We start from the raw sequence: 56619 nt of genomic DNA, 5'->3' as shown, positions 1-56619 counted from the left end.
GCGATCGTCCAGCGGGCCGACGGCCACGTGGTCCGATCGGCCGGCGAGGTGGGCGGGGGCGACCCACTGCGGGTACGCCTCGCCGAAGGCGAGCTGGCCGCGACGGTCGACAGTTGAGCGCGGGGGCGAGCCGGCCACGACGGTTGAGCGCGCAGGGCGAGCCGGCGGAGCGAGCGGCGTGACGCGGCGGCCGACCGGGCTGGCGTGACGCGGCGAGCCGACCGGGCTGGCGTGACGCGGCGAGCCGACCGGGCTGGCCTGACGCGGCGAGCCGACCGGGCGGCTCGGTACGGAACGGCGGAGCGCCCGGCGTGGCGGACGGACGGGGATGTGCTGGGATGGGACCGATGACTGACGAGAAGAACGCCGGGCCGGACGCGCGGCTCAGCTACGAGCAGGCCCGCGCCGAGTTGGCCTCGGTGGTGGAACGGCTGGAGACGGGCGGCACCTCGCTGGAGGAGTCGCTGGCGCTCTGGGAACGCGGCGAGAAGCTGGCCGAGATCTGCCAGCGCTGGCTCGACGGCGCGCGGGCCCGCATCGACGCGGCCCGTCAGCAAGGGCCGGACGCCTGACGGCGGGTGCGGGGCGGCAACGGCCGGCCCCACACCCGCCCGAGCCTCAGCTGAACAGGTTGTACAGCTCGTTGGGAGCCTCGACGACCTGGGCCGCCGGCGGGCGCTGGGCGGCGCTCGCCGCACCGTAGTCGGCGTACGTGATCTTGATGTCCTGCGCCTTGTTCTGGCCGGACGCCGGGATCTGGATGACCAGCTCGCTGAGCCGGCCCTGCGGGTCCAGCTTCGCCGTGAACGGCAGCGAACGGGCCTGCTGGCCGAGCGTCTTGATCAGCTCGGCGTTCAGCGAGCCGGCCTCGGCGGCCTTCGTCACGTCGATCGTGCCCGCGTACGCGCCCTCGCCGGTCTGCCGGACCTCGGTGACGCCCTGGGTGAGCACCTCGCTGCCGGCCGGGTCGACCTTGTCGAAGTCGAAGGCCAGGTTGCGGTTGCCCTTGATCCGGGTCTGGTCGAGGTGCTGGTACTTGCCGAGGTTGAGGTTCTGCACGCCGGGCAGCTTGGCCGCCTGGCCACCGAGGTCGAGCTTGACCCAGCTGTCCGGCTTGAGGTGCACCAGGTCCAGCTTCATCGACACGTCCGAGGAGGCGTCGCCGATGGTCAGCTTCATCTCGGCGCTCTGGCTCGGCTCGTGCACCCGCCCTTCGACGGTGGTGCCGACGCCGGCCATGGTGAACCGGAAGTTTCCGTTGCGGATCTCGTTGGTCGAGTTCAACAGGGCCTGCTTGGCGTCGCCCGTACCGGGCGAGGCGCTCCCCGGGGTGGCGCTGCCGGAAGCCGCGATGCCGGAAACCGTCGGGGACGCGGAGGGCCCCGCCTCTCCGGTTCCGGTGCTGTTGCACGCTGCCAGACCAGGGGTGAGCAGCGTCGCGGCGAAGACCGCTGCGCTGAAGCGACGAATGGTCACGTGAACCTCTCCAAGTGGGTCGTCCGGCCCGCGCAGGGCACCGGAGGCGTCGCGCCGTAGCCCGAGCGCTGGCTCCGACGCACGAGTCCCGTCCGGCTGGCTGCGCCGACGAGGTCGCACACCTTCTGTTCCCTGTCGCCGCCTTCGGCAATCCCTGTCCGGTCCATCCGTCCCGCCGCCCCACGCGGGCGGCCCGCCCTAACGGACGGCGTCGGCGAGCCGGCGCAGCTCGTTCTCCCGGGCGTCGCCGACCACGATCACCGTGCGGTCCGGTTCGAGCAGCACGAGGGCCTGCTCGTTGCCCCGGGCGGTGTACCGCTGCCAGCTGCGCCCACCCAGCTCGGTGGGGCCCTGGGGCTGCCCCTCGGCGGTCAGCTCGGCGGGCAGCAGCTGCTCGGGCGGCACGTTGCTCTGCACGAGCTGTGCGCCCCGCCCCTCCGGGGTCAGGTAGCCGACCCGCAGGCTGGAGCCGCCCTCCACGCTGCGGTAGCTGGCGCTGACCGTCTTCCAGTCGTCGCCGAGCCCGGTGGGCTGGCTCACCGGAAACGCGTTGGCCGCGCGGGCCTGCTCCAGGGCCGGGGCCGGGTCGACGGTGCTCGGCTGGTCGCCCCCGAGGAAGCCCCGGTAGAAGGCGAGCAGCAGGACGATGGGGACCAGCAGCACCAACAGCGAGATCGCCATGTCCTTCGGCGACCGCTCGGACCTGCTCTTCTCTTTGCCGGCTGCCGGTCGGCCCCCGGGCCGACCGGGCGACGCCGACGGCCCGGCCGGGGACGGCGCGGAACGCTCGCCCGGCCCGGCCGGGCGGGTGGACGCCGGCTCGACGAGGGCCGGCTCCCCGGCCGTGGCCGGCGGGGTCGGCTCCGACGGAGCGGGCGACGCAGGGGTCGGCTCGGTGGGGGTGCGCTCGGCGGGCTGTGCGGGATCCACCTCCCCATCCTTCCAGGCCCCGACGAACGAGAAGGGCCCACCACCACCCGCAGCCGGCGCGTTTCCCAGCTGGCCGGGGTGAGCGGGAGTAACGGGGTGGTCCGTTCCACCGACCGGTTGGCGGGAAGGTGGCCACCAGCGCCCCGACCCGGCGATAAGTTGACGATCGTGTGAGGATCAGCGACAAAACTGGCGGCGGCGACGACCGCATGCCGCCGGTCCACCCCGCAACGTCGCGAGGAGGAAGCCGTCATGACGAGCACCAGGACGCGTACCCCCCAGGATCTGGACCGCAATCTCGCCCTCGACCTGGTCCGGGTCACCGAGGCGGCGGCGATGGCCGCCGGCCGGTGGGTCGGCCGGGGCGACAAGGAGGGCGGCGACGGGGCGGCCGTCGACGCCATGCGCAAGCTGATCAACTCGATCCCGATGCGGGGCGTCGTGGTGATCGGCGAGGGCGAGAAGGACAACGCCCCGATGCTCTTCAACGGCGAGGAGGTCGGCGACGGCACCGGCCCCGAGGTGGACGTCGCGGTGGACCCGGTCGACGGGACCACGCTGATGAGCAAGGGCATGCCGAACGCGCTCGCCGTGCTCGCCGTGGCCGAGCGCGGGGCGATGTTCGACCCGAGCGCCGTCTTCTACATGGAGAAGCTGGCCGTCGGCCCGGCCTACGCCGACGTGGTCGACATCAACGCGGGGGTGGCCGACAACCTGCGCCGGATCGCCAAGGTCAAGGGCACCGACATCTCCGAGGTCACCGTCTGCGTGCTGGACCGCCCGCGCCACGACGACCTGGTCACCCAGATCCGCCGCGCTGGGGCCGGCATCCGGTTCATCTCCGACGGCGACATCGCCGGCGCCATCGCCGCCGCCCGCGGCGAGTCGGACGTCGACGTGCTGATGGGCATCGGCGGCACCCCCGAGGGGATCATCGCCGCCTGCGCCCTCAAGTGCATGGGCGGGATGATGCAGGCCAAGCTCTGGCCGAGCGACTCCGCGGAGCGGGAGAAGGCGCTCGCCGCCGGGCACGACCTGGACCGGGTGCTCACCACCGACGAGCTGGTCACCGGCGACAACTGCTTCTTCGTGGCCACCGGGGTCACCTCCGGCGATCTGCTGCGCGGTGTGCGCTACCGGGCCGGCGGGGCGTACACGCAGTCGATCGTGATGCGCTCCAAGAGCGGCACGATCCGGGTGATCGACTCGTACCACCGGCTGGAGAAGCTGGCGCTGTACTCGACGATCGACTTCGACGGTCGTCCGTTGGCCGAGCAGGAGTGACGGTCACCACCACGACCGCGCCGCCGACTTTGACGGCCAGCCGCCGGATCACCGGCGTCGGGCTGGCCGTCGCCTCCGGGTGCACCGTCGCCGTGCAGTCCCGGATCAACGGCGAGCTGGGCGTACGCCTGGCCGACGGGATCGCCGCCGCGGTGGTGTCGTTCGGCCTCGGCCTGCTGGTGCTGCTGGTGCTGGTGCCCGCCACCCCGGCGGGGCGGCGGGGCCTGTCCGCGCTGCGGGCGGCGCTGGCGGACGGGACGCTGCGGCCGTGGCAGTGCCTCGGCGGCGTCTGCGGCGCGTTCCTGGTGGCCAGCCAGGGGCTGACCATCGGCACGCTCGGCGTGGCCGTGTTCACCGTGGCGGTGGTCGCGGGACAGTCCGGAAGCAGCCTGCTGGTCGACCGGGCCGGGATCGGACCGACCGGCCGCCAGGCGGTCACCCCGAACCGCCTGTTCGGCGCGGCGCTGACCGTGCTGGCCGTGCTGCTGGCGGTCGGTGACCGGCTGGGCGACCCGGGCACGCTGAGCCTGGCCGTACTGCCGCTGCTGGCCGGGATCGGCCTCGCCTGGCAGCAGGCGGTGAACGGGCGGGTCACGGCGGCCTCCGGCAGCGCACTGGCCGCCACGCTGGTCAACTTCACCGTCGGCACCGTCGCGCTGCTCGTCACGTTCGCGGTCGGGGTGGCCGTCCGGGGCGGCCCCGCCGGAAGCCTGCCGACCGAGCCGTGGCTCTATCTCGGCGGGCCGATCGGCATCGTCTTCATCGCGATCGCGGCGGCCATCGTGCGCTTCACCGGGGTGTTGCTGCTCGGCCTGGCCACCATCGCCGGCCAGGTCGTCGGTGCCGTCCTGCTCGACCTCGTGCTGCCGACCGCGGCCTCACACCCCGGCGTGGCCACGCTGCTGGGTGCGGCGCTAACCCTGGTCGCGGTGGTGATCGCCGCCCGCACCCCGGCCCGCCACCGATAGGGAGGGCTCCGGCTCAGCGCCGACGGTCACCGACCGGCGTCCGGTCGACGGGCGGGGTGGCGCCGCGCAGGGCCGCGACGGTCTCGGCGAGCGCGCGGTCCAGCGGGGTCGGCGCGAGGCCGAGCGTGGCGGTGGCCGCGGTCGAGTCGAGCAGGTACGGCCGGTCGAACTGGTAGGCGGTCTCCCGCAGCTCCCGGGCGAACGGGTTGACCAGCCCGCCCAGCCAGAGCGCCGGGTACGGCAGCCGGGTGAGTCTCGGGGCGGGGGCGCCGGCCAGGACCGCGGCCCGGGTGGCCAACTCGCGGGCGGAGACCGCGGGCGGGCTGGGCACGTGCCAGGCCCGGCCCCAGGCGCGCCCGTCGGCGGCGACCGCCACCAGGGTACGGGCGACGTCGTCGACGTACGTCCAGGTGTGCGGGGCGTCGAAGTCGACGGGCAGCACCACCCGGCGGCCGGCGAGCACCCCGGGCAGCAGCATCATCGGCAGCGAGGTGGCGCCGGCGCCCAGGTAGTCGGAGCCGCGCACCTCGGTCACCCGGACCCGGCCCGCGCGGTGGGCGGCCAGCGCCTCGGCCCACATCCTGTTGCGGACCCGCCCCTTCGTGCCGGGGGCCGCCGGCGGGGTCGCCTCGGTCATCGGGCCGTCGACCGGTCCGTACCCGTAGAGGTTGCCGACCGTAGCGAGCACCGCGCCGGCGCGCTCGGCGGCCGTGAGCAGCGCGGCGGCCAGCGGCGGCCAGTCGATCGGCCAGCGGTGGTACGCCGGGTTGGCGCAGTTGTAGAGGGCGACCGCGCCCTCGGCAAGGGCGGCGAGCCGGTCCGGGTCGGCGGCGTCGGCGGCGACCCGCTCGACGGTCGGGTGGTCCGGGCCGGTCCCGCGCCGGGTGACCACCCGGACCCGCTCGCCGGCGGCCGTGAGGAGGCGGGCGGTGGCGGTCCCGACGGGCCCGGCGCCGACGATCACGTGTAGCGACATCACAGATCACCTTTCGAAGCATCAGTACGACTAGAGAGCACTGCTCTCGATGTGGCCCGCCCAGCATGCAGCCCCGCCCAGCCACCAGTCAAGAGCAGTGCTCTCTATTTTGATGGCCGCTCTCGGCTGTGGCAGAGTAGGGACCATGGTCGCCTCCTCGATCCGCGCCCGGGTCCGCGCCGAGATGATCGACGAGATCAAGGCCGTCGCCCGCCGGCACCTCGCCAGCGACGGGGCGAACCTCAGCCTGCGGGCGGTGGCCCGGGACATGGGGATGGTGTCCTCGGCGATCTACCGCTACTTCCCGAGCCGGGACGACCTGCTCACCGCACTGATCATCGATGCGTACGACGCGCTGGGGGCGGCGGTGGAGGCGGCCGACGCGGGCCCGGACCGGCTCGACCTGCGGGGGCGCTGGCACGCGGCGTGCCGGGCGGCCCGTGACTGGGCCCTGGCCCACCCCGCCGAGTACGCGCTGCTCTACGGCAGCCCGGTCCCCGGGTACGCCGCCCCGGACGACACGGTGGGACCGGCCCAGCGCCCACCGGCCACCCTGATCGGCATCCTGCACGACGGCATGGTCGCCGGGCGGCTCGCCGCCCCCGACCCGGGAGAGCTGCCCGAACCGCTCCGGACGGACCTCGCGGAGGTCGCCGACAACCTCGCCCCCGGGCTGCCTGCGGCGTTGCTCGCCCGGGGGATGGCCGGCTGGACCCAGCTCTTCGGGCTGATCAGCTTCGAGCTGTTCGGCCGGATCAACCGCGCACTACCGCACCGCGACGCGTACTTCGACCACCAGACCGCCCTGATGGCCGACCTCATCGGCCTCCCCCGCTGACCCCCCCACCCACCCGTCCACCCCGCGATCTTGCACTTCGGGCCCCCGTTTCGCCCCTTCTGCACCCTTCGCCCGGGCCGCCACTGCAAGATCGGCGCGCGGATGCGGGTGGGGATGGGGGCGGGTGGGGGGCGGGTGGGGGGCGGGGCGGGGTCAGGCGTCGGAGGAGTGGCCGGGGAAGAGGTGGGCCGACGGGTCGATCGCCACGGCGGCGTTGTTGACCGCGGTGGCCGCCTCGCCGAAGCCCGTGGCGATCAGCCGGACCTTGCCCGGGTACTCGGTGATGTCTCCGGCCGCGAACACCCGGGGCAGGTTGGTCGCCATCGCGCTGTCCACCACGATGTGCCGGCGGTCCAGTCGTAGCCCCCACTCGGCGATCGGGCCCAGGTCGGCCGTGAAGCCGAGCGCGGCCACCACCGTGTCGACCGGCAGCGTCTCGGGCTCACCGCCCCGCACGGTGATCTCGGCACCGGTCACCGCGCTGTCCCCGTACAGCCGGGTGACCTCGGCGTTGACGATGACCCGGACGGGCAACTCCTGCACCCGGGCGACGGTGCCGGCGTGGGCCCGGAACCTCTCCCGCCGGTGCACCAGCGTCACCGAGCGGGCCAGCGGCTGCAACGCCAGCGCCCAGTCGAACGCCGAGTCGCCACCGCCGACGATCAGCACGTCCCGGCCGGCCAGCGCGGCGGGCTCCGGCACGAAGTAGACGATCCCGGCGCCGGTGAAGCTGTCGGCCACCGGCAGCGGACGCGGGCTGAAGCTGCCCAGACCGCCGGTGACGACCACCGCGCCGCAGGAGAGCTGCTGGCCGCCGGCGAGGCCGAGCACCGGCCGCCCCTCGGCAAGGGACAGCTTCTCGGCCCGGGTGCCGAGCAGGTACCGCGGGTGGAACGGGGCGGCCTGGGCGACCAGGTTGGCCACCAGGTCCCGGCCCTTGACCGCCGGGAAGCCGGCCACATCGAGGATCAACTTCTCCGGGTACATCGCGGTGATCTGGCCACCTGCCTCGGGCAGCGCGTCGACCACCGCCACGGAGAGCCCTCGGAACCCGGCGTAGTACGCGGCGAAGAGCCCTGTCGGACCGGCACCGATCACTGCGACGTCCACCTCGGGCATGACGTACCGTCACTTTCCGCTCATGGATAAACGCGTTCTGGTGCGACCGTAGGCCCGGCGCGGGACCGGGGCAAGCACGTCCCACACCCGCGTGCCGCGCCCGGGCGGCAGGGGAAGGGGCCGTGTCAGGGCAGCGTGAGCGGCGAGTCCAGGTCGTACGGATCGGACTCGGCCCGGCGGCGTCGGAACAGGATCGCGGCGACCACGCCACCGACCAGCCCGAAGAGGTGGCCCTGCCAGGAGATCCGCCCGTCGGTGGGGAGGATGCCCAGCAGTTGCCAGCCGTAGAGCAGACCGACCAGCAGCACCACGCCGAAGTTCCACCAGCTCCGCTCGACCACGCCTCGGGTGAGCAGGATGCCCAGGTAGCCGAAGATGACCCCGCTGGCCCCGACCACGACCGAGTTCGGCGAGCCGGTGAACCACACGCCCAGCCCGCTGACCAGCACGACGACCAGGGTGGACCAGAGGAAGCGCCGGAAGCCGGCGGCGAGCACGAACGTGCCGAGCAGGATCAGCGGCACGCTGTTGCTGTAGAGGTGGTTGAAGTCGGCGTGCAGGAACGGCGAGAAGAGCACCCCGTCCAGCCCGTCGATGCGGCGCGGGATGATGCCGCCGGCCAGGTCGAGGTCGATGCCGAGGCCGGCGTCGAGGCCCTCGACCAGGAAGAGGACCGGCACGACGGCGCACATGGCGACGAAGGCGCGGCCGATCGAGGCGTAGAAGGCCTCGGTGCCGAAGCGTCGCGGGTCGCCACCCGGGGGTTCGCCGTGCAGGGTCACCCCCCAAGAGCTATCAGCAAACCCCGCCGACCGCCACCCGTGGGTGAAACCGGTCCCGACATGACAGCGGCGGGGGGTGCGAATTCCGCACCCCCCGCCGCCTCGATGCTTCGCCGGTCAGTACCAGCCGCTGCTCTGCGAGTGGCTCCACGCGCCACAGGGACTGTTGTACCGGCCCTTGATGTAGCCGAGGCCCCACTTGATCTGGGTGGCCGGGTTGGTCTCCCAGTCACCGGCCACCGAGCCCATCTTGCTGCCCGGCAGCGACTGGGGGATGCCGTACGCGCCGGAGGAAGGGTTGCGGGCCTTGTGGTTCCAGCCGCTCTCCTTGGTCCAGAGCTTGTCCAGGCACGGGAACTGGTCGATGCCGAAGCCGGCGTCGAGCATCAGCGCGCAGCCGATCTTCCGGTTGCCGCCGTACTCGCTGCACGAGGCCGGGATCGGGCCGTCGTACGGCTTGCTCGTCTTGGTTGCCGCCGCCGCCTTCTCGGCGGCCTCCTTCTTCGCCGCCGCCTCGCGCTCCTTCTTGCGGGACGCCGCCGCGGCCTCGGCCTCGCGGGCCCGCTCGGCGGCCTCCTTCGCCGCCGCGGCGGCGCGCAGCTTGGCCTGGTACTCGGCGGCCCGCTGCTTGGCGGAGCTGACCCGGTGCTCGGCCTGCCGGTCGCGCTGGTAGTCGTACTCGGCCTGGTCGACCTGGAGGCCGACCTGCGCGGTCAGGCCCTGTTGCTGAGTTTCCCGGTCTTCGCCCAGATAGAAGCCGCCGGCAACGCCCACGGAGAGCAGTGCGACGGCGGCGGTACGGGCACCGAACCGGCTCCACAGCCGACTCACGAAGTGGTCCCTTCGTCGGGGGCATGGACACGACGCGGCCCCGACCCGCGGAGGGGTCGACCCGCGTCGTGAGCGCCCCGACCCTGCCGGTCGCAGCCGGCGCACCCGGGTTCCTTCCGCCCCACCGTCGGACGACGGCGGACGATCTTTCCGGGACGCGGGCGCTCGTTGGACACCATTGCGCACAGTGGGACCGATGGGAAACCATCAGCCACAATTGTGACCTGGGCCACAGGCAGAATCGGGACGAAACACCATTTAACGGTCGAGAATCACGCTCAGAGTGGGATGCCCTCCAACAGGTCGGTCACCATCGCGGCGATGGGCGACCGCTCGGACCGGGTCAGCGTGACGTGCGCGAACAGGGGGTGGCCCCTGAGCGCCTCGATCACGGCGGTCACCCCGTCGTGCCGCCCCACCCGCAGGTTGTCCCGCTGGGCGACGTCGTGGGTGAGGACCACCCGCGAGCCCTGGCCGATCCGGGACAGCACGGTGAGCAGCACGCCCCGCTCCAGCGACTGGGCCTCGTCCACGATGACGAAGGCGTCGTGCAGGCTGCGGCCCCGGATGTGGGTGAGCGGCAGGACCTCAAGAATCCCCCGGGCCATGACCTCCTCCAGCACGTTCTCGTGCACCACCGCGCCGAGAGTGTCGAAGACCGCCTGCGCCCAGGGCGACATCTTCTCGGTCTCGGAGCCGGGCAGGTAGCCCAACTCCTGGCCACCGACGGCGTAGAGCGGGCGGAAGACGACCACCTTCTTGTGCCGACGCCGCTCCATCACCGCCTCCAGGCCGGCGCACAGCGCCAGCGCAGACTTGCCGGTGCCGGCCCGGCCGCCCAGCGAGACGATCCCGATCGACTCGTCCAGCAGCAGGTCGAGGGCGATCCGCTGCTCGGCCGAGCGGCCGTGCACGCCGAACGCCTCCCGGTCACCCCGGACCAGCCGGACCGTCTTGTCGGGCAGCACCCGGCCCAGCGCGGAGCCGCGCACTGATTGCAGCACCAGCCCGGTGTGGCAGGACAGCCCGGCCGCGGCGTCCACGTCCAGGGTCTCGCCCGCGTAGAGCCGACCGATCTCGTCCTCACCCAACTCCAGATCGGCCATCCCCGTCCAGGTCGGGTCACTGGCCTGGCCGTGTCGGTACTCGTCGGCGTGCAGCCCGACCGAGGCCGCCTTCACCCGCAGCGGCATGTCCTTGCTGACCAGGGTCACCTCCCGCCCCTCGGCTGCGAGGTTGAGCGCGACCGAGAGGATCCGGGCGTCGTTGGACTCGTTGCGGAAGCCGGGCGGCAGCACGCCGTCGTCGGTGTGGTTCAGCTCCACCCGCAGGGTGCCGCCGTCGTCGTTGGCGGGCACCGGCCGGTCCAGCCGGCCATGGCGTACGCGCAGCTCGTCCAGCATTCGCAGCGACTGCCGGGCGAACCAGCCCAGCTCCGGATGGTGCCGCTTGCCCTCCAATTCGGAGATGACCACGAGGGGCAGCACCACCTCGTGCTCGGCGAACCGGTGGAACGCCGCCGGGTCCGAGAGCAGGACCGAGGTGTCCAGGACGAACGCCTGGCCGGCTGGTCGGGGCTCCTCGGGCTCGACCGGGGCAGCCGCGCGGCGGCTCCGGGTGGCGCGGCGGGTCGTGGCAGTCGCGGCCGGGGTCTGGTCGGCACCGGCGGGGGTACGGCGAGTCGTCACAGGCCTGCTCCGACGGATGGGCACCCGGCCATCCGCGTTCCGCCTCGTCCGGTGCCCGGGGACACGGGGTCGGATGCGGGCCCCGTGTGCGAGGTCGCAGATCCGGGCTGACCGGCTGGCTCGGGGGAACCCCGTGCCATGACTAGACGCTAGCCCCGCCGGGACGTCCCGGCTAGAGGTTGTCGACTGGATCTCCGGCGACGGGCCGGCGGGCAGGCACGGCGGACCGGCCGGGATGCATGCCCCCTGCGCGCATCCCGGCCGGCGGGACCACGGTCACCGGTCTGACGTGGCCCCGACGGTGCGCGTCCGCCGCGGACGACGCACCGTGCTCGTGCCGCTCCGGCGGGAGCCGGAGGTCCGCCCCTCCCCCTGGCCGGCGGAAGCCGGCGGGCGAGGGACGTAGCCACCGCCGGAAGCCGGCGGCGGGCCGGATCTGCCGCCGCGAGCCGGCGGCCGGCGGAGCCTGATCAGCCCCGCCACCGGACCAGGGCGCCGGTGGGGTGCCGCCCGCTCGCGTTGGCCGGCGCGGCGACCGCCACGGCGCCCCCGCGGGACGGGGCGGCGAAGGATGAGCCGGTGTAGGTGGTGCCCTGCCGGGCGGCCTGGCCACTCCGGTCGCGGGTCGGCGGCGGGCCGGCCAGGGCGGAGGCGATGGCCGCCTGCGCCTCCCGGCGGCGCCGGTTCCAGGCGCCCCGGTCGCCGTCGAAGTACCCCTGCCGGTACCCGAAGCGGTAGCCGATCCGGTAGCTGAGCTGACCGTGCAGCCGGCCGGCAGCGTAACTGGTGGAGCCGAGGACGAGGACGAGGAAGACCGCGAGGAAGGGACTCATCCGGCGGCTCCCCGGCGGGACGGCGGCGCGGCGGCTGGGCGGCCGGACGGCCCGGCGGCTGCTCGGCGCGGCGGCTGCCCGGGGGGACGGCGGCGCGGCGGGGCGCTCATCGTTCCTCCGGCTCGACGGAGGTGGGGTCGGTGGCCAGCAGCCGGTCCAGGTCGTCGGTGCTGACCTCCTCGGTCAGTTCGACGCTGATCCGGCAGCCGTCCAGGACCACCTCGGCGACCGAGGAGCGGCGGATCTCGCCGCCGGCGTCGTAGACCCGGACGCTGAGCTCCGGGCAGCCGAGGTGGGTCCGCCAGGCGTTCCACTCCACCCGATCCCCCACGTTGAGCGACAGGAAGCGGCAGCCCCTGGCGAGGTAGAGGCGCCACGGCGCGCTCAGCCCGGCGGCCACCCCCTCCGCGATCAGGCCGAATGCCTGGGCGCGAGTGGCGAGTTCGGTCACCACACCTCCTTCGTACCGGGTGAGGGACGCATGCGAGCACCAGTCGTCTCAGGCACGTGACACACGGTAGATTGTCCCATGAACGTGACAGTATCAGCTTTTCGTCCGATCACATCGGCACTGACCGGCACCTATTCCACCCTGGTGAGGCCCACGAAACCGGTGCGGAACGGTCACCTGGCGTGCCGTACGCGTGTCTCACTCACGTGACACAGGCGCGCCCGGCGGCCGGGCCAGACGTGAGTGGTCGTACCGTCACGGAGTGACCGAGAGCGCTCACGCCCGGAAAATCGCCTTCGCCGCCTTCGTCCGCCGGGCCCTCGACGACGTCCGGGCCATGCGCGCCTGGAGCGGCACCGAGGCTTCCCGGCGTACCGGTGTCTCCCGCCAGACCATCAACCGCTGGGTCCGGGGAGACTGGGTCAGCGACCCGGAGGCCGAGCGGGTGGTCGCCTTCTGCGAGGGTCTCGGCCTCAACCCGACGGCCGCCTTCGCGGCGCTCGGCTGGGACCGGGCCGCCACCCCGCGCCCCGCGCCCGGCCCACCTCCGATGGACCCGGACGTGGAGGCGCTGCTGCGCCGGCTGATCGACCCGAACGTGTCGGACGCGGAGAAGTTCCACATCCGGGAAACCATTCGTTACCTCGCTTATCGCCCAACTCTCCCCATCGATGTCCGAAAAATGGGTAATCGGGCGGGGTAGTTCCTCAGATGGCGAAAGAACGGCAGGGCGAACCCGATCGTTTGCCTTCGGGGGAGGAACGGGAGCGCTAGCGTCCCTATTCGTACTGCTTGGGCTCGTCATCGGCGGGGGGACGGGACAAGGCCGAACTCAGCCCTGCGGGACAGAAGGAGGGGTCTGTCCATGACCCTGAAGTGGTTGGCAGTCGTGGTCGCGGTGGTGTCCCTGACATCGGCCGTGACCGGCAACCTGGTGCTCGGCGCGGTCGATGGCGGGCAGCTTCCCGTGGTCGCCAACGTCCTCGCCCTCACCACCGCCGGCACGGCGGTCGTCCTGGCCGTCGTCGCCGAGCTGCACGACCGGCTCAACGACCGGATCAGCGCGCTCACCGAGTTCCTGGTGGCCCGGCTCAACGAGATCGAGGCGCGCACCGGCGACCGGAACACCGGTTTCGTGGAGGGCTACCTGCTCAGCCACGGCCAGGACGCCGAGGTGGTGCCGTTCGGACGCCGAGGTCGGGGAGCCTCCGAACGCTGACCTGGACCGGTCCGGGGAGACCCGTCTCGACCACGAATAGGCCGCTCACTCCGGGGTACGCTTTCGCCCGTGCCGCCGTTGAATCTGGGCAACCAACAGCCGAAGACCCCGCTGGACGCCGACCGGGCCTGGCGGGCGACCGCCGGCCGGCTAGGCGACACCGTCCTCTTCTTCGACTTCGACGGCACACTCGCGCCCGTCGACGACGACCCGACGGCGGTGCGGCCGGCCCCGAAGGTGTTGGCCGCGATCGAGGCCCTCGCGCCGCTGGTCCGCCGGATCGCGATCGTCTCCGCCCGACCGGTGGAGTTCCTCCGCGACCAACTCGGCGGGCTGGACGGCGTCGACCTCTACGGCCTCTACGGGCTGGAGCACAGCCACTCCGGCGGCGAGACCGTCACCGAGCCGGCGGCACTGCCCTGGGTGCCGACCATGCGGGAGCTGGCCGACCTCGCCCGCGCCGAGCTGCCGGCCGGGGCGCTGGTCGAGTTCAAGCGGCTCTCCGTGGCTCTGCACTGGCGCACCGCCCCGCAGCTCGGCGCCCAGGTGCAGGAATGGGGCCGGGCCCAGGCCGACCGGCTCGGTCTGCGCGTGCAGGCCGGCCGGATGGTGCTGGAGATCAAGCCCCCGGTCGACCGGGACAAGGGACTGGTCATCGGCGAGGCGGTCCGGGACGCCGGCGGCGCCTGGTACTTCGGCGACGACGTCTCCGACATCAAGGCGTTCGCGGCGCTGCGCGCCCGCGCGGCGGCGGACCCGGAGTTCCTCGGGGTCTGCGTGGCGGTGGCCAACCCGGAGACCGGCCACGAGGTCGCCGAGGCCGCCGACCTGACGATCGACTCCCCCGCCGCCCTCGGCGACTTCCTCACCGAGGCCCTCCCCCACCTACGCTGACGACGCCCACACCGCCGAGGGGCAACGGGGCGGGTCAGGTGCCGAAACGGCGCTGGCGGGTGGCGTACGAACGCAGCGCGCGGAGAAAGTCGACCCGGCGGAAGTCGGGCCAGTTCAGCTCGCAGAAGTAGTACTCCGAGTGGGCCGACTGCCACAACATGAAGCCCGACAGCCGCTGCTCGCCACTGGTCCGGATGATCAGGTCCGGGTCCGGCAGGCCGCGGGTGTAGAGATGCTCGGAGATGTGGTCGACGTCCAACGCCTCGGCCAGTTCCTCGATGGTGCCGCCGGCTGCGGCGTGCTCCAGCAGCAGCGAGCGGACCGCGTCGGCGATCTCGCGCCGGCCGCCGTACCCGACGGCGATGTTGACCTGTGCGCCGCCGACGCGATCCCGGGTCCGTTCCTCGGCCGCCTTGAGCGCCGCCGAGTGCTGCGCCGGCAGGACGTCGAGCGCCCCGACCATCCGCAGCCGCCAGGGGTTGCCCTCCTCTGCCAGCTCGGTGCTCAGGTCCTCGATGATCTGGAGCAGCGGATCCAGCTCCTCCGCCGGGCGGGACAGGTTGTCGGTGGAGAGCAGCCAGAGCGTCACGTGCCCCACCCCGGCGGCGTCACACCAGCGCAGCAGCTCCTTGATCCGCTCCGCGCCCATCCGGTGCCCGTCGTTGGGATCGACGAATCCCATCTCACGGGCCCAACGGCGGTTGCCGTCACACATCACGCCCACGTGCCGAGGCACCGGCTTGCCCGCGAGCATGGCCGTCAGCCGCCGCTCGTACACGGAGTAGAGGAGGTTCCGCAGAGTCATCACCTTGCAGAGTAGCGACCCGCCACCCGGATCAGTCCCGCGGTGGCCCATCCCGGGCCGAGAGGCCGATGCCGATCATCGCGAGGGTGCGTGCGTCCAGCCGGCCGTCGCCGAGGCCCAGCTCGACGACAGTGCCGAAGACCCGTTCGTCGCGGCGGGCCGCGCGCACCGCCCCGTCGACCACCCACCGCCGCCGGGCCAGCCGGGCCGCCGTCGAGCTGTGCCGCAGGTGGGTGCCGAGGCGACGGCGCAGGGCTGCGGCGTACCGCCGGGCGGCGGCGCCCGGGTCACCGGCCGCCGCCGCGCCGGCCAGCGCGCCGGAGAGCAGCGCGTAGAAGATCCCCTCCCCGGTGAACGGGTTGATCAGCGACAACGCGTCCCCGGCGAGCACCAGCCGACCCCGGCCCGGCGGCGGGCGGTGGGTGGACAGCGGCAGGTGGTGGGCGCGCAGGGCGGTCACCGCGGCCGGGTCGGTGCCGGGCAGGAGCGCGGCCAGCCGGTCCAGCAGGTGCGCGCGGGTCAGCGGCTCGCCCCGCAGCACCTCCCCGTACCCGACGTTCGCCCGCCCGTCGCCGATCGGAAACGACCACGCGTACGCCGGCCAACGCGGTGCCGAAGTGACGATGAGCTGCTCGGGCGGGCCCGGCCGGGCCGGGGCGTACCCCCGGACGGCCAGCGCCAGGTGGCGGTCCGGGTTCGGCGGGTGGCCGAGCGCCCGGCGGACCACCGATCCGGCGCCGTCCGCGCCGACCACCGCCCGCGCGGCGATATCGCCGTCGAGCACCACCCACCCGTCGCGCGCCTCGACCCGGCGCACGGCGTGCCGGCGCAGCTCCGCGCCGGCCGCCACCGCCGCCGCCACCAGCCGGGCGTCGAAGACCTTCCGGGGCACCGTGTACGCGGGCCGGGGCAGCGGCCGGGCCACCGCGCCGCCGTTGGGCCCGACCAGCCGCAGCCGGGGCAGCGGGGCGTACCCGTCGACGGCGTCGGTGACGCCCAGCCCGGCGAGGACATCCAGCGCGTGCGCGGCGATGCCGTCCCCGCACGCCTTGTCCCGGGGGAAGTCGGCCCGGTCCAGCAGCAGCACCCGGGCCCCGACCCGGCGGGCCGCCAGCGCGGCGGCCACCCCGGCGGGGCCCGCCCCGACCACCGCCACGTCGTACTCGTCGGTCATGCCGCCTCCCCTGCTCGGTGCGCTCAGCCCGGCACGCCCGGCCGACGCGCCACGCCCTGCCCGGTGCGCTCAGCTCGGCACGGCCGGTTGCTCGACCCGGCCGGCGCGCCACAACCCGTACAACGCCAGGGCGGCGGCGGCGAGCAACGGCCCGCCGTCGCGAATCAGGCCGTCGACGCCGAGCAGCCACCAGCACAGCGGCAGGTCGACGGCGAGCACGCCGAGGGTGATCGCCACCAGCAGCGACCGGGCCCAGCGCTTACCGCGCATGAGGAAGGCGGTGCAGAGCAGCACGAGGTAGCTGACCCCGATGCCGGCGGCGAACCAGAACAGCACGGCGGGCGCGGCGGCCAACCGGCCGTCCAGGATCGCGCCGGTGGCGACGAGGGCCGGGACCAGCATCAACGGGCTGTACGTGAACGCGGCGACCCGGCTGGTGAGCAGCCAGCCGGTGACCGGCGGGCGCTTCGGGGCGACCTCCCGCCAGGAGATCGTCCCGCCGGAGACGACCAGGCCCTTGCGGTGCCGGACCAGGTGGCCCGCGACCGCGTCCGAGCGGTACAGCAGCCAGACCACGGCCACGCAGAGCGCGGCCAGCAGGGCGAAGCCGAGCAGCCCGGGCAGTGGCGGCACGCCCTGCCGGGGCACCACCAGCCGGCCCACCGCGAAGACCGTGGTGACGGCGAGGATCAGCCCGAACGGCCGGGCCACGGTGCGGCCCCGGCGGACGTGCCCGATCAGCACCAGGAAGCCGAGCGAGCGGAGCATCGCCCAGCCGGTGCGTACTGCGAGCCCGAACTCCTGCTCCGGGGCGTACCACCAGTTGAGCAGCTCGACCACGACGGTGGCCGCCGCCGTCACGGCGAGCAGGATGGTCAGCGCCCGGACGGCGGACGGCCGCCGGACCTGGGTCTCGACGGCCGTCCTCATGGGATCAGATGATGCCCTGTGCGGGGGCGGATCACACCTACCGCGTCGGCTGCTCCGCGTCGAGCCGGGCGCGCAGCGCGTCCAGCTCGGCCCAGAGCACGCCGGGGAGCTTGTCCCCGAACTTCTCGAACCACTCGGTGATCAGCGGCAGCTCCTCGCGCCACTCCGCCGGGTCGACCTTCAGCGCGATCCGGACGTCCTCCGGGGTCATGTCGAGGCCCTCGATGTCCAGCGCGTCCTGCGCCGGCACCATGCCGATCGGGGTCTCCACCGCGTCGGCCCGGCCCTCCAGCCGCTCGACGACCCACTTGAGCACCCGCGAGTTCTCGCCGAAGCCCGGCCAGAGGAAGCTGCCCTCGGCGTCCTTGCGGAACCAGTTGACGTAGTAGATCTTCGGCAGCTTGGACTCGTCGCCGTCGGTGCCCTTGCCCATCTCGATCCAGTGCCGGAAGTAGTCGCCGGCGTTGTAGCCGATGAACGGCAGCATGGCCATCGGGTCGCGGCGCACCACGCCCACCGCGCCGGACGCGGCGGCGGTGGTCTCCGAGGACAGCGTCGCGCCCAGGTAGACGCCGTGCACCCAGTCCCGGGCCTCGGTGACCAGCGGGATGGTGTCCCGGCGGCGACCGCCGAACAGGATCGCGTCGATCGGCACGCCGTTCGGGTCGTAGTAGTCGTCGGACAGGATCGGGCACTGGGTGATCGGGGTGCAGAACCGGCTGTTCGCGTGCGAGGAGAGGCTGTCGCTCTGCGGCGTCCAGTCGTTGCCCTTCCAGTCGACCAGGTGCGCCGGCGGCTCGCCCATCCCCTCCCACCAGATGTCGCCGTCGTCGGTGAGGGCGACGTTCGTGAAGACGGAGTTGCCGCGGTCCAGCGTCCGCATCGCGTTGGCGTTGGTCTTCCAGTCGGTGCCGGGGGCGACGCCGAAGAGGCCGTACTCGGGGTTGACCGCGTAGAGCCGGCCGTCCTGGCCGAAGCGCATCCAGGCGATGTCGTCGCCGATGGTCTCGACCTTCCAGCCCGGGATGGTCGGCTCCAGCATGGCCAGGTTGGTCTTGCCGCACGCGGACGGGAACGCCCCGGCGACGTGGTAGACCCGCCCCTCCGGTGAGGTGATCTTCAGGATCAGCATGTGCTCGGCGAGCCAGCCCTCGTCGCGCCCCATCACGCTGGCGATCCGCAGCGAGTAGCACTTCTTGCCGAGCAGCGAGTTGCCGCCGTAGCCGGAGCCGAAGGACCAGATCTCCCGGGTCTCCGGGAAGTGGGAGATGTACTTCGTCTCGTTGCACGGCCAGGTGACGTCCTGCTGGCCGGGGGCGAGCGGCGCGCCGATGGAGTGCAGCGCGTGGACGAAGTCCGCGTCGTCGCCCATCGCCTCCAGGACCTTCGAGCCCATCCGGGTCATGATGCGCATCGAGGCCACCACGTACGGGCTGTCGGTGATCTCGACGCCGAACATGGGGCTCTCGGCCTCGACCGGGCCCATGCAGAACGGGATGACGTACATGGTGCGCCCGCGCATGCAGCCGCGGTACAGCTCGGTCATCGTCCGCTTCATCTCGGCCGGCGCCATCCAGTTGTTGGTGGGGCCGGCGTCCGCCTCGTCCACGGAGCAGATGAAGGTGCGCTCCTCGACCCGGGCGACGTCCGACGGGTCGGTGCGGGCGTAGAACGAGTTGGGCTTCTTCTCCGGGTTGAGCCGGATCAGGGTGCCGTTGTCGACGAGCTCGTCGGTGAGGCGGCGCCACTCCTCGTCGGACCCGTCCACCCACACGACCCGGTCCGGGGTGGTCAGTTCCGCTACTTCTCGGACCCAGGTGAGCAGTTCGGGGTGGGACGTCGGGGCCTGATCGATACCCCGAACGGTAGCCGGAGCAACCATGACACATCTCCTTGTGGTCGACGCTGACCGATCTATGGGATGCACGAGTTGGGACGGCGCGAGGCGTCGCCTTCGTGGAAACCTGGGATTGGCCTCAGCGTAAACCGGGCGACGTCGCGAGTCAGTGGGACTGGTTGTGAAGAACTGCACAAGGGGCGGCCACGCTGCGGCATCACGATCTAATACCCACTTTCACGCGCAGTTTCACGCAAATTCTTTGGCGAACCTTGGCCGAGGTCACCCGCCGCACGGGCGACTTCGGGTCAACGGCGCCGGGGTGGTACGGGCGGCCGGCGCGTTGACGCGGCAGGACCGACGCCGGAACTGCGCAACGGGTGAGCCGCATCCATTCGGCAACCCATCCACAATTGGCGCACCGTGGGTTACGGTGTGCTCACCGATGCGCGTCGGCCTCCCGGCGGCTCAGGCTGGCCCCGCGTCCCCGCAGCGCGCCGGGCGGCCGGACCGTCCGCTGGTGCCCGCCTCCGGCGGATGTAACCGGTACGCTCGGCGGGTGGCCGCGACGATGACCGGGGACCAGTCAGGCCCCCCGCCGACCCGCCCGGGTCCGGTACGCACCCTGATCGACCGTTTCGGTCATCTGGTCCGCGAGCTCAGCAAGTTCGCGACCGTGGGCAGCGTGGCCTTCCTCGTCGACTTCGCCCTCTTCAACTACCTCGTCAACGCCCGGGGCTTCGAGCAGGTGACCGCGAAGACGATCTCCACCGTGATCGCCGCGACCGTCGCCTTCGTCGGCAACCGGTTCTGGACGTGGCGGCACCGCCAGCGCTCCAACCCGGCCCGCGAGTACGCGCTGTTCTTCTTCTTCAACGCGGTCGGCCTGGGCATCGCGGTGGCCTGCCTGGCGATCAGCCGGTACGGCCTCGGCGCCCTCTGGCCCGGCGTCTTCCAGACCGCGCTCGCCGACAACGTCGCCAGCTTCATCGTCGGCACCGGCCTCGGCACCCTGTTCCGGTTCTGGTCGTACCGAAGGTTCGTCTTCGTGGAAGCGGGAACCCAAACCGTCGAAGCGGGAACCCAGACCGTCACGGGAGCGGCGCTCGACCGGGAACCCCGGGCGTGACCTGCCGCCCCTCTCGTCCGCCGGGCCGAACCGGCCCCGCCCACTCGCCTAAGGTGTTGCCCATGCGTCTTGTCCGTCTGCTGCCTGAGCGCTGGCAGAAGTTCATCCATGAGGCGCTCAAATTCGGCATCGTCGGCGGCATCAACACCGTCATCAATTACGCGGTGTTCAACGCGCTGGCACTCACCGTCTTCCGGGAGGGGCAGCTCAAGGCGACTGCCATCGCCACCGTGGTGGCGACGATCACGTCGTATCTGATGAATCGCCACTGGACGTACCGGGATCGCCCAAAAGCGGCGCTACGTCGAGAATACGCCCTTTTCTTCCTGTTCAACGCGACCGGATTACTCATCGAGCTCGGCGTCCTGGCGGCGGCCAAGTACGGCCTCGGCATGACCAGCCTGCTCGCCCTGAACGTGGCGAAGACCGGCGGCGTGCTGCTGGCCACCCTCTTCCGCTTCTGGTCGTACCGGACGTTCGTCTTCCAGCCCGCGCCGGCCGAGCCACAGGCCGATACCTGGCACACCATTCCCCGAGACGAGTGGGACACGATGGCCGAAATGGACCCGGTCGCCGAGCTGGCCGAGTCGGTCAGCGAGCTGGAGGAGGCCGAGCCAGGGCCCGGCACCCGCCTGCCGGCGGGCCGCCGCGACGGCACCGCCCCGACGCAGGGGCGTCCCGCGCCGACCGACGCCGCGCTCGGGGCCACGCTCGACGGCGAGCTGGCGGCGGAACTCGCCGACGAGCTGCACGCCGGCACCCGCCGGCGCCGGCGGTGAGCCGCGACGTGACCGACATCGCCACGCCGGGGACCGACCCGGACCGCCCCGGCCCCACCACGCCGCAGCCCGGCCCCGATCGTCCCGGCTTCGCCGGGCCGAGGACGGGCCCTGCCGGCACCGGACCAGCCGCCTGGGATCAGGTCGGGCCGACCGTCCCGGAGCAGGCCGGCGACCCCGGATCGGCCGGCCCACAGCAGACTGGCCCTGCCGGCACCGAACCGGCCGTCCCGGACCAGGCCCGACCAATCGTCCCGGACCAGACCCGACCGGCCGGCCCGGACCAGACCCGACCAATCGGCCCGGACCAAGCCCGACCGGCCGGCCCGGACCAGACCCGACCAATCGTCCCGGAGCAGACCCGACCGGCCGGCCCGGAGCAGGCCGCTCCCGGTGCGCCGCCGACGCACCACGAGAGCTCCGCCGCCATGCCGGGCGGCAGCGCCGTCGCGTCGTCCCCGGTGGGCCTTCCGGTGCGATCGGGCACGGGCGCACCGGCCGAGCTGTTCTTCGAGGACCTGACTCCCGGGCGTACCTTCGATCTGGGCGTGGTGTTGGTGGACGGCGACGAGATGGTCGCCTTCGCCCGCCGGTTCGACCCGCAGTGGTACCACGTCGATCCCGAGCAGGCCGCCGCGAGCCACCACGGCGGGCTGATCGCCAGCGGCTTCTACACGGTCAGCCTCTTCATGCGGGCGTACGTCGACCACGTGCTGGCCCGGGCCGCGGCCGACGCCTCCCCCGGACTGGAGGAACTGCGCTGGCTGGCCCCGGTACGGGCCGGCGACCGCCTGACGGTGCGCCTGGACGTGGCGGGCAGTCGCCCGTCCGCCGCCCGGCCGGGGCTCGGCACGGTCAGCCTCACCGGCACGATGTTCCGCCTCGGGCCGGACGACCAGCCGGACCGAGAGGTGCTCCGCACCCGCTTCCGCGGCTGGTTCACCCTCCGCCCCACCTAACCGACCCCGGCCCCCTCCCGCTGCGGGAGGGGGCCGGTGCGGGGTGAGGTCAGGAGGTGGGGTCTCGGAGGGGTTTGCCCTCGCGCATGTCGGCGAGGATCTCGCGCATCTCGCCGTCGCCGAGGGAGTGCCGGTCGTGGTGCGCCTCGACCAGCTCGTACAGCTTGGTCTGCACCCGGTCCACCCCTGGGACGTCGGTCAGCATCGACTGGCCGCGCTCGCCGGCCGACTCGATGGTCAGCGTGCCGCAGCCGAGCAGCCGCTCGACGAAGCGCTGGCTCATCGCGTGGTCGTTGATCCGGGTGAGCGGGATGTCCCGCCGGTCCCGGGAGAGCACCCCCTGCTGGAGCAGCACCCGCTCGTTGGTGAACAGGTAGTGCGTGCTGCGCCAGACCAGGAACGGCCAGAGCCCGAACCAGAGCACGAGCAGCAGGGCGAGCCCCGCGACCACGTACAGGGCGATGGTCGAGGCCTCGCCGTCCGGGAGCAGGATCCAGGCCGCCACCACTGCGGCGACGGCGAGCACCAGCACCAGCACCGGCCGCACGACCGACCTCCAGTGCGGATGCAGGTGCAGCACGACGTGCTCGTCCTCGGTGAGCACGTCTTCGGGGAACGCCACGGGAACCTCCTCGCAGAACGGACGCGCTGACCGTAACCGGTCGACGCCCACAGTTGGATCAGCCGGTGCGGTGGTTCCCACCGTGGCGGCTCAACGCAGGTGCAGGACGTCGCCGGCCGCGAGGGCGCGCGGACCGGCGGGGGTGTCGACGATGAGCTGGCCGTCGGGGTCGATGCCGGTGGCCGTGCCCGTGACCTCGTCGCCGCCGGGCAGCAGCACCCGCACCGGCCGACCGACGGTGGCGCAGGCGGCCAGGTAGGCGTCGCGCAGGCCGCTGGCCAGCGCATCCCCGCCGGCGGAGCGCCACCGGTCGTACCAGTCGGCGAGCGAGCGCAGCAGGGCACGCAGCAGTGGGTCCCGGTCGGTGGCGGTGGCCCCGGCCAGGCGCAGCGAGGTGGCGGGCAGACCGGTCGGGTTCTCCGGCAGCTCGCCGGCCCCGAGGGTGACGTTGAGGCCGATGCCGAGCACGACCGCCGTCGGCCGGTCCGGGGCCGGGCCGGGCACCGCCTCGGCCAGGATGCCGGCGCACTTCGCGTCGCCGACGAGCAGGTCGTTGGGCCATTTCAGGGCGGCGTCCAGCTCGGCCAGCCGGGCCACCGCCTCGACCAGTGCGACGCCGGCGAGCAGCGGCAGCCAGCCGTACCCCGAGGCGGGGGCCGCCGGCCAGCCGCGCTCCGCGACCGCCTCGCCGGGCCGCAGCAGGACGCTGGCCGCGATGCCCGCGCGGGGCGGCGACTGCCAGGACCGGCCGCGCCGACCCCGACCGGCGGTCTGTCGCTCGGCGACCACGACCAACCCTTCCGGCTCCCCCGCCTGGGCCGCCTCGGCGACGTCAGCGTTGGTGGAGCCGGTCTCGTCGCGCAGGTCGAGGTGCCGCCAGGGCCCGTGCGGGGCGACCAACGCGCGGCGCAGCCGGGCCGCCGACAGCGGCGGGCGGTCCAGGTCGGTGTACGGGGAGCCGGGCATCCCGCCAGCCTACGGCCCGCCCCGGCGGCCGGCCGGGTCCCGTCGGGGAGCCCGTACTGAGGCGCACTACACACCGCGCCGGCCTGAACCATCGTTATATTCCCTGGGTGACTACCGAGACCGGGATCAACATCCACAGCACCGCCGGCAAGCTGGCGGACCTGGAGCGACGGGTCGACGAGGCGGTGCATGCCGGGTCGGCACGGGCGGTCGAGAAGCAGCACGCGCGGGGCAAGAAGACCGCCCGGGAACGGATCGAGATGCTGCTCGACGAGGGCTCCTTCGTCGAGCTGGACGAGTTCGCCCGGCACCGGTCCACCAACTTCGGCCTGGAGCACACCCGCCCGTACGGCGACGGGGTGATCACCGGCTACGGCACGGTCGACGGCCGGCAGGTCTGCGTCTTCTCCCAGGACTTCACGGTCTTCGGCGGCTCCCTCGGCGAGGTCTTCGGCGAGAAGATCGTCAAGGTGATGGACCTGGCCATGAAGATCGGCTGCCCGGTGGTCGGCATCAACGACTCCGGCGGGGCCCGAATCCAGGAGGGCGTCACCTCGCTCGGCCTCTACGGCGAGATCTTCTTCCGCAACGTGCGGGCCAGCGGCGTCATCCCGCAGATCTCCCTGATCATGGGACCGTGCGCGGGCGGCGCGGTGTACTCCCCGGCGGTCACCGACTTCACCGTGATGGTCGACCAGACGTCGCACATGTTCATCACCGGCCCGGACGTGATCAAGACGGTCACCGGCGAGGACGTGGCGATGGAGGAGCTGGGCGGCGCGCGGACGCACAACTCGCGCAGCGGCAACGCGCACTACCTCGGCGCGGACGAGGAGGACGCGGTCGAGTACGTCAAGGCGCTGCTGTCGTACCTGCCGTCGAACAACCTGGACGAGCCGCCGGTGTTCGAGGCCCCGGCCGACCTGACGGTCACGGACGCCGACCGCGAGATGGACACCCTGATCCCCGACTCGGCCAACCAGCCGTACGACATGCACCGGGTGATCGGGCACGTCCTCGACGACGGCGAGTTCCTGGAGGTCCAGCCGCTCTACGCGCAGAACCTGGTGGTCGGCTTCGGTCGGGTCGAGGGCCGCCCGGTCGGCGTGGTGGCCAACCAGCCGATGCACTTCGCCGGCACCCTCGACATCGCCGCGTCGGAGAAGGCCGCCCGGTTCGTGCGTACCTGCGACGCGTTCAACGTCCCGGTGCTGACCTTCGTGGACGTCCCCGGGTTCCTGCCCGGCACCGGCCAGGAGTGGGACGGCATCATCCGCCGGGGCGCCAAGCTGATCTACGCGTACGCCGAGGCCACCGTCCCGAAGGTCACCGTGATCACCCGCAAGGCGTACGGCGGGGCGTACGACGTGATGGGCTCCAAGCACCTCGGCGCGGACCTGAACTTCGCCTGGCCGACCGCGCAGATCGCGGTGATGGGCGCGCAGGGGGCGGTGAACATCCTGTACCGCTCGGAGTTGGCGAAGGCCGACGACCCCGCCGCCGTGCGGGCCGAGAAGATCGCCGACTACGAGGACACCCTGGCCAACCCGTACATCGCCGCCGAACGTGGGTACATCGACTCGGTGATCTCGCCGCACGAGACGCGTACCCAGATCGTCCGCGCGCTTCGGGTGCTGCGCACCAAGCGCGAGACGCTCCCGCCGAAGAAGCACGGCAACATCCCGCTGTAGGCGGGTGGCAGGGCTCCTGTCGGGCGCACGTACCCCCGGCAGGAGCCCCGGCGGACGCCGGTTCTCAGCAGGACGGGTTGGCGGCGACGCACAGCCGTCGGGCGGCGGTACGACCCAGTTCGAGCAGCTCCGCGTCGCTCGTGGAGCCGGCGATGTTCGGCCCGTCGACGCCCAGCCCGGACGCCGGCACGATGACGGTGACCAGGTCCCCGACCCGGACGACCATCCGGGTCTCCGAGGGGTACCGCACGTCCAGGGGCTTGCCCGTCGCGACGTCCACCGGCTGCGACAGGGCCTGCCGCAGCAGGACCGCCTCGTCGCCGGCGAAGTCGCGCTCGACCGCCCGCCAGGTGTGCGCCACGGAGGCCGTGACGGTGCCCGGGCCCCACGGCCTGGGTGCCACCTCGGTCCAGCCGGCGCAGGCGGTCACGATGCGGTCCAGCCCGGTGAAGAACCGGGCGGACGCCTCGGGGGCGAGTCGGTAGACGTCCTGGGTGAGCACCAGGCCACCCGACGACCAGGCCTGACCGGGCGTGTCCTTCTGCAGCAGGGCCTGCGAGCGGGAGTAGCGGGACACGGTCTGCTGCCCAGACAGTCCCCTGCCGTCGGCGCAGACCTCCAGCAGCGGGTCCACCTGGACCTGTTCCCCCAGCCCCGTGTCCCCCAGACGCACGTAGCTCCGCACGCCGACGTCGGCCGGCTCCAACAGCGCCTCCTGCGGGATCTCGGCCTGCCCGGACGGCTCCGGCTCGGGCTGGAACAGTCGCCGCTCGGCCCAGGACGACAACGGCGCGACCGCGTCGTCCCGGCCGCCGACCGTCACGGCGGAGACCGAGGCGACGGCCAGCACGGCGATCGCCGCCGCCACCGCCGTACGCCGGCTGCGGCGGCGGGCCCGGGCCCGGATCTCCGCCGGCTCGGGCCAGCGGACGTCCCGCAGGTCCCGGTGCATCCGTTCGGCGAACGTCAGGTCGTCACGCATCGGCGGCCTCCTCCAGGTCAGAGACGGCGAGCAGCCCGGCGAGCGCGGCCCGCCCCCGGGAGAGTCGGGCCTTCACCGTGCCGACCGGGGCGGCGGTCTCCCGCGCCACCTCGGCGACCGGCATGCCGAGCAGGTAGTACAGGGCGAGGGCGACGCGCTGCTCCTCGGGGAGCCGGCGCAGCGCGGCCACCACCGCGACGGTGTCGGTGCTCGGCGCGGGCGTAACGTCGTCGACGCCGTGCCGCAGGTACGCGCGGGCCCGGCTGCGCAGGCTCCGCCAGCGGCTGACCGCGATCCGGGAGGCGACGACCCGGACCCACGCCTCCGGGTCGTCGTAACCGCGCACCGTGGACCAGCGCTGCCACGCCCGGATGTACGCCTCCTGCACCGCGTCCTGCGCCTCGGCGAGGTTGCCCGTGAGCGCGAAGACGAAGCCGAGCAGCCGCTGCCGGCTACCTCGGTAGAACTCGTCGAACCCGTCGACGTCCGGCACCTGCCACCTCCCCCGTGTCGGTCGCAGTGGACACGCACGGGCCGGGTGGCGCGGTTGCCGGATCAGCCGACCGGATTTCCGGCCGTCCCGTCGACCGGGGCGGGAAGCTCCGGGGTCGCGGCGGCGATCAGGCGTCGAGGCCGACGCGCGGGAACCCGCCGGCATCGGTGAGGATCGGGCCGGCGTCGGTGAGGATCGGGCCGGCCAGCAGCGCCGCGCCGACGACCAGGGCGAGCAGGTTGACCAGCGCGAACAGCGCCACCCAGAACAGCGGCGGGAACGGGGTGAGCCGGGCGAGCTGGTCGGCGTCGGACTCCGGCATCCGGCCCCGGGAGCGCATCCGCTGGAGTTCGACCACCGGCCGTACGCCGCCGAGGAGCAGGAACCAGACGCAGGTCCAGGCGAAGGCGGCCTGGACCTGCGGGGAGGCGTACCAGGACACGGCGAGCACCACCCCGCCGGTGACCAGCAGCGACAGCGCCCCGAAGACGTTGCGGACCATGACCAGCATGGCCAGCAGCAGCGCCACGGCCACCCAGAGCAGCAGGGTGATCCGGTTGCCGCCCAGCAGCCAGGCGCCGGCGAGGCCGATCAGCGACGGGGCGACGTACCCGGCGAGCAGGGTGAGGATCATGCCGGGCCCGGTCGGTCGGCCCGCCGAGAGGGTCAGGCCGGAGGTGTCCGAGTGCAGCCGGACGCCGTGCAGCCGGCGGCCGGTGAGCAGGGCCGCGAGGGCGTGCCCGCCCTCGTGGGCGATGGTGACGGCGTTGCGGGCGATCCGCCAGGGCAGCCGGGTGGACACCACCACCAGCGCCACCGCGGCGGTGACGAGGACGAGCAGCGGTGGGGGGTCGGGCTGCGCGGTGAACAGCCGGTCCCAGAGCGTGCCCAGCCCGTCGATCGACACCATGGGGCGCGAGCCTACCGGCCCCGGCCCGACCCGGCCACGCTGCGCCGCCCCGGCTGCGGCGCCCGCACCGGCATCCCCGCCGTGGATGAAAATTTCTTTACTGTCTATTGCGATTCAGGGCAACGAGCTTCAAAGATGTCTATCTATAGATTGGTGCCCCTGAGGAGGAAACCCATGATCCGTACCGGACTCACGCTGCGCCGACTGATCGCGGCGGGGATCACCGCCGTGGCGGCTGCGGCCACCGCCCTCGTCGCCACCGCGGGCCCGGCGGCGGCTGCCACCACCCCCGGGATCGACGTCTCGAACTACCAGGGGGCGATCAACTGGACCAGCGTGCGTAACTCCGGCATCCAGTTCGCCTTCATCAAGGCCACCGAGGGTACGAGCTACAAGGACCCCCGGTTCAACGCCAACTACGTCAACGCCTACAACGCCGGGGTGATCCGCGGGGCGTACCACTTCGCCCGGCCGAACATCTCCTCCGGCGCCACCCAGGCCAACTACCTCGCCAGCAACGGCGGCGCCTGGTCGGCGGACAGCCGCACCCTGCCGGCCGCGCTCGACCTCGAGGGCAACCCCTACGCCGGCGGGTACTGCTACGGCCTCAGCACGACCGGGATGCGCAACTGGGTCCAGGACTTCCTGAACACGTACCGGGCCCGCACCGGCAGGTACGCGGTCATCTACACCACCACGAGCTGGTGGAACCAGTGCACCGGCAGCTGGACCGGCCCGTGGGCCAACCACCCGCTCTGGCTCGCCCGCTGGGCGAGCACGCCGGGTACCCTGCCGGCCGGCGCACCGTTCTACAGCTTCTGGCAGTACACCGCCACCGGGGCCGTCTCCGGGATCAGCGGCAACGTCGACCGCAACTACTGGAACGGCGACCGCACCCGGCTGATCGCACTCGCGAACAACTCCTGATCCTGGCCCCCGGGGAGGCCGTCGGCGGCAGCGGGACCGGATTCGACCGTACGGTCGACGTCCGTTCCGGCTGCCGCCGGTTCGTCGCCCGGGCGGCCGGTGTCAGGCCCTTCGCCGCGACACCACCGGTGCCGCTACCCGGGCGTGAATCCCGCCCTGCCGGGCCGGCGCACCCCGCCGGGTCATCCGCCAGGCGGCCACCCCGGCGACGGTTACGGTCACGACGCTGAGCAGCGCGAACAGCACCGGAAGACCTGCACTCACCAGCAGCAGCACCACGTCGCCGAGGGCGACGAGCATCCACAGTGCCAGCCGGGGTCGAGTGTCCCTGATTCGGTGTCCCATGTCGTACCTCCTTCCGTCGTGGAGGTCATGTACCCCGCGTGACGGAAGGTCATGCAAGTCAATTTCGCGCGGATGAGAATTGCGCCGCGACGCGGCGGTGTTCCACCGCCCGCAACCGCCGGTCAGTCCTTCCGGTCGGGCTCGAAGTTCTTCGCGATCAGATCGAACTCGTCGAGGTTGGCCGCCCACTCGGAGGCGGGGACCTCCCAGCGGATGGCGTACCCGCGGTTCTTGGCCGTCACGAAGCCGCGGTTGCGGACGTGGAGGCGGGTGTTGTCCCGGGTCTCCAGCCACTCCCAGTCCGCGCAGGTCTTCCAGAAGCCCGGGACGGTGCGGATGCCCAGGTTCTTGTAGTTGTTGACTCTCGTCCGCCGGTCGCCCTCGATGGCCCGCCACGCCGCTGCGGCGTCGCGCTGGGGCCTGTCGGTCCGGTCGATGGTCACCTCGCGGACCCCGTTCGGCTCCCGGAACTGCACCCACGTGCTGCCCGCGCTGCGCCGCCAACCCTTCGGCAGCGGCATGCTGAAGCCGGTCGGATCCTTGTGCAAGGTCCACCCGTCGGGCAGCACCAGCCCGGTCGGGCTCGGCGTCGGCGGGGCGGCGCTCGTCGGCGACGGCGCGGGCGCCGAGGTCACCGGCGCCGACGGGGCGGCGCTCGTGGCACCGGCCTGCGGGCCGCCACCCTTCTCCGGATCGTCGTCGTTGCCGAGCAACGGGACCACCACCACCAGCAGCCCGATCAGCAGCACCGCGACCAACGCGCCGATCAGCAGGTTGCGCCGTCGGTGATCGGGCTTGACGCCCGCGACGACGGCGGCCCGGCCCGACGAGACCGGCGGAGGGCTCACCGGGGCCGACATCACGGACGTGGCCCGCTCACGGGGCGGGATGGGCGGCGAGACCGGCGCGTCGGCGGCCGGCTCGACGCGCGTGTCATCGACGGCACCGCCCCGCGCGGTCGCCGGCTCGGACAGCTTCGCGGTCGGCTCGGACAGCTTGGCCGTCGGGTCAGCGGTCGCCCCTCCCGCGCCGGCAGCCGTCGCCGGCTGGTCGAGGACCGGACCCGGTTCGGTGACCTTCGCGGTCGGATCCGCGTCGGTGGGCGGCGTCGTCCGGTCCACCTTCGCGGTCGGATCGGCGTCCGCGCCGGCGGGGACCTTCGCGGTCGCGTCGCCGCCGCTCGCGCCGGCCGCCCCCGAACCGGCTGCCGCGGCAGCGGCGAATCCCGGGGTACGCGGCGTGGGTGGGGTGACCGTCCGTTCCGTGGGCTGCTCGGCCGGGCGCGGGGCCGGTACGACCGCCGGGCGCGGCTCGCGCGGGCCGTTCGGCCCCGGACGGCGTACGCCGTCGAGCAGTGAGATGCCCTTCGCCCGGCGGCCGGCGGCCCGGCGCAGCAGCCGCTCCGCAGCCACCGCGTCCATCCGCTCGGCCGGGTCCTTACGCAGCAGGCCGGTCAGCACCGCCTTGAGCGGGCCGGCGTTCTTCGGCGGCGGCATCGGCTCCGTGGCGAGCGCGGCCAGGGTCCCGATCGCCGACGGCCGGGCGTACGGCGACTTGCCCTCGACCGCCGCGTAGAGCGTCGCGCCCAGCGACCACAGGTCGGCCTCCGGCCCGGCGGTGCCGTCCCTCGCCCGCTCCGGGGCGATGTACGCCGGGGAGCCGAGCACCATGCCGGTCCGCGTCACGTTCGGGTCGCCGGGGATGGTGGCCAGCCCGAAATCGGTCAGCACCACCCGGCCGTCGTCGCCGATCAGCACGTTGCCGGGCTTGACGTCGCGGTGCATGACGCCGGCCTTGTGCGCCGCATTCAACGCGCCGAGCACACCGAGGCCGACATCGATCGCCTTGGCCAGCGACACCGGCCCGTCCTCGGCCAGAATGTCCTGAAGGGACTTCGACGGCACGTACTCCATGACGATCCACGGATCACCGTCGGTACGCAGCACGTCGAAGATGCGGACCACGTTGACGTGGTTGAGCCGCGCGATCGCGCGGGCCTCCCGCAGCGAGCGTTCCCGCATCTCGCGGCGCTCCTCGGCGGTGAGGCTGGGCGGCGGGACCAATTCCTTGATCGCCACGTCCCGGTGCAGCACCTCGTCGCGCGCCTTCCACACCCGACCCATGCCACCCTGGCCGAGCGGCGAGATGAGCCGGTACCGGTCGGCGACGAGTTGGGGAAGCGGGTTCGACATCGCAGGAGACGGTACCCGGCGGCGGCTCGCCGTACACCGCCGGCACGCCACAGTGCGGCGAAGGTCAAGTTCGCGGCGCGTACGCTGAGCCCATGTCTGCCGAAGAGCCGCTGTTGCGGGTTACCCGGGGTGTGCCGACCGCCGAAGAACTGGCCGCCCTGGTCGGCGCGGTTGTCTCCCGGACCCGCCCCGTCGCCGCAGCCGGACCGGTCGGCGCCTCGATCTGGACCCGCAGCAGCCGACCGGCCACAGCGACGCCCGCCGCCGGCCCCGGAGCGTGGCGGGCCTCCGGCCTGCCCCGCTGACTTGAGGCGTGCACGGGGCTGCCGGACGTCACTGGCACCCGTTAACCTCACTCAGGGACACGGTGCCGTGACAGGTAGGGAGGGCCGATGATCCCCGAGGAGGACCGCCCCGCGCCCTGGTTGAGCGACTACGGGGGCATCGAGGCCGACATCCGCCAGCTGCGCGACTTCGCCGACAGGCTCCAGGCCGAGGTGGAGCGGAACTACACGCCCCACCTGTCGTACATCGCGGACGACATGAAGGCGAAGATCCCCAACCCCGCTGACGCCTTCGTGGAGCTGGTGCAGTTCCTCCAGGCCCACAACGAGACCCAGCAGGCCACGGCCACGATGGTCTGGTCCGTCGGCGGTGCCACCGGCCGCCTGGCCGCCGCGGCCGGAAGGATCGCCACGAAGTACGCCGACACCGACGCCTTCTCCGCCGCCCGCGTCTCCGACGTCGAGCGCGCCCTGGCCGACCCCAGCGTCGTCGTCCCGACCCGCCTCACACCGACCCTGCCCGACCCGACCGGCCCCGACAGCGGGTCGGGGCGGGTGGTGCTGCCGTGATCGAGCGGGGCAGCGGCCGGACGTCCGGCCTCACCCAGTGGCTGCTGATGGACCTGCTCAGCATGTGGGCGTGCATTCAGGACCACGACACCGCCGGGCACTGGAAGCAGGTCGCCGGCTGGCGCAAGGTCTGCGACCTCGCCCAGGCCCACCTGGGCCGACTGAAGGAGTACCGGCGCGGCCTGGCCGAGGCGTGGCCACCGGCGACCAACGCCGCCGCCCGGGCCTACCTGGGCGAACTCGACGGCCTCATCGACAAGGTGCAGCGCACCCACGACACGGCCGCCGCGAACTACGACGCCCTCGCCGCGGCCACCCGCGCGATCAGCAGCGCCCGCGTCGAACTGAAGCCGCTCCACGACGAGTACGTGACCAAGCTCCAGCAGAAGCGGACGTACGAGGCGACAGTGGCGGACCCGAAGGCTGCGATGGGCAGCCGGGTACCGGACAAGCCGGTGACCGACGTCGACCTGGAACGACTCAACGCCCAGGCCCGGACCCTGATGTACGGCCTCAGCGGCGAACTCCAACAGGCCCAGGTAATGCTCCGCCAACCCCCGCCCTTACCCAAGACGCCAAGACAGCCGGACAACCCGGACGTGTACGCCAGCGACGCACCGATCATTCCACCCATCGTGCCAAGATCTATGACACCTTCACGATCAGCACTGGTGAAGAATGGACTGCCCAAAAGGCCAACGACTCACGTTGCAACACCACAAATCGTTGGTCCAGTGCTCGGCGGAGCAAGCACCGCCCATGCGTCAATCCCGGGAAGCCCGACGCCAGCAAGCGGCCCATCGAGCCCACCCGCCACCACCTCGCCCACATTCGGACTACCAGGAATTACACGGCCAGTCACTAACGATTCTAATCGCTCAACTCCCTTTAAGCCGACCCACGAACAGATTCCCACACCAAGGCATACCACCAAGAATAGCAGCAGCCCTTCACTGTCCAACCCAACGAGGCCGCTACCACCTGGCGGAATAATCGGCGGCGCGCCCGGATTTGGCATTGGTCAACCAGGAGGCACCAACTTGCCTCGCAAGGTCAACCCGGTCGGTGGCATCATCGGTGGTGGCGGCGCTGGCACAGCACCCACCGGAGCCGCCGGCTCCAGACCAGGAAACGGACGCAGCAATCAATTTGGCCCCCTCCATGGGATATCCCCGAACGGCGGCAACTCTGGACCAAGGGCCGCCAATAACCAAAATGGGGAACAAGGAAAGCCCGGCGAAAGTCCTTCCTCCTGGGATCCGGAACATCCCTGGGAGACCCTCAAGGGGGTACCACCAGTGGTCCGCCACATCGAAGACGAGGGCACCATCGATCCAGGGCCAGCCCTCGGCTTCGACCGATGACTCATTTCTCGCTAGCTAGCCTTACGATGGCAACCTTCTTGACCATCGCAACTTCACTCATCAATCCAACCAGCGCCACCTCCAACTCGAGCAACGCAGAGAAGATCAGAAACGATCAGTGGCACCTGCGCTTCCTTAAAGCAGCAGAGGCGCAAGGTATCAGTCGAGGCAAAGGCACAATCGTTGCCATTCCCGACACAGGCGTATTTCCACACCCAGACCTTGAACATAATCTACTCCCAGGAACCGACGTCTCAGAAGGTGGGGACGGCCGCAGAGATGACGATAGCCATGGAACCTCGATGGCTGGCCTGGTTGCCGCTCACGGTACTCCTAAGGGGTTAGGCGCCCTTGGAATTGCACCAGAAGCCAAGATACTGCCCATACGATCAAGGCAGATAGATGGCAAGGGAGACACCGAAGAGCTTGCTGCTAGCGTCGAATGGGCGACATTAAACGGTGCCGACATCATCAGCATCTCAGCAGTCGCTGGCGCGAGCCGGCGACTACAACAGGCCATCAGGACGGCACTCCAAGCAGACATCGTGGTGGTCGCAGCTGCCGGCAATAAGCCGTTTGACATAAGTATTGGCTATCCCGCATCAGAAGAAGGCGTGATAGCAGTAGGCGGCGTTGACCAGGCTGGAGAGCTTGCTGCTGTGTCGGTCACCGGACCAACTGTGGACGTCGTAGCGCCGGCTGTCGACATCTACAGCACCAGCTACGGCGGCAAGTACTCGAAGGGCACGGGTACCTCCAGCGCTACCGCGATCGTCGCGGGTGCTGCCGCTCTGATCCGTTCCAAGTACCCCGATCTCCCCGCCGCCGAGGTAGCGCACCGGCTCACGGCCACCGCCGTCGACAAGGGTCCGCCGGGCCGGGACGACGAGTACGGCTACGGCGTCATCGACCTGGTCGCGGCGCTGACGGCAGACGTACCCCCGCTGGGTTTCGAATCGGCGACGGCGCATGCCCCGGCCGGGTCCGGGCCGGTCACGACGGCGGTCGCGGAGCCGGCCGGCAACGACGGGGGCGACGGCGGGGCGACTGCCCGAGGACTGGCCACGTTGGGCGTGATCGTGGCCGCCGGGGGTGCCTGGGCGCTGGTCGCCCGACGGCGGCGTCGTGGCGAGGACCCGCCGCCACGAATCAGCCGGTGAGCGGCCGACATCGGATCGACTGTCCGGCGCTTCTGCTCAACTCCACGTCGTGAAGTGGGCGGCATTCGGGGCACTGGGACACCGTCACTGGAACGGAGTCGGTCGGAGGCGGGCCCGGGGGCGGAAGAACCAATGGCCGGGTGCCGCGACGCGTGGGGGCGGGGGTAGCCGGTAGCGTCGGATTCGTGCCGAACTCGATGCCGCTCCGTCTCGTGCTCGCCTCGGCGAGCCCCGCCCGCCGCAAGCTGCTCCACGCCGCCGGGATCGAACCCGACGTGCTGGTGAGCGGGGTCGACGAGTCCCAGGTGGTCAGCGAGAGCGCCGAGGAGCTGTGCCTGGAACTGGCCCGGCTCAAGGCGCAGGCGGTCGTCGGCCGGATTCGGCCGTCCCCGGACGAGCGGACCCTGGTCCTGGGCTGCGACTCGTTGCTCGCCTTCGACGGCGAGATCCTCGGGAAGCCGGCCGACGCGGCGGACGCCGTCGGGCGCTGGGAGCGGATGCGGGGGCGCAGTGGGGTGCTGCACACCGGGCACTGCCTGATCGACGTGGTCCACGAGTCACGCGCGGAGGCGGTCGCCTCGACGACCGTCCGGTTCGCCGACGTCAGCGACGACGAGATCGCCGCGTACGTCGCTACGGGCGAGCCGCTCGCCGTGGCCGGGGCGTTCACCATCGACGGACTGGGCGGGGCCTTCCTCGACGGGATCGACGGCGATCCGGGGACGGTGGTCGGGCTCTCCCTGCCGCTGCTGCGCAGGCTCCTCGCCGAACTGGACCTGCAGATCACCGACCTGTGGACGAAGATCGCGCCCGGCGGCCAGTCGGTCGAGCCGCTCGGCTAGCTTCCAGCCATGAGTAAATCGCTGCCGCTGACCCCGGAACTGCACGCGTACATCGTGGCCCACGGCTCGGCCCCGGACGAGGTGATGGGCGACCTGGTCGAGGAGACCCTCGCCGCGCTGCCGGCCCAGGCGGGGATGCGGGTGGCGCCGGAGCAGGCGGCGTTCCTGACCTTCCTCACCCGGCTGCTCGGAGCGCGGCGGGCGGTGGAGGTGGGCACCTTCACCGGACTGTCGTCCCTGGCGATCGCCCGCGGGCTGCCCGAGGACGGGCGGCTGACCTGCTTCGACATCTCCGAGGAGTACACGGGCATCGCCCGGCGGTACTGGGCGCGGGCCGGGGTGGCCGACCGGATCGAGCTGCGCATCGGGCCAGCCGGGGAGACGCTGCGCGAGTTGCCGAACGACCGGCACCTGGACTTCGCGTTCATCGACGCGGACAAGACGGGGTACCCGGTCTACTGGGCGGAGTTGGTGCCGCGGATGCGTCCGGGTGGGATCGTCGCGGTCGACAACACGCTGCGCGGGGGCCGGGTGCTCGCTCCGCAGAACGCCGATGACCGGGCGATCGCCGCGTTCAACGACGAGATCATGGCCGATGTCCGGGTGGAGACGGTGCTGCTGCCGATCGCCGACGGGCTGACGCTCGCCCGGGTGCGCTGACCGTCTCCGGGCCGTCCTTGATCAGACCGATGTGTGGGATGTCGCGGGCTGTGCCCGATGGGAGACAGCGGCCTGCCGTTCGTCATGTCGATCATGGTCGTGCGGGCGCAGCGCGCGGCCCAGCCGCAGGGTGAGCAGCGCGGCCGTCGCGATGAACCCGGGCAGCAGCAGGAAGGCAGGGTGCGGGCCGACGCCGTCGGCCACCCAGCCGAGCGCCACCGGCGCGATCCCGAAGCCCACCCCCATCGAGTACGACGACCAGCCGGCCGCCTTGTCGGCGGCCGGCCCGGCGACGGCCAGGGCGATCGAGATGGCCAGCGGGTAGTGCAGCGCGTTGCCGAGGCCGAGCACGACGAGCCCGGTCACCGCCAGCCAGCCGACCGAAGCGACCCAGAAGACGGCGAACCCGGTCAGCGAGACGGCCAGCGCGACCACCAGCAGCGGCACGGGCCGGTAGCGCAGCGCGGCCCGGCCGCCGGCCAGCCGGCCGAGGAACATCCCGCCGACGATCGCGGCGACCGCCGCCGAGGCCGCCCCGGCGCCCAACCCCGCGTGCGAACGGAGCACATCGGCAGTCCAGAGCGACAGGCAGACCTCGATCGAGCCGGTCACCGCCATCAGGACCCAGGCGATCCAGTACGGCCGGGGCAGCCCTCCGCTCCTCGCACGCCCCGCACCGGCCGGCACCCTGGTCGGCGCGACCGCCGGTTCGCCGACGCGGGACGCTACAGCGCGGACCGCGTGCTCCGCCGACGCGGCGGGGACCGACACGGCGGGCGACGCGGCGAGGACCGGCGGGGCCGACGGTACGGCGGAAACCGGCAGGGCCGGCGATGCGGCAGGGACCGACACGGCCGGTGACGCGGCGGGTGGGCGTACCCGGAAGGTCAGGGCGGCGAGGGCGAGCAGCGCGATCAGGCCGACCTCGACGGCCATCACCGGCCGCCAGCCGAGCCCCGCGTCGACGGTCGCCCCGATGAGCAGCGGTGCCAGGATGCCCATGCCGGCGCAGGCTGCGTTGGCCTCGGTGAGGGCGGCCGGCGCGGTGGGGCCGTGGTGGGCGGTGAGCACGACGTTGACCCCGCTGATCACCATCATGCCGAAGGTGGCGATCACCACGACGGCGGCGAGGGTCGCGGGCAGGGGCCGGAGGGTGCCGAACCCGGTGACGCCGACGGCCACCCCGGCGAGGCCGAGCCAGGCCGACCGGCCCCGGCCGATCCGGCGGGCGACCGGTGCGAACAGCGCCCCGCCGAGGAGCGCGCCGACGGCGATGGCGGTGCTGTGCAGGCCGGCGACGGCGGCGCTGGTGCCCTGCTCGTCGCGCAGCAGCGGGACGACGGGGCCGAAGCCGTAGAGGAAGAAGCCCCACAACGCCAGTTGGGAGTAGGCCAGCCAGGTGGTTCGGTCATGGGTGAGGCGGGGCACGGCCCTTACGCTACGCGCGTCGGACCGGTGCCCCGCCCTCGGTGAGAGGCAGCTCTCGGCGATGAATGGCACCCCTGCCCCACCGGCGGCGGGCGCTGGGAGGATGCCCTCCGGCTCACCGCACGCTGCGGGCGAACTGGCGGGCGGCCCAGACGACGCCGGCGGCGGCCAGCACCGCGATGATGGCCAGCCCCTGCCAGACCTTGTCGTCGCCGAGTTCCCCGGCGAACAGCGCCCGGGTGCCGTCGACCGCCCAGGAGAACGGGTTCCACTCGGCTACGCCCTGGAGCCAGCCGGGGGCGAAGGTGAGCGGCAGCAGGATGCCGGAGAGCAGCAGCACCGGCTGGGCCACGGTGTTCATCAGCGGGGCGAGCGCGTCCTCGCTCTTGACCTTGAGCGCGACGCCGTACGAGACGGCCGAGGTCATCAGCGCGATCAGGGCGAGCATCAGGTACGCCAGCAGCAGGTCGCCGATGAACACCCGCAGGTCGAACAGGAGCGCGAGCAGGGTGATGATGACGGCCTGGACCAGCAGCGACACCACGTCGCGCATCGAACGGCCGAGCAGCAGGGCGAGCCGGCTCACCGGGGTGACCCGGGACCGCTCGATGATCCCGGCGCGCAGCTCGGCGATCAGGCCGAAGCCCTGGAACAGTCCGCCGAAGATGGCCAGCAGCACGAGCACGCCGGGCACGAAGATCTTGTACGCCTCGGCCTGGGTCGGCGCGTTCAGGGCCGGCTTGAGCAGCGGGGCGAAGAGGAGCAGATACATCACCGGCTGGAAGACGCCGACGACGACCCAGACCGGGTTACGCAGCAGCAGTTGTATCTGGCGCTGGAAGATCAACCACGTGTCGCGGGCGAGTTTCACGAAAGCTCTCCTGTCGAGGGCGGGTCAGGACTCGCGCAGCGAGCGGCCGGTCTTGGTGAGGAAGACGTCGTCGAGGCTGGGCCGGTGCAGCTCGATGGAGCTCAGCGCGAGGCCTGCGTTGTCGATGCGGCGCAGGATCTGCGGGATGGCGGTCGCCCCCTCGTCGACGTGGAGGCGCAGGCCGCCGCCGTCGACGGTCTCCAGCTTGTTGACGTACGGCTCGGAGTCGAGCAGTTGGGCGGCGTGCGGGGTCGCGGCGGCGTCCAGCCCGACGACGACCACCTCGCCGGAGATTGCGCGCTTCAGCTCGACCGGGGTGCCCTCGGCGACCAGTTCGCCATGGTCCATGATCGCGATCCGGTCGCAGAGCGCGTCGGCCTCGTCCAGGTAGTGCGTGGTGATGAAGACGGTCATCCCCTCGCTGCGCAGCCGGCGGATCTCGTCCCACATGTGGGCCCGGCTCTGCGGGTCGAGGCCGGAGGTCGGCTCGTCCAGGAAGACGATCCGTGGCTCGTGGATGATGCCGAGGGCGATGTCGACCCGCCGTCGCTGGCCGCCGGAGTAGGTCTTGCACTTGCGGTCGGCGTACTCGGTGAGCTGGAACGCTGCCAGGGCGCGCTCCGCGCGACGGTGGGCGTCGGCCTTGCGGATGCCGTACATCCGGGCGTGCAGGACGAGTTCCTCGCGGGCGGTGGAGTCGTCCCAGGTGCTGCCGCCCTGGGCGACGTAGCCGATTCGGCGGCGCACCTCGGCGGGCCGGCGAAGCAGGTCGGCGCCGGCGATGGTGGCCGCGCCGCCGTCGGGTTCGATGAGGGTGGCCAGCATCCGCAGCGTGGTGGTCTTGCCGGCCCCGTTGGGCCCGAGGAAGCCGAAGATCTCCCCCTCGGCGACGTTCAGGTCGACCCCGCGGACGGCGTCCACGGTCTTCTTGTCCCGACCGGCACGGGAGCGGAAGGACTTCCGCAGCCCTCTGGTCTCGATCATCTTCGCTCCTGTTCGTCCGTGGCCGGCCGGAACCGGCCGTTCCGCAGGGGGGTGGCACAGGGGCGTCACTCCGGACGTCCCGCCGAGGCTAACGCGATATAAATTCACTGGTCAACTTTGATTATTACGCGTTCCCGTCGACTCTCGGCGACGATCCGGGCTCCGGTTCCGGCTCCGGTTCCGACTCCGACTCCTGGGCCGGGGCGAGGGCAGCGGCCGGCCCCACCGCGGTCCGGCCGGCCCGGCCGGACAGGCCCTCCGGCAGGTACGGCGCGCCGGCCTCGATCCGGTCGGCGACCCGGTCGCACCAGCCCGCCTCCGCCTCCCCCCGGGCGATCCACAACTCGTACGTCCAGGCGACCCCGACCGGCTTGGAATCCCGGATCCAGGACGACTCCATCGAGGCGCGCATGCTCTCCACGCCGGCCCGGATCACCTGCCCCCGGCTGCGCAGCGCGGCCACCGCCTCCGGGCGGGGCAACGCCGGCAGGAACGCGAACGCGGCCACGAACGGGTCGGCGGGCTGCTGGTTGCCCCACCACAGGTTGCGCAGCAGGGTCTCGAACTCGTCGAGCCCTCCCGGGGTGATCTCGTACGTCGTCCGGGCCGGCCGGGCCCCGACCTGTTCGGTCGCCACCTCGCGGAGCAGCCCCTCCTGGGCCAGCTTGCGCAGCGCATGGTAGATCGAGCCGGGCTGCACGTTGGCCCACTTGTCGGCACCCCAGCTGAGCAGCTCACGACGTACGTCGTAGCCGTGCACCGGCTGCATCCACTTGACCAGCCCGAGAATCATCATGCGTGTGGCAGACACCGGACGAGCGTATTAGACAAGTTTGACTACCGACCTTCGGGCAGTGCCGCATGCCACACCAAGCGATCGTTAGGGCGACGGCGGTGGCCGATAAACTCCCGGTCAGTAACCTCCGGGGAGGAGCCACCAAGGTGCGCAAGGTACTCATCGCCAACCGCGGCGAGATCGCCGTCCGCGTCATCCGTGCCTGCCGCGACGCCGGCCTGGGCAGCGTCGCCGTCTACGCGGGCTCCGACCGGGACGCCCTGCACGCCACCCTGGCGGACGAGGCGTACGCCCTGGGCGGCGACACCGCCGCCGAGACGTACCTGCGGATCGACAAGCTGATCGACGTCGCCGAGAAGGCCGGCGCGGACGCCGTCCACCCCGGGTACGGGTTCCTCTCCGAGAACGCCGACTTCGCCCATGCCGTCATCGACGCGGGCCTGACCTGGATCGGCCCGGCCCCGCAGGCGATCCGCGACCTCGGCGACAAGGTCACCGCCCGGCACATCGCCCAGCGGGCCGGCGCTCCCCTGGTCCCCGGCACCGCCGACCCGGTCGGCGGCCCGGACGAGGTAATCGCCTTCGCCGTCGACCACGGGCTCCCGGTCGCCATCAAGGCCGCCTTCGGCGGCGGCGGGCGCGGCCTCAAGGTGGCCCGCACGATGGAGGAGATCCCGCAGCTCTTCGAGTCGGCGACCCGGGAGGCGGTCGCCGCATTCGGGCGGGGTGAGTGCTTCGTCGAGCGGTACCTGGACAAGCCCCGGCACGTCGAGGCGCAGATCCTCGCCGACCAGCACGGCAACGTGGTCGTCGTGGGCACCCGGGACTGCTCGCTCCAGCGCCGGCACCAGAAGCTGGTCGAGGAGGCCCCCGCGCCGTTCCTCACCGACGCCCAGCGCGCCCAGATCCACGAGAGCGCCAAGGCGATCTGCCGGGAGGCCGGCTACCAGGGCGCCGGCACCGTGGAGTACCTGGTCGGCGCGGACGGCACCATCTCCTTCCTGGAGGTCAACACCCGGCTCCAGGTCGAGCATCCGGTCACCGAGGAGACCGCCGGAATCGACCTCGTCCGTGAGCAGTTCCGGATCGCCGACGGCGAGAAGCTGCGGCTGGTCGAGGACCCGGCCCCGCGCGGGCACTCCATCGAGTTCCGGATCAACGGCGAGGACCCGGGCCGCAGCTTCCTGCCCGCCCCCGGCACGGTCACCGCGCTGCGACTGCCCACCGGTCCGGGCGTCCGGGTGGACACCGGCATCTCGGCCGGCGACGTGATCGGCGGCAACTTCGACTCGCTGCTGGCCAAGGTGATCGTCACCGGAGAGACCCGTACCGAGGCCCTGGAGCGGGCCCGGCGGGCGCTGGACGAGATGGTCGTCGAGGGGATGGCCACCGCCCTGCCGTTCCACCGGCTCGTGGTGCGCGACGAGGCGTTCACCGCCGAGCCGTTCAGCGTGCACACCCGGTGGATCGAGACCGAGTTCGACAACACCGTCCCACCGTTCACCGCCACCGCCGGTCCCGCCGACGCGCCGGCCGGGCGCGAGACCGTCGTGGTCGAGGTCGGCGGCAAGCGGCTGGAGGTGAGCCTCCCCGTCGGCCTCGGCGCGGGTACGACCGCAGCCCCGCCCGCCACGCGCAAGCCGGCCCGCCGGGGCGGCGGGGCCCAGGCCGGCGCGGCGGTCAGCGGGGACGCGCTCACCTCCCCGATGCAGGGCACCCTCGTCAAGATCGCCGTCGCCGACGGGGACACCGTCGCCGAGGGTGACCTGGTCGTGGTGCTGGAGGCGATGAAGATGGAGCAGCCGCTGCACGCCCACAAGGCGGGCACGGTCAGCGGCCTCGCAGCCGAGGTCGGTGCCGTCATCACCGCCGGCGCGGCAATCTGCACCATCGCCTGACTTACCCGCTCGGAGGGCGGCCCCAGCGCGGCGCAGCCCCGAGCCCACCCAGCGGGACGCGGGCGGGCGACGTCAGCGCAGCTCGGCGCCCGCCACCGCTCGGACGGCGGCGGTCAGCGCGTCCAGGGCGGCGGAGGCCACCCGCCAGTGCTGCCAGTACAACGGGCGGTCCAGGTGACGCCCGGCACCGAGGTCGACGCAGTGCCCGGCGGCGATGTCGACGCGGGCGAACCGCTCCGGGACCATGCCCCAGCCCAACCCGAGCCGCACCGCCTCGTTGAAGCCGTCGAAGGACGGGACGTAGTGGATCGGCGGGTCGATCCGACGGCGGGTCACGGTACGGGCGAACCTGTGCTGAAGCTGGTCCTTTCGGTCGAACGCCATCATCGGCGCCGACGCGAGGGCCGCCTCGGTGAGCCCGTCGGGGAAGTGGCGGTCGGCGAACCCGGCCCGGGCCAGCGCGACGTACCGCATCGCGCCCAGCCGCTCCACCCGGCAGCCCTGGACGGCCTCCCGCTGCGCGGTCACCGCCGCCATCGCCGTACCGTCGCGAATCAGCTCCGCCGTGTGGTCCTCATCGTCCCGGCGGACGTCGAACAGCAGCGCCAGCTCGGTGGGCAGCAGCGCCAGCGCGCCGACGAACCAGGTGCCGAGCGAGTCCCCGTTCGCGACGATCGTCACCCGGGTGGGGGTGGATCCGCCGACCGTCGGCGGTCGGGCGGCATGCAGCGCCTCGCGCTCCAGCAGGGCCACCTGCCCGGCCAGCCGCAGCAACGGACGGCCCGCGTCGGTGGCCCGGCACGGCTTCGACCGGCGGATGAGCACCTGCCCGACGGCCTGTTCCAGCGCCTTGATCCGTTGGCTGACGGCCGAGGGGGTGACGTGCAGGGACCGCGCCGCCGCCTCGAAGCTGCCCTCGCGGACCACCGCGGCGAACGTCCGGAGCTGCGTGGAGTCCAGCATGATGAAGCTGAGCTTATCCGCCATGAAAATCTTCAGCTGGGCTGCATCGCATGCGGCTCGTAGCGTCGGCCCGTGCCCGTAATCCTCAGCAGCTCCGCGGCCGGCTCCGCCGCCGCCGGTTTCTCCCTCTCCATCGCGCTGATCGCCGCCATCGGCGCGCAGAACGCCTTCGTCCTGCGGCAGGGCCTGCGCCGGGAGCACGTCGTGCCGGTGGTCGCCGTCTGCGCCGCGTCCGACGCTCTGCTCATCTCGCTCGGCATCGCCGGGATGGGCACCGCCACGGCGGAACACCCCGCCGCCGTCACCGCCGTCCGTTGGCTCGGCGCCGCGTTCCTGCTCGGGTACGCCGCGTTGGCCGTGCGCCGCGCGCTGCGGCCCGGTGCGCTCTCCCCCGCCGACCGGCCGCCGGCGACCCTCGGGGCGACGCTGCTGGCCTGCCTCGCGTTCACCTACCTCAACCCGCACGTGTACCTCGACACCGTCCTCCTGCTCGGTGGCGTGGCCCGCCAGCATCCGCACCACTGGGTCTTCGGCGCGGGTGCCGCGCTGGCCAGCGTGGTCTGGTTCACGGTCCTCGGCGCCGCCGCCCACCGGCTCGCGCCCGTGCTGGCCCGCCCGGCGGCCTGGCGGCTCGTCGACGGCGCGGTCGCCCTCGTGATGGTCGCGGTCGCGGTGACCCTGCTGCTCGGCTGACCACGTCGGCTCCCGGCTTGGTCAGGGTGTTTTCGGCTACCACCGGGGGCGCGGGCGTCGGCGGGCGGGAATGATGGCGACGTGCGTTTCCTTCAAGGCGCGGTCCCCGCGCACGACCTGACATACAACGACGTCTTCATGGCGCCCGCCCGCTCCGAGGTCGGTTCCCGGTTGGACGTCAACCTGGCCACCGCGGACGGCACGGGCACGACGATCCCCCTGGTGGTGGCCAACATGACGGCCGTGGCCGGCCGGCGGATGGCCGAGACGGTCGCCCGGCGTGGCGCCGTCGCGGTGATCCCGCAGGACATCCCCATCGAGGTGGTGGCCACCGTCGTCGACTGGGTCAAGCGGCGGCACCTGGTGCACGACACCGCGATCACGCTCGGCCCGACGGACACCGTCGGCGACGCCATCCACCTGCTGCCGAAACGCTCACACGGCGCGGTGGTCGTAATCGACGAGGCCGGTCGCCCGCTGGGCGTGGTGACCGAGGCGGACACCGTCGGGGTGGACCGGTTCGCCCAGCTCCGGCACGTGATGTCGACCGAGCTGCACACGGTGCCGGCGGACGCGGACCCGCGTACCGGATTCGACCGGCTCTCGGCGGGCCGGCGGCGGCTCGCGCCGGTGGTGGACGGCGAGGGACGGCTGGTCGGGGTGCTGACCCGCAAGGGCGCGCTGCGCGCCACCCTCTACCGGCCGGCGACGGACGACAGGGGCCGGCTGCGGGTCGCGGCGGCGGTCGGGATCAACGGCGACGTCACCGGCAAGGCCGCCGCGCTGCTGGAGGCGGGGGTGGACACGCTGGTGGTGGACACCGCACACGGCCACCAGGAACGGATGCTCTCCGCGCTGCGGGCGGTGCGCAAGCTCGACCCGGGCGTCCCGGTCGCGGCCGGCAACGTGGTCACCGCCGACGGGGTACGCGACCTGGTCGAGGCCGGCGCGGACATCGTGAAGGTGGGCGTCGGACCGGGTGCGATGTGCACCACCCGGATGATGACCGGGGTCGGCCGGCCGCAGTTCTCCGCCGTGCTCGACTGCGCGGCGGCGGCCCGGGACCTGGGCCGGCACGTCTGGGCCGACGGCGGGGTGCGGCACCCCCGGGACGTGGCGCTCGCGCTGGCGGCCGGCGCGTCGAACGTGATGATCGGGTCCTGGTTCGCCGGCACGTACGAGTCACCGGGCGACCTGTACACCGACGCGGACGGCCGGCGGTACAAGGAGAGCTTCGGGATGGCCTCGTCCCGGGCGGTCAGCGCCCGGACCGCCGACGACAGCCCGTTCGACCGGGCCCGCAAGGCGGCCTTCGAGGAGGGCATCTCCTCGGCCCGGATGTACCTGGACCCGACCCGGCCGGGCGTCGAGGACCTGATCGACGAGATCATCGCCGGGGTGCGCAGCGCCTTCACGTACGCGGGCGCGCGAAACCTGGCCGAGTTCCACGAACGTGCACTGGTCGGAGTACAGAGCACGGCCGGCTACACCGAGGGCATGCCCCTACCGACAAGCTGGTAACCCCCCACCCGGTGCCCGGTTGATCGGGGAGGTTTACGTCGTCCGCGCCCATCCGGTCGACGCAAACCTCTTGATCGACCGGTACCGGGTGGGGCAGCCGTGGGGTGGGGTGGGGGGTAACTTCGCTCGGGGCGGGTGCGTTGCTCTTGTTGGCAGGGGTCCGTAAATTCGTTTGGGGCCTGACCATCAGGGAGCTAATCTGAGGGACATGGACGTGACCGGGCTGGGAGACGTGCCGCTGGGCCGTCTGTTGGTCACTGCCGGCCACCTCGTCGGTCAGCAGTGGAACCGCTACCTGGCAGAGGAGCACGGCCTCACGCAGGCCGGCATGGGCACCCTGATCACCCTCGCCCGGTTCGGCGAACTGCCGCACCGGGCGGTCGCCGAGCGCTGCTTCGTCCGGCCCGCCACCCTCACCGGCATCGTCGACACGCTGGAACGCGACGGCCTGGTCGAGCGGCACCGCGACGACGCCGACCGGCGCAGGGTCCGGCTGGCCCTCACCCCCGCCGGCCGGGAGCAGGTCGCCAAGCTCACCACCCTCATGCAGACCAGGGGACCGCTGACCTCCGTCGACGCCGACCCGGTGAAGGCAGCCGTGATCCGGGAGTTCCTGATCGAGGTCATCGGCAGCGGAGAGGAGCCACAGATGACGAGTCCCGAAACGAGACCGCAGGAGCCGGCGTGCTGATCCGACTTATCCGCACCCACCTGGGGCCCTACCGCCGCCCGCTGGCGGCGGTGGTGGCCTTCCAGCTCGTCGGCACGATGGCCTCGCTCTACCTGCCGAGCCTCAACGCCGATATCATCGACCGTGGCGTGGCCCGTGGCGACACCGACTACATCATGCGCACCGGCGGCTGGATGCTGCTGGTCAGCCTGGTCCAGATCGCCTGCTCGATCGCCGCGGCCTACCTCGGCGCCCGCACGGCGATGGGCTTCGGCCGGGACGTCCGGGCGGAGATCTTCAGCCACGTCAACCGCTTCTCCGCCCGCGAGGTGGCCCGGTTCGGCGCGCCCTCGCTGATCACCCGCAACACCAACGACGTGCAACAGGTGCAGATGCTCGTGCTGACGAGCTGCACCATGCTCGTCGGCGCGCCGATCATGAGCGTCGGCGGGGTGGTGATGGCGCTGCGCGAGGACGTCGGGCTGTCCTGGCTGATGCTGGTCTGCGTCCCGGTGCTGGCGCTCGCGCTCGGGCTGATCATCCGGCGGATGGTGCCCAGTTTCCGGCTCATGCAGACCCGGATCGACACCGTCAACCGGGTGCTGCGCGAGCAGATCACGGGCATCCGGGTGGTCCGGGCGTTCGTCCGCGAGCCGTACGAGACGGAACGCTTCGCCCGCGCGAACGTCGACCTGACCGCGACCGCACTGCGCACCGGCCGGCTGATGGCCCTCATCTTCCCGGTGGTGATGCTGATGCTCAACGTCTCCAGCGTCGCGGTGCTGTGGTTCGGCGCGCAACGGGTGGACTCCGGGCAGATCCAGATCGGCGCGCTCACCGCCTTCCTCGTGTACCTGATGCAGATCCTGATGGCCGTCCTGATGGCCACCTTCATGCTGATGATGGTGCCGCGCGCCGCAGTCTGCGCCGAGCGGATCGTCGAGGTGCTGGACACCGACTCCTCGGTGGTCGCGCCGGCCGCGCCGGTCACCGAGGTGACCGGCCGGGGCGAGCTGGAGCTGCGCGACGTGCGGTTCCAGTACCCGGGGGCGAGCGAGCCGGTGCTGCACGACATCTCCTTCCGGGTCACGCCCGGGCGCACCACGGCGATCATCGGCAGCACCGGATCCGGCAAGAGCACCCTGCTCTCGCTGATCCCCCGGCTGGTCGACAGCACGGCCGGCGCGGTGCTGGTCGACGGGGTGGACGTCCGCGACCTGGCGCCCGACGAGCTGTGGCGGCGGATCGGGCTGGTGCCGCAGCGGCCGTACCTGTTCAGCGGGACGATCGCCAGCAACCTGCGGTACGGCAACCCGGACGCCACCGACGCGGAGCTGTGGGCGGCCCTGGAGATCGCCCAGGCGCGCGACTTCGTCGCCGAACTGTCCGAGGGGTTGGACGCCCCGATCGCGCAGGGCGGCACCAACGTCTCGGGCGGGCAGCGGCAGCGCCTGGCCATCGCCCGGGCCCTGGTCCGGCGGCCGGAGATCTACCTGTTCGACGACTCGTTCTCGGCACTCGACCTCGGCACCGACGCCCGGCTCCGGGCGGCGCTGCGGCCGGTCACCGCGGACGCGTCGATGGTGATCGTGGCCCAGCGGGTCTCCACGATCGTCGACGCCGACCAGATCATCGTGCTTGAGGACGGGGGCATCGTCGGGATGGGCCGACACGCCGAGCTACTGGAGAACTGCCCGACGTACGCGGAGATCGTCGCCTCCCAGCAGAGCGCGGGGGTGCCGGCATGACCGCCGTACCGGGTCAGAAGCCCGCGCCGCAGGGACGGCCCGCGGCCGGCGGCCAGGCGCAGACGCCGACGCGGCTGCCCCAGGGCGGCCACCGAGGCGGCCCGCTGCCGAGCGCTGGCATGCCGGCCGAGAAGTCGATGAACTTCGGGCCGTCGGCCCGCCGGCTGCTGGGGCGGCTGCGGTCACACCGGCTCCCGCTCGTCGTCATCGTCGGGCTCGCCGTGATCAGCGTCGGGTTCAGCGTGTACGGACCGAAGCTCCTCGGCCGCGCGACCGACCTGATCTTCAGCGGGGCGATCGGCCGGCAGCTCCCGCCCGGGACCACCGCCGAGCAGGCCGTGGCGGCGGCCCGGGCGTCCGGCAACGACAACTTCGCCGACATGCTCGCCCGGATGGACCTGGTGCCCGGGGTGGGCATCGACTTCACCGCGCTGGGTCGGGTGCTGCTGCTGGCGCTCGTCCTCTACCTGGCGGGCAGCCTGCTGATGTGGTGGCAGGGCTGGCTGCTCAACGGCGTGGTGCAGCGCACCGTGCTGCGGCTGCGCGCCGAGGTGGAGGAGAAGCTGAACCGGCTGCCGCTGCCCTACTTCGACAAGCAACCGCGCGGCGAGCTGCTCAGCCGGGTCACCAACGACATCGACAACATCTCGCAGACCCTCCAGCAGACCCTGAGTCAGCTGCTCACCTCGCTGCTCACCCTGATCGGCGTACTGGCCATGATGTTCTGGATCTCGCCGCTACTGGCGCTGGCCGCCCTGGTCGCGGTGCCGCTGTCAGTGGTGGTGACCGGCCAGATCACCAAGCGCTCACAGCCGAAGTTCATCGCCCAGTGGAAACACACCGGCGAGCTGAACGGCCAGATCGAGGAGGCGTTCACCGGCCACGAGCTGGTCAAGGTCTTCGGCCGGCAGCACGAGGTGGAGGCGGCCTTCACCGCCAAGAACGAGGAGCTGTTCCGGGCCAGCTTCGGCGCCCAGTTCATCTCCGGGATCATCATGCCGGCAATGATGTTCGTCGGGAACCTCAGCTACGTGGCGATCGCCGTGGTCGGCGGCCTGCGGGTGGCGTCGGGGTCGATGAGCCTGGGCGACGTGCAGGCGTTCATCCAGTACTCCCGCATGTTCACCCAGCCGCTCACCCAGGTCGCCTCGATGGCGAACCTGCTCCAGTCCGGGGTGGCGTCCGCCGAGCGGGTGTTCGCCGTCCTCGACGCCGACGAGCAGAGCCCCGACCCGGCCGCGCCGGCCCGGGTGACCGACCCGCACGGCCGGGTCGAGTTCGAGCACGTCTCCTTCCGGTACGAGCCGGACAAGCCGTTGATCGAGGACCTGTCGCTGGTCGCCGAGCCGGGGCACACGGTGGCGATCGTCGGGCCGACCGGGGCGGGCAAGACCACCCTGGTCAACCTGATCATGCGCTTCTACGAGCTGGACGGCGGCCGGATCACCCTGGACGGGGTGGACGTCACCACCCTGAGCCGGCACGACCTGCGCGGCCGGATCGGCATGGTGCTCCAGGACACCTGGCTGTTCAGCGGCACCATCCGGGACAACATCGCGTACGGCCGGCCGACCGCGAGCGAGGAGGAGATCGTCGCCGCCGCCAAGGCCACCTTCGTGGACCGGTTCGTCCGCAGCCTCCCCGACGGCTACGACACCGTCGTCGACGAGGAGGGCAGCAACGTCAGCGCCGGCGAGAAGCAGCTCATCACCATCGCCCGGGCGTTCCTGGCCGAGCCGTCGCTGCTGATCCTCGACGAGGCGACCAGCTCGGTCGACACCCGGACCGAGGTGCTGCTCCAACGGGCCATGGCGGCGCTGCGCTCGGACCGGACCAGCTTCGTCATCGCCCACCGCCTCTCCACCATCCGGGACGCGGACCTGATCCTGATGATGGAGAACGGCAGCATCGTCGAGCAGGGCACCCACGATCAGCTGCAGGCCGCCCGGGGCGCGTACCACCGGCTCTACCAGTCCCAGTTCAGCCAGCCCGATCCGGCCCTCCCCCCCGACCCCGTGTCGCTGCCCGCCGCCTCGGTCCAGGGCTGATCGTCGTGTCCGGGGATCCAGCGACAGCGGCGACCGGCCCCGGGCCGGGTGACGGGCCTGGGTCAGGGCAGCAGCGCCGCCGACCGGGTGGCGACCACCGACGCGACCAGGGCCAGGGCGTCGGCGGCGGGCCGTGGGTCCAGGCGGCGGCCGTCGCGCAGGCGCAGTGCGACCGCGCCGTCGGCCGCCTCCCGGGCACCGAGCACCGCGACGTACGGCACCCGACGACGGGCGGTGTCGCGGATCCGGGAGCCCAGCGACCCACCCCCGTCGACCTCGGCCCGCAGGCCGAGCGCGACGGCGTCCCGGGCGAGCCGGTCGGCCGCTGCGGCCTGGCCCGGATCGTCGGGGTCGACCGGGAGCACGGTCACCTGCACGGGGGCGTACCAGGGTGGGAAGGCGCCGTCGTGCGCCTCGATCAGGTGGGCGAACAACCGCTCCATGCTGCCGACCAGGCTGCGGTGCACCATCACCGGCCGCCGCCGGCCGCCGTCGGAGCCGGTGTACGACAGGTCGAACTTCTCGGGCTTGTCGAAGTCGAGTTGCACGGTGGCGAGGGTGGACTCCCGGCCGGTCGGGTCGGCGACCTGAATGTCGATCTTCGGCCCGTAGAACGCGGCGTCGCCGGGCGCCTCGACGACGTCCACGCCGTTCAGCGCCTCCCGGAGCAGGTCCTCGGCCCGGCGCCACTGCTCGTCGGTGCCGACGTACCGCTGGCCCGGACCGCGCAGCGACAGCCGGAACCCCGCCGGGCGGACGCCGAGCGCGGCGTGCGCCTCGCGGATCAGCGCCAGGATCGCCGCGACCTCCTCACCCACCTGGTCCAGGGCGCAGAAGTTGTGCGCGTCGTTGAGCGAGATGGCGCGCACCCGGGACAGCCCGCCGAGCACCCCCGAACGCTCCGCCCGGTACATCCCGCCCAGCTCGCCGACCCGCAGCGGGAGCTCCCGGTAGGACCGGCCCCGGGCCCGGAAGACCAAGGCGTGGTGCGGGCAGAGCGCCGGGCGGAGCACGAACTCGTCGTCCGGGCTCAGCCGCATCGGCGGGAACATGTCGTCGGCGAAGTAGCCGAGGTGGCCGGAGAGCTCGAACAGCTCCCGCTTGCCCAGCGGCGGCGAGTAGACGTGCTGGTAGCCGGCCCGTCGCTCCAGCTCGTGGACGTACGCCTCGACGGCGTGCCGGGCGGCAGCGCCCGCCGGCAGCCAGATGGGCAGGCCGGCGCCGGTCAGCGGGTCGGAGACGAACAGTTCCAGCTCCCGGCCGAGCCTGCGGTGGTCGGTCATGTCGCTCTCCCTCGGGTACGACCCGGAGGCGACCTGGCCGGGAACGCCGCGAGGCCCCGGGGCGGTTCGCCCCGGGGCCTCGATGACGGTGACGTCAGTGCGGCGCGCCGGGGTTTCCCGGCGTCGTGGTCCATACCGCGCTGCGCATGGAAAGACGGTAGACCGGCGGCGGGCCGGCACGCATCCGATTTCGGGGCCCGCCGGCTGCGCGCACCGCGCCCGGGCGGGCGTGCGGCGGGCCGACGGCGTAGGAGCGGGCCGCCGGCACGGGACCTGCCGGCGGCCCGCGGCGGCCCGGTCGTCGGAAACGGGGGGCCCGACGCGCCCGAGGCCGCGCGCCGACAACGGTACGCCGCCCGTAGCCGATCCGCCGCCCGGCTCGGCCCGTACGCCGAGGTCGCTCAGGGCGGCCGAGCCGCCGCATCCTGGCACGTCGGGGGCCGGAACCGTCGTGTCGGTGGTCACCACCGGCCAGGGTGGGCTCCGGTGACCCCCGCCACGGGGCCAGGCTCGGGGCACCCGATCTGCCGGACCCGGCGAGGTGTCAGTCGTGCTTGAGCTACTCACCCACATGGCGTCGCCGCTGTGGGCGTACCTGGCGCTGCTCGGGCTGCTGGCGGTCGACGCGTTCGTGCCGGTCATCCCCACCCAGGCGATCATGATCACCGGTGGGGCGCTCACCGTCTACGGCGGGCTGAGCCTCCCGCTGACCATCGGGGTCGGCGCGCTCGGCGTCTTCGTCGGCGACCTGGCCTGCTACCTGGTCGGCCGGCGCGCACCGGACCGCCGGCAGGGCCGGCAGGCCGAGCCGAGCCGGGTCCGCCGGATGGCCGGACGGATGACCCAGGGACTGCGCCGGCCCGGTCCGCTGGTGATCCTGCTCTGCCGGTTCGTGCCGGGCGGCCGGATGGCCGCCTGCTTCGCCGCCGGCCGCAGCCGGTACCCGTACCGGCTGTTCCTGACGTACGAGGCGGTGGCGGCGGCCGGCTGGGCCACGTACGGGGCGCTGGTCGGGCACCTGGGCGGGACGGCGCTGACCGAGTCGGCGTGGCAGCTGCTGGTGATCGCCGGTGCGGCGGCGGGCGGCTTCGCCGCCGCCGGTTGGGCGATGACGGCGTTCGGCGCCCGCAACGCCCGCCCCGAGGCCCCTACGGAATGACCCCCGGCGGGCCTCGGGCTCCGCCGGATGAGTCTGACGTCACCGGCTTGGGCAGACACCTCGACGTGGTCGCCCGGATCGGGAACACCCGGCGCAACGTCGCGTGAGACCAAAGGGCCGAAGGCGAGAGGTTGACCTCAACTTCGCTTCAGCTCCTACCGTCTGAGGAAGCGGGCGGGCGACGCCCGGAGTCAGGCGAGGAGGCGGAGATGATCCTGGTGACGGGGGCGACCGGCACGGTCGGTCGGGAAGTGGTGTCGATCCTGACGGCACGCGGCGAACCGGTCCGGGCGGTCAGCCGGAATCCCGCCGCCGCCGACCTGCCGGCCGGGGTGGAGGTGGTGGCCGCCGACCTCGCCGACCCGGCGTCGCTCGCCCCGCACCTGACCGGGGTCGACGCGGTCTTCCTGATCTGGCCCTCCGCCGACCCGGCGCTGGCCCGCCGAGCCGCCCCGGAGGTGGCGCGGGTGATCGCGGCGCGAGTGCCACGGATCGTCTACCTCTCCGCCCCCGGCGCGGCTGATCAGCCGGAGTCGTTCTGGGCGGTCGTGGAGCGGGCCGTCGAGGAATCCGGGGCGGGGTGGACGTTCCTGCGCCCGACCGGCTTCGCCGCCAACACGCTGATGTGGGCCGACCAGATCCGCGCCGGTGACGTGGTGCGCTGGCCGTACGGGGGTGCTGCCCGTTCGCTGATCCACGAGCGGGACCTCGCCGAGGTGGCGGTCGCCGCGTTGACCTCGGACGGGCACCTGGGCACCCGCCACCTGCTCAGCGGCCCGGCGACGTTGACCCAGGAGGAGCAGGTGCACGCCATCGGCCGGGCGCTCGGCCGGAAGCTGAGCTGGGCGGAGATGCCCCGCGACGAGGCCCACGCGCTGCTGGCCGGGGCGTTCGGCAACGCCGCCTTCGCCGCGTCGGCCCTGGACGGCTGGGCCGCCTTCGTCGACCACCCCGAGCAGGTCACCACCACGGTGGAGGCGGTCACCGGCCGCCCCGCCCGCCCGTACAGCGAATGGGCGGCCAACCACGCCGACACCTTCCGCTGACGCCCGGCCCCGCGGCTACTCCAGCTCGTGCAGCATGAGCTGGCGGGCGGCCTCCGTGATGGAGCCCGACAGGCTCGGGTAGATGGTGATCGTCTGGGCCAGCTCGTTGACCGTGAGGTTGTTCTCCACCGCCAGGGTGATCGGCAGGATCAGCTCGCTCGCCTTCGGGGCCACCACGACGCCCCCGATCACCTGGCCGCTGGCCGGGCGGCAGAACAGCTTGACGAAGCCGTCGGCCAGGTCGTCCATCTTCGCCCGGGCGTTGCCCCCCAGCGGCAGCATCACCTCGCGGGCGGGCGTCTTGCCGGCGTCCACCTCGTCCTGGGAGACGCCCACGGTGGCCAGCTCCGGGTCGGTGAAGACGTTCGCCGCGACCGTACGCAGCCGCAGCGGCCGGACCGCCTCGCCGAGCGTGTGCCACATCGCGATCCGGCCCTGCATCGCGGCGACGCTGGCCAGCGGCAGCACCCCGGTGCAGTCGCCGGCGGCGTAGATGCCGGGGACGTTGGTCCGGGACACCCGGTCGACGCTGACGTAGCCGCCCCGGGCCAGCTCGACGCCGTACTCGTCGAGGCCGAGGCCAGCCGTGTTGGGGATCGACCCGACGGCGATCAGCGCGTGCGAGCCCTGCACCAGCCGGCCGTCGGCCAGTTCCACCTCCACCCCGTCGGCGGTGCGGCGGACGCCCTCGGCGCGGGAGTTGTTGAGGATGGTCATCCCCCGGGAGCGGAAGACCCGCTCGATTGCCATCGCGGCGTCGGCGTCCTCGTGCGGCATCACCCGGTCCCGGCTGGAGACGAGGGTGACCTCGACCCCCATGGCCAGGTACGCGCTGGCGAACTCGGCCCCGGTGACGCCCGAGCCGACCACGATCAGGTGCTCGGGCAGCTCGGGCAGGTCGTAGACCTGCCGCCAGGTCAGGATGCGCTCGCCGTCGGGCACGGCGGTGGGGAGCTGGCGCGGGGTGGCCCCGGTGGCGACCAGCACGGTCGACGCGGCGATCGAGTACTCCTCGCCCCCGTCGGCGGGTGTGACGACGACCCGGTGGGTGTGACCGAGCGTGTCCTCGCCGAGCCGGGCGGTGCCGGCCACCAAGGTGACGCCGGCCTTCAGCAGCTTGGCGTGGATGTCGGCCGACTGGTGAAGGGCGAGCCGCTTGACCCGCTCGTGCACCGTCCGGGCGTCGACGGTGACCGCCTCCAGCCCGTCGGAGTGCACCCCGAACTCCTCGGTGTCCCGGTACCCGGTGACCACGGAGGAGCTGGCGATGAAGGTCTTGGACGGGACACAGTCGGACAGCACACAGGCACCGCCGGCCCCGTCGGCCTCCACCACGGTGACATCAGCGTCCAACTGGGCGGCGACCAGGGCCGCCTCGTACCCGGCCGGCCCCCCGCCGATGATCACGATCTGGCTCACAGCTCTCGCCCCTCGTCCATGCTCACGGTGACTTTCTTCTCTCCGACACGTCCGACACGCACCGTCGTATTCTCCCCCGCCCGTCCGTAGGGCTATCGTCATCGCCGTGCGTCACTACGCCGCCTACGGCTCAAACCTGGACCCCGCCCGGATGCGTGCCTACTGTCCGCATTCGCCGATGGTGGGCATCGGCTGGCTGGAAGGCTGGCGGCTCACATTCGCGGGCGAGGGCGTCATCGGCTGGGAGGGCGCGGTCAGCACCATCGTCGAGTCCCCCGGCGAGCGGGTGTTCGTGGCGCTCTACGACATCAACCCGTACGACGCCGGCCAGCTCGACGACATCGAGGGGGTGACCTCCGGGACGTACCGCAAGCTGCACGTCCGGGTCTCCACCCTCGACGGGGACGTGACCGCCTGGGTCTACGTCTTCGACGGGTACGAGGGCGGCCTGCCGACGGCGTGGTACCTGTCGGAGATCGCCAACGCCGCCGAGAAGGCGGGCGCGCCCGACGACTACGTCAGCGAGCTGCGGTCCCGCCCCACCGGCACCGCGTCGGCGTAGCGCGTCTACCACGCCCCCCAGTCTGCTCCGGGTGGGTGGCGGCGCGCGGAGCCGCCCCCCGGTGGGCGGCTCCGGTCACACACCGACCGCCGGAACCACCCGCTCGTACATGTCGGTCCACCGCACCTCGCCCAGCCCCACCGAGCGGTAGAGCGTCGCCGGGGAGGTCGGGTTGGCCAGGTCGACGCCCAGGCCGGCGGACCGCCTGCCCTTGGCGGCGTAGACCGCGAAGGCCCGCCGCAGCAGCGCGGCGCCCACCCCGTGTCGCCGGTACGCCGGCAGCACCGAAAGGGTGCGGACCCACCCCTGGTCCTGCTCCAACGCCTGGTCGGACGACTGCAACGCACCGGCCGGCACCCCGTCGACCTCGGCGACGAAACACTCGTCCCAGGTCCTGGCGTACGGGGGCAGTTGCTCCCGCCACTGCTCGTACCCGACCGGCTCGTAGTCCGAGGTGTCCCGGAACGCCGTGTCGAAGATCCGGTGGAACAGGCGCAGGTCGGCCTCGTCCCCGACGTGCAACGGGCGGATCGTCACCCCGGGCGGGCACGGCGGCTCGGGGGGCAGGCCCGTCAGTGTCCTGCTCATCCGCACGTACCGTTTCGCCCGGGTGAAGCCGGCCTCGGCCAGCTCCGCCACCCACCGGGTCTCCGGCGCGAAGGCGGCGGTGCGGACGGTCAGCGCGGACAGGCCCCGCTCGGCCGCCCGCTCGGCGACCCGGCCCAGCATCCGGGCGAGCAGTGGGACGCGTGCGGCCTCGGCGCGCACCGGGTCGACGTAGACGTCGACGAACTCCCGGCCCACCCCGGTCGGGTTGTCCACCACGGTCCACCCGACGACCCTCCCGTCGTGGTCACCGACCAGCCAGGAGTCGAGCGCCGGGTCGACGAAGGGGGCGGTCAGCGCGGCCTCGATGTCCTCGGCGTCGAAGTCGGGGTGGCCGATCGCGAAGGTGTCGGCGGCGTGCACCACCGCAAGGATCGCCGGCACGTCGTCGAGGGTGGGGCGGCGGGCACTCCAGCCAACGGGAAGGGTCATCCGGCGATCCTGGCAGCAGCCCACCGCCCGCCGCTGCCCATTTATCTCCGTTCCGGCCGGTCGGGATTTCGCTGGGTGGGCCGTCCCTGCACCTGCGCGCGGGTGGTGGCCAGCAGGTCCAGCAGTTCGGCGCCCTCGCCGGGGGCGAGGCCGCGAAAGCCCGCCGCGACCAGCCGGTCGGTCACCGCCTCCGCCCACAACCGCCGCCGCACCAGGGGCCCGACCCGGGGGTACGGCGGCGGCCAGCCACAGGCCAGCGCGCCGGCCTCCCCCTCCGGCCCGGCCAGCACCGCCTCCAGCGGGGTCATCCCGCCGGCCCGCACCGCCATCAGATACGCCCCGGCGAAGTGCTCGCGCAGCAGCAGCAACCCGACGGCGGCTCGGGCACCCGGGGAGTCCGTCGGCACCGGCATGGCCCGCCAGGCGGCGAACAGCGGCATGCCGCTGGCGTCCGCCGCGTCGACCACCCGGCGCAGCAGCGCGCCCAGCCGGCGCGCCCCGGGCAGGGCGGCGAGATGCTCGTCGCCCCAGCGGCAGCACTCGGCGAGGTTCGCGGCTGCCACCTCCAGCGGACGGATCACC

57 protein-coding genes (2 of these 57 running past the window's edge) are annotated in these 56619 nt (G+C 72.6%); 28 read left to right on the top strand and 29 right to left on the bottom strand.

What is annotated here, in order from left to right; all coding sequences use genetic code 11:
* A protein-coding gene (xseA, locus tag ACH4T9_RS02205; protein WP_396669372.1) for an exodeoxyribonuclease VII large subunit crosses the window boundary here: on the top strand, window positions 1–117 show its 3' portion. The gene continues 1104 nt to the left of window position 1, outside the view; the window shows 117 of its 1221 coding nt (coding positions 1105–1221); the start codon falls outside the window, past its left edge; it ends in the stop codon at window positions 115–117.
* Window positions 118–347: 230 nt separating this feature from the next.
* Complete coding sequence (locus tag ACH4T9_RS02200; RefSeq protein ID WP_396669370.1) at window positions 348–572, top strand: exodeoxyribonuclease VII small subunit; 225 nt, start codon at window positions 348–350, stop codon at window positions 570–572.
* Window positions 573–618: 46 nt separating this feature from the next.
* On the opposite strand, the gene ACH4T9_RS02195 is transcribed toward ACH4T9_RS02200, so the two are convergent.
* Window positions 619–1476, bottom strand: a complete 858-nt coding sequence (locus tag ACH4T9_RS02195; protein ID WP_396669369.1) for a hypothetical protein — start codon at window positions 1474–1476, stop codon at window positions 619–621.
* Window positions 1477–1674: 198 nt separating this feature from the next.
* The gene (locus ACH4T9_RS02190) at window positions 1675–2406 is read right to left on the bottom strand and encodes a DUF4245 family protein (RefSeq protein ID WP_396669368.1); all 732 of its coding nucleotides are present in this window, start codon (window positions 2404–2406) and stop codon (window positions 1675–1677) included.
* Window positions 2407–2658: 252 nt separating this feature from the next.
* On the opposite strand from ACH4T9_RS02190, the gene glpX reads away from it, so the two are divergent.
* Together glpX and ACH4T9_RS02180 are read left to right on the top strand one after the other, a co-directional pair.
* Window positions 2659–3690: a class II fructose-bisphosphatase gene (gene glpX, locus ACH4T9_RS02185; protein ID WP_396669367.1), complete on the top strand. Its 1032-nt coding sequence runs from the start codon at window positions 2659–2661 to the stop codon at window positions 3688–3690.
* A gap of 29 nt (window positions 3691–3719) precedes the next feature.
* Complete coding sequence (locus tag ACH4T9_RS02180) at window positions 3720–4658, top strand: DMT family transporter (RefSeq protein ID WP_396669880.1); 939 nt, start codon at window positions 3720–3722, stop codon at window positions 4656–4658.
* A 13-nt stretch (window positions 4659–4671) separates the two neighbouring features.
* Here the strand turns inward: ACH4T9_RS02180 and ACH4T9_RS02175 are convergent, their stop codons facing one another.
* On the bottom strand, window positions 4672–5634 hold the full coding sequence (locus tag ACH4T9_RS02175) for an NAD-dependent epimerase/dehydratase family protein (protein WP_396669366.1): 963 nt from the start codon (window positions 5632–5634) through the stop codon (window positions 4672–4674).
* A gap of 145 nt (window positions 5635–5779) precedes the next feature.
* Here ACH4T9_RS02175 and ACH4T9_RS02170 point away from each other — a divergent pair, with 145 nt between their 5' ends.
* Window positions 5780–6472, top strand: coding sequence for a TetR/AcrR family transcriptional regulator (locus ACH4T9_RS02170; RefSeq protein ID WP_396669365.1), 693 nt, complete (start codon window positions 5780–5782; stop codon window positions 6470–6472).
* A 153-nt stretch (window positions 6473–6625) separates the two neighbouring features.
* On the opposite strand, the gene ACH4T9_RS02165 is transcribed toward ACH4T9_RS02170, so the two are convergent.
* The 6 genes from ACH4T9_RS02165 to ACH4T9_RS02140 all read right to left on the bottom strand — a co-directional run bounded on the left by ACH4T9_RS02165 (window position 6626) and on the right by ACH4T9_RS02140 (window position 12176).
* Window positions 6626–7591: an NAD(P)/FAD-dependent oxidoreductase gene (locus ACH4T9_RS02165; protein ID WP_396669364.1), complete on the bottom strand. Its 966-nt coding sequence runs from the start codon at window positions 7589–7591 to the stop codon at window positions 6626–6628.
* A gap of 125 nt (window positions 7592–7716) precedes the next feature.
* Window positions 7717–8373: a rhomboid family intramembrane serine protease gene (locus tag ACH4T9_RS02160; RefSeq protein ID WP_350880785.1), complete on the bottom strand. Its 657-nt coding sequence runs from the start codon at window positions 8371–8373 to the stop codon at window positions 7717–7719.
* 117 nt (window positions 8374–8490) lie between these two features.
* A complete protein-coding gene (locus ACH4T9_RS02155; RefSeq protein ID WP_396669363.1) occupies window positions 8491–9204 on the bottom strand; it encodes a lytic transglycosylase domain-containing protein in 714 nt (237 codons plus the stop codon).
* Between the two features lie 278 nt (window positions 9205–9482).
* The gene (locus ACH4T9_RS02150; RefSeq protein ID WP_396669362.1) at window positions 9483–10892 is read right to left on the bottom strand and encodes a PhoH family protein; all 1410 of its coding nucleotides are present in this window, start codon (window positions 10890–10892) and stop codon (window positions 9483–9485) included.
* A gap of 470 nt (window positions 10893–11362) precedes the next feature.
* Complete coding sequence (locus tag ACH4T9_RS02145) at window positions 11363–11725, bottom strand: hypothetical protein (protein ID WP_396669361.1); 363 nt, start codon at window positions 11723–11725, stop codon at window positions 11363–11365.
* A 106-nt stretch (window positions 11726–11831) separates the two neighbouring features.
* The gene (locus tag ACH4T9_RS02140) at window positions 11832–12176 is read right to left on the bottom strand and encodes a hypothetical protein (RefSeq protein WP_350880777.1); all 345 of its coding nucleotides are present in this window, start codon (window positions 12174–12176) and stop codon (window positions 11832–11834) included.
* A 262-nt stretch (window positions 12177–12438) separates the two neighbouring features.
* Here ACH4T9_RS02140 and ACH4T9_RS02135 point away from each other — a divergent pair, with 262 nt between their 5' ends.
* From ACH4T9_RS02135 to otsB, 3 genes are all read left to right on the top strand, one after another.
* Window positions 12439–12879, top strand: coding sequence for a helix-turn-helix domain-containing protein (locus ACH4T9_RS02135; RefSeq protein WP_396669360.1), 441 nt, complete (start codon window positions 12439–12441; stop codon window positions 12877–12879).
* A gap of 162 nt (window positions 12880–13041) precedes the next feature.
* A complete protein-coding gene (locus tag ACH4T9_RS02130) occupies window positions 13042–13395 on the top strand; it encodes a hypothetical protein (RefSeq protein WP_396669359.1) in 354 nt (117 codons plus the stop codon).
* Between the two features lie 69 nt (window positions 13396–13464).
* Complete coding sequence (otsB, locus tag ACH4T9_RS02125) at window positions 13465–14289, top strand: trehalose-phosphatase (protein ID WP_396669358.1); 825 nt, start codon at window positions 13465–13467, stop codon at window positions 14287–14289.
* 34 nt (window positions 14290–14323) lie between these two features.
* Here the strand turns inward: otsB and ACH4T9_RS02120 are convergent, their stop codons facing one another.
* The 4 genes from ACH4T9_RS02120 to ACH4T9_RS02105 form a co-directional block, all read right to left on the bottom strand.
* Window positions 14324–15094: an isoprenyl transferase gene (locus tag ACH4T9_RS02120; RefSeq protein WP_396669357.1), complete on the bottom strand. Its 771-nt coding sequence runs from the start codon at window positions 15092–15094 to the stop codon at window positions 14324–14326.
* 31 nt (window positions 15095–15125) lie between these two features.
* On the bottom strand, window positions 15126–16268 hold the full coding sequence (locus ACH4T9_RS02115) for a geranylgeranyl reductase family protein (RefSeq protein WP_396669356.1): 1143 nt from the start codon (window positions 16266–16268) through the stop codon (window positions 15126–15128).
* Between the two features lie 69 nt (window positions 16269–16337).
* Window positions 16338–17198, bottom strand: coding sequence for a hypothetical protein (locus ACH4T9_RS02110; RefSeq protein WP_396669355.1), 861 nt, complete (start codon window positions 17196–17198; stop codon window positions 16338–16340).
* Window positions 17199–17235: 37 nt separating this feature from the next.
* Complete coding sequence (locus ACH4T9_RS02105) at window positions 17236–19080, bottom strand: phosphoenolpyruvate carboxykinase (GTP) (protein ID WP_396669354.1); 1845 nt, start codon at window positions 19078–19080, stop codon at window positions 17236–17238.
* Between the two features lie 526 nt (window positions 19081–19606).
* Between ACH4T9_RS02105 and ACH4T9_RS02100 the strand changes: the two genes are divergently transcribed.
* From ACH4T9_RS02100 to ACH4T9_RS02090, 3 genes are all read left to right on the top strand, one after another.
* Window positions 19607–20164: a GtrA family protein gene (locus tag ACH4T9_RS02100; protein ID WP_396669879.1), complete on the top strand. Its 558-nt coding sequence runs from the start codon at window positions 19607–19609 to the stop codon at window positions 20162–20164.
* A 62-nt stretch (window positions 20165–20226) separates the two neighbouring features.
* Window positions 20227–20943 (top strand): GtrA family protein, encoded by a 717-nt coding sequence (locus tag ACH4T9_RS02095; protein ID WP_396669353.1) that lies wholly within the window; start codon window positions 20227–20229, stop codon window positions 20941–20943.
* An 8-nt stretch (window positions 20944–20951) separates the two neighbouring features.
* Window positions 20952–21902, top strand: a complete 951-nt coding sequence (locus ACH4T9_RS02090; protein WP_396669352.1) for a MaoC/PaaZ C-terminal domain-containing protein — start codon at window positions 20952–20954, stop codon at window positions 21900–21902.
* 49 nt (window positions 21903–21951) lie between these two features.
* Here ACH4T9_RS02090 and ACH4T9_RS02085 read toward each other — a convergent pair whose 3' ends face one another.
* Window positions 21952–22524 (bottom strand): PH domain-containing protein, encoded by a 573-nt coding sequence (locus ACH4T9_RS02085; RefSeq protein WP_396669351.1) that lies wholly within the window; start codon window positions 22522–22524, stop codon window positions 21952–21954.
* A 90-nt stretch (window positions 22525–22614) separates the two neighbouring features.
* A complete protein-coding gene (locus ACH4T9_RS02080; RefSeq protein ID WP_396669350.1) occupies window positions 22615–23490 on the bottom strand; it encodes a biotin--[acetyl-CoA-carboxylase] ligase in 876 nt (291 codons plus the stop codon).
* Window positions 23491–23597: 107 nt separating this feature from the next.
* Here ACH4T9_RS02080 and ACH4T9_RS02075 point away from each other — a divergent pair, with 107 nt between their 5' ends.
* A complete protein-coding gene (locus ACH4T9_RS02075) occupies window positions 23598–25181 on the top strand; it encodes an acyl-CoA carboxylase subunit beta (RefSeq protein ID WP_396669349.1) in 1584 nt (527 codons plus the stop codon).
* A 64-nt stretch (window positions 25182–25245) separates the two neighbouring features.
* On the opposite strand, the gene ACH4T9_RS02070 is transcribed toward ACH4T9_RS02075, so the two are convergent.
* The 3 genes from ACH4T9_RS02070 to ACH4T9_RS02060 form a co-directional block, all read right to left on the bottom strand.
* Window positions 25246–26163, bottom strand: coding sequence for a hypothetical protein (locus ACH4T9_RS02070; RefSeq protein WP_396669348.1), 918 nt, complete (start codon window positions 26161–26163; stop codon window positions 25246–25248).
* A complete protein-coding gene (locus tag ACH4T9_RS02065) occupies window positions 26156–26656 on the bottom strand; it encodes a SigE family RNA polymerase sigma factor (protein WP_396669347.1) in 501 nt (166 codons plus the stop codon). Before ACH4T9_RS02065 ends, ACH4T9_RS02070 begins: the two co-directional genes overlap by 8 nt.
* A 127-nt stretch (window positions 26657–26783) precedes the next feature.
* The gene (locus ACH4T9_RS02060; protein WP_396669346.1) at window positions 26784–27566 is read right to left on the bottom strand and encodes a M50 family metallopeptidase; all 783 of its coding nucleotides are present in this window, start codon (window positions 27564–27566) and stop codon (window positions 26784–26786) included.
* A 174-nt stretch (window positions 27567–27740) separates the two neighbouring features.
* On the opposite strand from ACH4T9_RS02060, the gene ACH4T9_RS02055 reads away from it, so the two are divergent.
* Window positions 27741–28493, top strand: a complete 753-nt coding sequence (locus tag ACH4T9_RS02055; RefSeq protein WP_396669345.1) for a GH25 family lysozyme — start codon at window positions 27741–27743, stop codon at window positions 28491–28493.
* A gap of 102 nt (window positions 28494–28595) precedes the next feature.
* Here ACH4T9_RS02055 and ACH4T9_RS02050 read toward each other — a convergent pair whose 3' ends face one another.
* On the bottom strand, window positions 28596–28838 hold the full coding sequence (locus ACH4T9_RS02050) for a hypothetical protein (protein ID WP_396669344.1): 243 nt from the start codon (window positions 28836–28838) through the stop codon (window positions 28596–28598).
* 122 nt (window positions 28839–28960) lie between these two features.
* Window positions 28961–31030, bottom strand: coding sequence for a protein kinase (locus ACH4T9_RS02045; RefSeq protein WP_396669343.1), 2070 nt, complete (start codon window positions 31028–31030; stop codon window positions 28961–28963).
* Window positions 31031–31122: 92 nt separating this feature from the next.
* Between ACH4T9_RS02045 and ACH4T9_RS02040 the strand changes: the two genes are divergently transcribed.
* The 6 genes from ACH4T9_RS02040 (at window position 31123) to ACH4T9_RS02015 (ending at window position 35910) form a co-directional block, all read left to right on the top strand.
* Window positions 31123–31335: an acyl-CoA carboxylase subunit epsilon gene (locus tag ACH4T9_RS02040; RefSeq protein WP_396669342.1), complete on the top strand. Its 213-nt coding sequence runs from the start codon at window positions 31123–31125 to the stop codon at window positions 31333–31335.
* Window positions 31336–31422: 87 nt separating this feature from the next.
* The gene (locus tag ACH4T9_RS02035) at window positions 31423–31884 is read left to right on the top strand and encodes a hypothetical protein (RefSeq protein ID WP_396669341.1); all 462 of its coding nucleotides are present in this window, start codon (window positions 31423–31425) and stop codon (window positions 31882–31884) included.
* Entirely contained in the window at window positions 31881–33248 is a 1368-nt protein-coding gene (locus ACH4T9_RS02030; RefSeq protein WP_396669340.1) for a hypothetical protein, read from the top strand. The genes ACH4T9_RS02035 and ACH4T9_RS02030 overlap by 4 nt, the downstream gene beginning before the upstream one ends.
* 26 nt (window positions 33249–33274) lie before the next feature.
* Window positions 33275–34408 (top strand): type VII secretion-associated serine protease mycosin, encoded by a 1134-nt coding sequence (gene mycP, locus ACH4T9_RS02025; protein ID WP_396669339.1) that lies wholly within the window; start codon window positions 33275–33277, stop codon window positions 34406–34408.
* A gap of 185 nt (window positions 34409–34593) precedes the next feature.
* The gene (locus ACH4T9_RS02020; protein ID WP_396669338.1) at window positions 34594–35250 is read left to right on the top strand and encodes a Maf family protein; all 657 of its coding nucleotides are present in this window, start codon (window positions 34594–34596) and stop codon (window positions 35248–35250) included.
* Between the two features lie 9 nt (window positions 35251–35259).
* Entirely contained in the window at window positions 35260–35910 is a 651-nt protein-coding gene (locus ACH4T9_RS02015; RefSeq protein WP_396669337.1) for an O-methyltransferase, read from the top strand.
* A gap of 21 nt (window positions 35911–35931) precedes the next feature.
* On the opposite strand, the gene ACH4T9_RS02010 is transcribed toward ACH4T9_RS02015, so the two are convergent.
* The 4 genes from ACH4T9_RS02010 to ACH4T9_RS01995 all read right to left on the bottom strand — a co-directional run bounded on the left by ACH4T9_RS02010 (window position 35932) and on the right by ACH4T9_RS01995 (window position 40004).
* Complete coding sequence (locus tag ACH4T9_RS02010) at window positions 35932–37338, bottom strand: MFS transporter (RefSeq protein ID WP_396669336.1); 1407 nt, start codon at window positions 37336–37338, stop codon at window positions 35932–35934.
* A 115-nt stretch (window positions 37339–37453) separates the two neighbouring features.
* Complete coding sequence (locus ACH4T9_RS02005; protein WP_396669335.1) at window positions 37454–38209, bottom strand: ABC transporter permease; 756 nt, start codon at window positions 38207–38209, stop codon at window positions 37454–37456.
* Window positions 38210–38233: 24 nt separating this feature from the next.
* Window positions 38234–39193, bottom strand: a complete 960-nt coding sequence (locus ACH4T9_RS02000) for an ATP-binding cassette domain-containing protein (protein WP_396669334.1) — start codon at window positions 39191–39193, stop codon at window positions 38234–38236.
* Window positions 39194–39317: 124 nt separating this feature from the next.
* Entirely contained in the window at window positions 39318–40004 is a 687-nt protein-coding gene (locus ACH4T9_RS01995; RefSeq protein WP_396669333.1) for a PadR family transcriptional regulator, read from the bottom strand.
* Window positions 40005–40135: 131 nt separating this feature from the next.
* On the opposite strand from ACH4T9_RS01995, the gene ACH4T9_RS01990 reads away from it, so the two are divergent.
* Window positions 40136–41887, top strand: coding sequence for an acetyl/propionyl/methylcrotonyl-CoA carboxylase subunit alpha (locus ACH4T9_RS01990; protein WP_396669332.1), 1752 nt, complete (start codon window positions 40136–40138; stop codon window positions 41885–41887).
* A 72-nt stretch (window positions 41888–41959) separates the two neighbouring features.
* On the opposite strand, the gene ACH4T9_RS01985 is transcribed toward ACH4T9_RS01990, so the two are convergent.
* A complete protein-coding gene (locus ACH4T9_RS01985; protein WP_396669878.1) occupies window positions 41960–42850 on the bottom strand; it encodes a LysR family transcriptional regulator ArgP in 891 nt (296 codons plus the stop codon).
* A gap of 81 nt (window positions 42851–42931) precedes the next feature.
* On the opposite strand from ACH4T9_RS01985, the gene ACH4T9_RS01980 reads away from it, so the two are divergent.
* From ACH4T9_RS01980 to ACH4T9_RS01960, 5 genes are all read left to right on the top strand, one after another.
* Window positions 42932–43543: a LysE/ArgO family amino acid transporter gene (locus tag ACH4T9_RS01980; protein ID WP_396669877.1), complete on the top strand. Its 612-nt coding sequence runs from the start codon at window positions 42932–42934 to the stop codon at window positions 43541–43543.
* 81 nt (window positions 43544–43624) lie between these two features.
* Entirely contained in the window at window positions 43625–45064 is a 1440-nt protein-coding gene (locus tag ACH4T9_RS01975) for a GuaB1 family IMP dehydrogenase-related protein (protein WP_387019721.1), read from the top strand.
* Window positions 45065–45272: 208 nt separating this feature from the next.
* Window positions 45273–45755, top strand: coding sequence for a MarR family winged helix-turn-helix transcriptional regulator (locus ACH4T9_RS01970; RefSeq protein WP_396669331.1), 483 nt, complete (start codon window positions 45273–45275; stop codon window positions 45753–45755).
* A complete protein-coding gene (locus ACH4T9_RS01965; RefSeq protein ID WP_396669330.1) occupies window positions 45749–47482 on the top strand; it encodes an ABC transporter ATP-binding protein in 1734 nt (577 codons plus the stop codon). The genes ACH4T9_RS01970 and ACH4T9_RS01965 overlap by 7 nt, the downstream gene beginning before the upstream one ends.
* Complete coding sequence (locus ACH4T9_RS01960; protein WP_396669329.1) at window positions 47479–49530, top strand: ABC transporter ATP-binding protein; 2052 nt, start codon at window positions 47479–47481, stop codon at window positions 49528–49530. Before ACH4T9_RS01965 ends, ACH4T9_RS01960 begins: the two co-directional genes overlap by 4 nt.
* A gap of 62 nt (window positions 49531–49592) precedes the next feature.
* On the opposite strand, the gene thrS is transcribed toward ACH4T9_RS01960, so the two are convergent.
* Window positions 49593–50813, bottom strand: a complete 1221-nt coding sequence (gene thrS / locus ACH4T9_RS01955) for a threonine--tRNA ligase (RefSeq protein ID WP_396669328.1) — start codon at window positions 50811–50813, stop codon at window positions 49593–49595.
* A 550-nt stretch (window positions 50814–51363) separates the two neighbouring features.
* Between thrS and ACH4T9_RS01950 the strand changes: the two genes are divergently transcribed.
* Both ACH4T9_RS01950 and ACH4T9_RS01945 read left to right on the top strand, forming a co-directional pair.
* A complete protein-coding gene (locus ACH4T9_RS01950; protein WP_396669327.1) occupies window positions 51364–51972 on the top strand; it encodes a DedA family protein in 609 nt (202 codons plus the stop codon).
* Between the two features lie 209 nt (window positions 51973–52181).
* Window positions 52182–53018, top strand: a complete 837-nt coding sequence (locus ACH4T9_RS01945) for an SDR family oxidoreductase (RefSeq protein WP_396669326.1) — start codon at window positions 52182–52184, stop codon at window positions 53016–53018.
* Window positions 53019–53033: 15 nt separating this feature from the next.
* Here ACH4T9_RS01945 and ACH4T9_RS01940 read toward each other — a convergent pair whose 3' ends face one another.
* Window positions 53034–54437: an NAD(P)H-quinone dehydrogenase gene (locus ACH4T9_RS01940; RefSeq protein ID WP_396669325.1), complete on the bottom strand. Its 1404-nt coding sequence runs from the start codon at window positions 54435–54437 to the stop codon at window positions 53034–53036.
* 106 nt (window positions 54438–54543) lie between these two features.
* On the opposite strand from ACH4T9_RS01940, the gene ACH4T9_RS01935 reads away from it, so the two are divergent.
* Window positions 54544–54999, top strand: a complete 456-nt coding sequence (locus ACH4T9_RS01935; protein WP_396669324.1) for a gamma-glutamylcyclotransferase — start codon at window positions 54544–54546, stop codon at window positions 54997–54999.
* Between the two features lie 75 nt (window positions 55000–55074).
* On the opposite strand, the gene ACH4T9_RS01930 is transcribed toward ACH4T9_RS01935, so the two are convergent.
* Both ACH4T9_RS01930 and ACH4T9_RS01925 read right to left on the bottom strand, forming a co-directional pair.
* Window positions 55075–56037: a GNAT family N-acetyltransferase gene (locus ACH4T9_RS01930; RefSeq protein ID WP_396669323.1), complete on the bottom strand. Its 963-nt coding sequence runs from the start codon at window positions 56035–56037 to the stop codon at window positions 55075–55077.
* Window positions 56038–56078: 41 nt separating this feature from the next.
* Window positions 56079–56619, bottom strand: the 3' portion of a protein-coding gene (locus tag ACH4T9_RS01925; protein ID WP_396669322.1) for a hypothetical protein. 236 nt of this gene lie beyond the right edge of the window; only the last 541 of its 777 coding nucleotides appear in the window; its start codon lies beyond the right edge, outside the window; it ends in the stop codon at window positions 56079–56081.

This window comes from Micromonospora sp. NPDC020750 (assembly GCF_044334565.1).
Lineage (GTDB): Bacteria > Actinomycetota > Actinomycetes > Mycobacteriales > Micromonosporaceae > Micromonospora.
Note: the sequence above shows the minus strand (reverse complement) of the source record. Positions and strands in the feature narration are given on the sequence as shown.

Bases quoted from the DNA above. Each gene is read 5' to 3' on its own strand.
- ACH4T9_RS02200 (WP_396669370.1), top strand. From the start codon at position 348: ATGACTGACGAGAAGAACGCCGGGCCGGACGCGCGGCTCAGCTACGAG.
- glpX (WP_396669367.1), top strand. From the start codon at position 2,659: ATGACGAGCACCAGGACGCGTACCCCCCAGGATCTGGACCGCAATCTC.
- ACH4T9_RS02175 (WP_396669366.1), bottom strand. From the start codon at position 5,634: ATGTCGCTACACGTGATCGTCGGCGCCGGGCCCGTCGGGACCGCCACC.
- ACH4T9_RS02170 (WP_396669365.1), top strand. From the start codon at position 5,780: ATGGTCGCCTCCTCGATCCGCGCCCGGGTCCGCGCCGAGATGATCGAC.
- ACH4T9_RS02165 (WP_396669364.1), bottom strand. From the start codon at position 7,591: ATGCCCGAGGTGGACGTCGCAGTGATCGGTGCCGGTCCGACAGGGCTC.
- ACH4T9_RS02145 (WP_396669361.1), bottom strand. From the start codon at position 11,725: ATGAGTCCCTTCCTCGCGGTCTTCCTCGTCCTCGTCCTCGGCTCCACC.
- ACH4T9_RS02130 (WP_396669359.1), top strand. From the start codon at position 13,042: ATGACCCTGAAGTGGTTGGCAGTCGTGGTCGCGGTGGTGTCCCTGACA.
- ACH4T9_RS02120 (WP_396669357.1), bottom strand. From the start codon at position 15,094: ATGACTCTGCGGAACCTCCTCTACTCCGTGTACGAGCGGCGGCTGACG.
- ACH4T9_RS02115 (WP_396669356.1), bottom strand. From the start codon at position 16,268: ATGACCGACGAGTACGACGTGGCGGTGGTCGGGGCGGGCCCCGCCGGG.
- ACH4T9_RS02110 (WP_396669355.1), bottom strand. From the start codon at position 17,198: ATGAGGACGGCCGTCGAGACCCAGGTCCGGCGGCCGTCCGCCGTCCGG.
- ACH4T9_RS02105 (WP_396669354.1), bottom strand. From the start codon at position 19,080: ATGGTTGCTCCGGCTACCGTTCGGGGTATCGATCAGGCCCCGACGTCC.
- ACH4T9_RS02100 (WP_396669879.1), top strand. From the start codon at position 19,607: ATGACCGGGGACCAGTCAGGCCCCCCGCCGACCCGCCCGGGTCCGGTA.
- ACH4T9_RS02095 (WP_396669353.1), top strand. From the start codon at position 20,227: ATGCGTCTTGTCCGTCTGCTGCCTGAGCGCTGGCAGAAGTTCATCCAT.
- ACH4T9_RS02080 (WP_396669350.1), bottom strand. From the start codon at position 23,490: ATGCCCGGCTCCCCGTACACCGACCTGGACCGCCCGCCGCTGTCGGCG.
- ACH4T9_RS02070 (WP_396669348.1), bottom strand. From the start codon at position 26,163: ATGCGTGACGACCTGACGTTCGCCGAACGGATGCACCGGGACCTGCGG.
- ACH4T9_RS02060 (WP_396669346.1), bottom strand. From the start codon at position 27,566: ATGGTGTCGATCGACGGGCTGGGCACGCTCTGGGACCGGCTGTTCACC.
- ACH4T9_RS02055 (WP_396669345.1), top strand. From the start codon at position 27,741: ATGATCCGTACCGGACTCACGCTGCGCCGACTGATCGCGGCGGGGATC.
- ACH4T9_RS02050 (WP_396669344.1), bottom strand. From the start codon at position 28,838: ATGGGACACCGAATCAGGGACACTCGACCCCGGCTGGCACTGTGGATG.
- ACH4T9_RS02045 (WP_396669343.1), bottom strand. From the start codon at position 31,030: ATGTCGAACCCGCTTCCCCAACTCGTCGCCGACCGGTACCGGCTCATC.
- ACH4T9_RS02040 (WP_396669342.1), top strand. From the start codon at position 31,123: ATGTCTGCCGAAGAGCCGCTGTTGCGGGTTACCCGGGGTGTGCCGACC.
- ACH4T9_RS02035 (WP_396669341.1), top strand. From the start codon at position 31,423: ATGATCCCCGAGGAGGACCGCCCCGCGCCCTGGTTGAGCGACTACGGG.
- mycP (WP_396669339.1), top strand. From the start codon at position 33,275: ATGGCAACCTTCTTGACCATCGCAACTTCACTCATCAATCCAACCAGC.
- ACH4T9_RS02015 (WP_396669337.1), top strand. From the start codon at position 35,260: ATGAGTAAATCGCTGCCGCTGACCCCGGAACTGCACGCGTACATCGTG.
- ACH4T9_RS02000 (WP_396669334.1), bottom strand. From the start codon at position 39,193: ATGATCGAGACCAGAGGGCTGCGGAAGTCCTTCCGCTCCCGTGCCGGT.
- ACH4T9_RS01985 (WP_396669878.1), bottom strand. From the start codon at position 42,850: ATGCTGGACTCCACGCAGCTCCGGACGTTCGCCGCGGTGGTCCGCGAG.
- ACH4T9_RS01970 (WP_396669331.1), top strand. From the start codon at position 45,273: ATGGACGTGACCGGGCTGGGAGACGTGCCGCTGGGCCGTCTGTTGGTC.
- ACH4T9_RS01960 (WP_396669329.1), top strand. From the start codon at position 47,479: ATGACCGCCGTACCGGGTCAGAAGCCCGCGCCGCAGGGACGGCCCGCG.
- thrS (WP_396669328.1), bottom strand. From the start codon at position 50,813: ATGACCGACCACCGCAGGCTCGGCCGGGAGCTGGAACTGTTCGTCTCC.
- ACH4T9_RS01945 (WP_396669326.1), top strand. From the start codon at position 52,182: ATGATCCTGGTGACGGGGGCGACCGGCACGGTCGGTCGGGAAGTGGTG.
- ACH4T9_RS01930 (WP_396669323.1), bottom strand. From the start codon at position 56,037: ATGACCCTTCCCGTTGGCTGGAGTGCCCGCCGCCCCACCCTCGACGAC.